This window comes from Brachybacterium sp. J153 (assembly GCF_036311905.1).
Taxonomy (GTDB): domain Bacteria; phylum Actinomycetota; class Actinomycetes; order Actinomycetales; family Dermabacteraceae; genus Brachybacterium.
The window spans coordinates 1-57,671 of the sequence record NZ_JAZDCH010000001.1 but is presented as its reverse complement, the minus strand read 5'-3'; the positions used below and the strand labels follow the sequence as shown (position 1 = coordinate 57,671).

At 70.3% G+C, this 57,671-nt stretch carries 40 protein-coding genes, 3 tRNA genes and 3 rRNA genes (1 of these 46 running past the window's edge); 7 read left to right on the top strand and 39 right to left on the bottom strand.

The annotated features are described in order from the left end of the window. Together V1258_RS00230 and V1258_RS00225 are read left to right on the top strand one after the other, a co-directional pair. Window positions 1–308 carry the 3' end of an L-idonate 5-dehydrogenase gene (locus V1258_RS00230; RefSeq protein WP_329747808.1) on the top strand. Its footprint begins 700 nt before the window's first position, so the window shows 308 of its 1,008 coding nt (coding positions 701–1,008); its start codon lies off the left edge, out of view; the stop codon is at window positions 306–308. A gap of 64 nt (window positions 309–372) precedes the next feature. Then, a complete protein-coding gene (locus V1258_RS00225; protein WP_329747807.1) occupies window positions 373–1,455 on the top strand; it encodes an NUDIX domain-containing protein in 1,083 nt (360 codons plus the stop codon). A gap of 57 nt (window positions 1,456–1,512) precedes the next feature. Here the strand turns inward: V1258_RS00225 and V1258_RS00220 are convergent, their stop codons facing one another. From V1258_RS00220 to V1258_RS00185, 8 genes are all read right to left on the bottom strand, one after another. Then, window positions 1,513–2,826, bottom strand: coding sequence for a thymidine phosphorylase (locus V1258_RS00220; protein WP_329747806.1), 1,314 nt, complete (start codon window positions 2,824–2,826; stop codon window positions 1,513–1,515). A gap of 19 nt (window positions 2,827–2,845) precedes the next feature. Next, the gene (locus V1258_RS00215) at window positions 2,846–3,277 is read right to left on the bottom strand and encodes a cytidine deaminase (RefSeq protein ID WP_329747805.1); all 432 of its coding nucleotides are present in this window, start codon (window positions 3,275–3,277) and stop codon (window positions 2,846–2,848) included. A 35-nt stretch (window positions 3,278–3,312) separates the two neighbouring features. After that, window positions 3,313–4,650, bottom strand: a complete 1,338-nt coding sequence (locus V1258_RS00210; protein ID WP_329747804.1) for an ABC transporter permease — start codon at window positions 4,648–4,650, stop codon at window positions 3,313–3,315. Next, on the bottom strand, window positions 4,650–6,221 hold the full coding sequence (locus tag V1258_RS00205) for an ABC transporter permease (protein ID WP_329747803.1): 1,572 nt from the start codon (window positions 6,219–6,221) through the stop codon (window positions 4,650–4,652). Before V1258_RS00205 ends, V1258_RS00210 begins: the two co-directional genes overlap by 1 nt. Next, the gene (locus V1258_RS00200; protein ID WP_329747802.1) at window positions 6,218–7,801 is read right to left on the bottom strand and encodes an ABC transporter ATP-binding protein; all 1,584 of its coding nucleotides are present in this window, start codon (window positions 7,799–7,801) and stop codon (window positions 6,218–6,220) included. The genes V1258_RS00205 and V1258_RS00200 overlap by 4 nt, the downstream gene beginning before the upstream one ends. A gap of 108 nt (window positions 7,802–7,909) precedes the next feature. Further along, window positions 7,910–9,022: a BMP family lipoprotein gene (locus V1258_RS00195; RefSeq protein ID WP_329747801.1), complete on the bottom strand. Its 1,113-nt coding sequence runs from the start codon at window positions 9,020–9,022 to the stop codon at window positions 7,910–7,912. A 286-nt stretch (window positions 9,023–9,308) separates the two neighbouring features. Then, complete coding sequence (locus tag V1258_RS00190; RefSeq protein ID WP_329747800.1) at window positions 9,309–10,550, bottom strand: M20 family metallopeptidase; 1,242 nt, start codon at window positions 10,548–10,550, stop codon at window positions 9,309–9,311. A 146-nt stretch (window positions 10,551–10,696) separates the two neighbouring features. Next, window positions 10,697–11,866, bottom strand: a complete 1,170-nt coding sequence (locus V1258_RS00185) for a mannose-1-phosphate guanylyltransferase (protein WP_329747799.1) — start codon at window positions 11,864–11,866, stop codon at window positions 10,697–10,699. Window positions 11,867–12,084: 218 nt separating this feature from the next. Here V1258_RS00185 and sdhC point away from each other — a divergent pair, with 218 nt between their 5' ends. From sdhC to V1258_RS00165, 4 genes are all read left to right on the top strand, one after another. Further along, window positions 12,085–12,462 carry a succinate dehydrogenase, cytochrome b556 subunit gene (sdhC, locus tag V1258_RS00180; protein ID WP_329745100.1) on the top strand — a complete coding sequence of 126 codons (378 nt, stop codon included), beginning with the start codon at window positions 12,085–12,087 and terminating at the stop codon, window positions 12,460–12,462. 3 nt (window positions 12,463–12,465) lie between these two features. Next, on the top strand, window positions 12,466–12,930 hold the full coding sequence (locus tag V1258_RS00175) for a succinate dehydrogenase hydrophobic membrane anchor subunit (protein WP_329745099.1): 465 nt from the start codon (window positions 12,466–12,468) through the stop codon (window positions 12,928–12,930). Window positions 12,931–12,998: 68 nt separating this feature from the next. Beyond that, complete coding sequence (gene sdhA, locus V1258_RS00170; protein ID WP_329747798.1) at window positions 12,999–14,774, top strand: succinate dehydrogenase flavoprotein subunit; 1,776 nt, start codon at window positions 12,999–13,001, stop codon at window positions 14,772–14,774. Beyond that, entirely contained in the window at window positions 14,774–15,529 is a 756-nt protein-coding gene (locus tag V1258_RS00165; protein WP_329745097.1) for a succinate dehydrogenase iron-sulfur subunit, read from the top strand. Before sdhA ends, V1258_RS00165 begins: the two co-directional genes overlap by 1 nt. Window positions 15,530–15,609: 80 nt before the next feature. On the opposite strand, the gene V1258_RS00160 is transcribed toward V1258_RS00165, so the two are convergent. The 11 genes from V1258_RS00160 to V1258_RS00110 form a co-directional block, all read right to left on the bottom strand. Beyond that, complete coding sequence (locus tag V1258_RS00160; RefSeq protein WP_329747797.1) at window positions 15,610–16,479, bottom strand: alpha/beta fold hydrolase; 870 nt, start codon at window positions 16,477–16,479, stop codon at window positions 15,610–15,612. Window positions 16,480–16,579: 100 nt separating this feature from the next. Further along, window positions 16,580–17,401, bottom strand: coding sequence for an exodeoxyribonuclease III (locus V1258_RS00155; protein WP_329747796.1), 822 nt, complete (start codon window positions 17,399–17,401; stop codon window positions 16,580–16,582). Between the two features lie 45 nt (window positions 17,402–17,446). Next, window positions 17,447–18,346 (bottom strand): bifunctional methylenetetrahydrofolate dehydrogenase/methenyltetrahydrofolate cyclohydrolase, encoded by a 900-nt coding sequence (locus V1258_RS00150; protein WP_329747795.1) that lies wholly within the window; start codon window positions 18,344–18,346, stop codon window positions 17,447–17,449. Window positions 18,347–18,520: 174 nt separating this feature from the next. Next, a complete protein-coding gene (gene glyA, locus V1258_RS00145; protein WP_329745093.1) occupies window positions 18,521–19,789 on the bottom strand; it encodes a serine hydroxymethyltransferase in 1,269 nt (422 codons plus the stop codon). A 107-nt stretch (window positions 19,790–19,896) separates the two neighbouring features. Beyond that, the gene (locus V1258_RS00140; RefSeq protein ID WP_329747794.1) at window positions 19,897–21,024 is read right to left on the bottom strand and encodes a UDP-N-acetylmuramate dehydrogenase; all 1,128 of its coding nucleotides are present in this window, start codon (window positions 21,022–21,024) and stop codon (window positions 19,897–19,899) included. Beyond that, window positions 21,021–21,473 (bottom strand): MaoC/PaaZ C-terminal domain-containing protein, encoded by a 453-nt coding sequence (locus tag V1258_RS00135; protein WP_329747793.1) that lies wholly within the window; start codon window positions 21,471–21,473, stop codon window positions 21,021–21,023. The genes V1258_RS00140 and V1258_RS00135 overlap by 4 nt, the downstream gene beginning before the upstream one ends. Window positions 21,474–21,533: 60 nt before the next feature. Further along, a complete protein-coding gene (locus V1258_RS00130) occupies window positions 21,534–21,983 on the bottom strand; it encodes an FAS1-like dehydratase domain-containing protein (protein ID WP_329745090.1) in 450 nt (149 codons plus the stop codon). A gap of 175 nt (window positions 21,984–22,158) precedes the next feature. Continuing rightward, a complete protein-coding gene (gene rpmG, locus V1258_RS00125) occupies window positions 22,159–22,329 on the bottom strand; it encodes a 50S ribosomal protein L33 (protein WP_029360274.1) in 171 nt (56 codons plus the stop codon). Window positions 22,330–22,426: 97 nt separating this feature from the next. Then, window positions 22,427–22,503 (bottom strand) — tRNA-Met (locus V1258_RS00120). 54 nt (window positions 22,504–22,557) lie between these two features. Continuing rightward, window positions 22,558–22,630: transfer RNA gene (locus V1258_RS00115), tRNA-Thr, on the bottom strand. An 86-nt stretch (window positions 22,631–22,716) separates the two neighbouring features. After that, window positions 22,717–22,798: transfer RNA gene (locus V1258_RS00110), tRNA-Tyr, on the bottom strand. Between the two features lie 276 nt (window positions 22,799–23,074). On the opposite strand from V1258_RS00110, the gene V1258_RS00105 reads away from it, so the two are divergent. Beyond that, window positions 23,075–23,563: a YajQ family cyclic di-GMP-binding protein gene (locus V1258_RS00105; RefSeq protein ID WP_329747792.1), complete on the top strand. Its 489-nt coding sequence runs from the start codon at window positions 23,075–23,077 to the stop codon at window positions 23,561–23,563. Between the two features lie 79 nt (window positions 23,564–23,642). Here the strand turns inward: V1258_RS00105 and V1258_RS00100 are convergent, their stop codons facing one another. The 20 genes from V1258_RS00100 to V1258_RS00005 all read right to left on the bottom strand — a co-directional run bounded on the left by V1258_RS00100 (window position 23,643) and on the right by V1258_RS00005 (window position 57,537). Next, complete coding sequence (locus tag V1258_RS00100; RefSeq protein ID WP_329747791.1) at window positions 23,643–23,912, bottom strand: hypothetical protein; 270 nt, start codon at window positions 23,910–23,912, stop codon at window positions 23,643–23,645. An 80-nt stretch (window positions 23,913–23,992) separates the two neighbouring features. Next, on the bottom strand, window positions 23,993–24,253 hold the full coding sequence (locus tag V1258_RS00095; RefSeq protein ID WP_329747790.1) for a hypothetical protein: 261 nt from the start codon (window positions 24,251–24,253) through the stop codon (window positions 23,993–23,995). Between the two features lie 369 nt (window positions 24,254–24,622). Further along, window positions 24,623–24,892 (bottom strand): hypothetical protein, encoded by a 270-nt coding sequence (locus V1258_RS00090; protein WP_329747789.1) that lies wholly within the window; start codon window positions 24,890–24,892, stop codon window positions 24,623–24,625. Between the two features lie 46 nt (window positions 24,893–24,938). Then, window positions 24,939–25,202: a WXG100 family type VII secretion target gene (locus V1258_RS00085; RefSeq protein WP_329747788.1), complete on the bottom strand. Its 264-nt coding sequence runs from the start codon at window positions 25,200–25,202 to the stop codon at window positions 24,939–24,941. 472 nt (window positions 25,203–25,674) lie between these two features. Continuing rightward, a complete protein-coding gene (locus V1258_RS00080) occupies window positions 25,675–26,157 on the bottom strand; it encodes a hypothetical protein (protein ID WP_329747787.1) in 483 nt (160 codons plus the stop codon). A 114-nt stretch (window positions 26,158–26,271) separates the two neighbouring features. After that, window positions 26,272–26,541 carry a WXG100 family type VII secretion target gene (locus V1258_RS00075; protein WP_329747786.1) on the bottom strand — a complete coding sequence of 90 codons (270 nt, stop codon included), beginning with the start codon at window positions 26,539–26,541 and terminating at the stop codon, window positions 26,272–26,274. Window positions 26,542–26,744: 203 nt separating this feature from the next. Then, on the bottom strand, window positions 26,745–31,208 hold the full coding sequence (locus tag V1258_RS00070) for an FtsK/SpoIIIE domain-containing protein (protein WP_329747785.1): 4,464 nt from the start codon (window positions 31,206–31,208) through the stop codon (window positions 26,745–26,747). Window positions 31,209–31,277: 69 nt separating this feature from the next. After that, window positions 31,278–31,988: a hypothetical protein gene (locus V1258_RS00065; protein WP_329747784.1), complete on the bottom strand. Its 711-nt coding sequence runs from the start codon at window positions 31,986–31,988 to the stop codon at window positions 31,278–31,280. A gap of 51 nt (window positions 31,989–32,039) precedes the next feature. Further along, the gene (locus V1258_RS00060) at window positions 32,040–33,671 is read right to left on the bottom strand and encodes a serine/threonine-protein kinase (RefSeq protein WP_329747783.1); all 1,632 of its coding nucleotides are present in this window, start codon (window positions 33,669–33,671) and stop codon (window positions 32,040–32,042) included. Continuing rightward, window positions 33,668–36,619, bottom strand: a complete 2,952-nt coding sequence (locus V1258_RS00055; protein ID WP_329747782.1) for an FHA domain-containing protein — start codon at window positions 36,617–36,619, stop codon at window positions 33,668–33,670. Before V1258_RS00055 ends, V1258_RS00060 begins: the two co-directional genes overlap by 4 nt. Next, complete coding sequence (locus V1258_RS00050; RefSeq protein ID WP_329747781.1) at window positions 36,616–37,497, bottom strand: PP2C family protein-serine/threonine phosphatase; 882 nt, start codon at window positions 37,495–37,497, stop codon at window positions 36,616–36,618. Before V1258_RS00050 ends, V1258_RS00055 begins: the two co-directional genes overlap by 4 nt. Next, the gene (locus tag V1258_RS00045; RefSeq protein ID WP_329747780.1) at window positions 37,494–39,611 is read right to left on the bottom strand and encodes an RDD family protein; all 2,118 of its coding nucleotides are present in this window, start codon (window positions 39,609–39,611) and stop codon (window positions 37,494–37,496) included. Before V1258_RS00045 ends, V1258_RS00050 begins: the two co-directional genes overlap by 4 nt. Continuing rightward, window positions 39,611–42,118, bottom strand: a complete 2,508-nt coding sequence (locus tag V1258_RS00040) for a transglutaminase-like domain-containing protein (protein ID WP_329747779.1) — start codon at window positions 42,116–42,118, stop codon at window positions 39,611–39,613. The genes V1258_RS00045 and V1258_RS00040 overlap by 1 nt, the downstream gene beginning before the upstream one ends. Then, window positions 42,115–43,515, bottom strand: a complete 1,401-nt coding sequence (locus V1258_RS00035; RefSeq protein ID WP_329747778.1) for a DUF58 domain-containing protein — start codon at window positions 43,513–43,515, stop codon at window positions 42,115–42,117. Before V1258_RS00035 ends, V1258_RS00040 begins: the two co-directional genes overlap by 4 nt. Further along, window positions 43,512–44,486: an AAA family ATPase gene (locus tag V1258_RS00030; protein WP_329745069.1), complete on the bottom strand. Its 975-nt coding sequence runs from the start codon at window positions 44,484–44,486 to the stop codon at window positions 43,512–43,514. The genes V1258_RS00035 and V1258_RS00030 overlap by 4 nt, the downstream gene beginning before the upstream one ends. Before the next feature lie 67 nt (window positions 44,487–44,553). After that, complete coding sequence (locus tag V1258_RS00025; RefSeq protein ID WP_329747777.1) at window positions 44,554–50,775, bottom strand: Ig-like domain-containing protein; 6,222 nt, start codon at window positions 50,773–50,775, stop codon at window positions 44,554–44,556. 254 nt (window positions 50,776–51,029) lie between these two features. Further along, entirely contained in the window at window positions 51,030–52,037 is a 1,008-nt protein-coding gene (locus V1258_RS00020) for a polyprenyl synthetase family protein (RefSeq protein ID WP_329747776.1), read from the bottom strand. A 325-nt stretch (window positions 52,038–52,362) separates the two neighbouring features. After that, a 5S ribosomal RNA gene (rrf, locus tag V1258_RS00015) occupies window positions 52,363–52,479 on the bottom strand. Window positions 52,480–52,591: 112 nt separating this feature from the next. After that, window positions 52,592–55,651 (bottom strand): 23S ribosomal RNA (locus tag V1258_RS00010). A gap of 367 nt (window positions 55,652–56,018) precedes the next feature. Next, a 16S ribosomal RNA gene (locus tag V1258_RS00005) occupies window positions 56,019–57,537 on the bottom strand. Together the 16S, 23S and 5S rRNA genes form the textbook arrangement of a ribosomal RNA operon. Between the last annotated feature and the right edge of the window lie 134 nt (window positions 57,538–57,671).

Here is a 57,671-nt window from a genome sequence, read left to right as displayed (position 1 = left end):
CCTCCGGCGCGCCCGCCTCCCTCGACGGGATCCTGCGACACATCGCCCGTGCCGCGACCGTGGTGCAGGTCGGGAACCTGCCGCCCACCCCGGTCAGCGTGGCCCTCGGCCCGATCGTCTCCAAGGAGCTCGACTACCGCGGCACCTACCGCTTCGTGACCGAGATCGAGGACGCCGTCGAGCTGCTCGCCCGCAGCGAGGTCGCCGAGCAGGTGATCAGCGACGAGTTCGCCCTCGAGGACGCCGAGGCCGCTTTCACGGCCGCTGCCGGACGCGGTTCGAGCAAGGTCGTGCTGACCTTCGCCTGAGCCAAGGCGTCCCCCAGCCCGCGGGCCCGCCGACACCGTCGGCGGGCCCGTAGACTTCTGGCCCATGACCGGCCCCTCCGCCCCGCCCCGTCCGCCGCGCCGCATCGTCCTCGTCGCCGGCCCCTCGGGCAGCGGCAAGGGGGTCATGGCGCGCCGGGCGGGACTGCCCACGGTGCCGCTCGACGACTTCTACCGCGACCACGACGATCCCGGACTCCCCCGCCGCTTCGGCATCGTGGACTGGGACGATCCCGCCTCCTGGAACGCGGGAGCGGCGCTCGAGGCGCTCACGGCCCTCGCCCATGACGGCGTGGCGGACGTTCCCGAGTACTCGATCCCCCTTTCGCGCCGCACCGGCACGACATCCCTCGCGGCGGGCGACGCCGAGCTGATCATCGCCGAGGGCATCTTCGCGGCCGAGCTGGTCCGCCCCCTGCGCGAGATGGGGCTGCTGGCCGATGCGATCGTCCTGCATCGCCCCACCCCGGTGGTCTTCGCGCTGCGCCTCGCCCGGGACCTCCGTGAGGGGCGCAAGCCGCCGCTGACGCTGCTGCGGCGCGGCGTCGCCCTGGCCCGCGAGCAGCACGCGGACATCGCCGGCTGGCGCGCCGCGGGCATGCGCCCGGTGGGGCTGCGCCGGGGAACGCAGTTGCTGCGCCTTCTCGCCGCCCTCACCGCCGCAGAACGCTGCCAGCACCAAGCCGCCGATGCCGGGACGCTGCTGCGCATCACCGCCGTCGCCTTCCTCCGCGAGGGCGCCCGGGGCGAGGAGATCCTCGCGGTGCGCAAACGCGGCACCGGCTCCTACATGCAGGTGGGCGGCAAGCTCGAGCCGGCCGAGAGTGCGCTCGAGGCGGCCGTGCGCGAGGTCGGCGAGGAGCTCGGGGTCGTCCTGGACCCTGCCGGGCTGGAGCTGCTCGGCGACTTCGAGGCGGTCGCGGCGAACGAGCCGGGAACGCGCGTGCGTTCGACGGTCTTCCTGTGCCGGCAGGCGCTGCCGGAGCCGCTCACCGTGCGGGCCGAGCTCGCCGACCACCGCTGGTTCCCACTGGCGGAGTCGGAGGCGGGCGTCCGCCTCGCACCGCTCATGACCGAGCACATCGTCCCGGCTCTTCTCGACAGCGCCGCCCGCACCACCCGCGGGTGAGGAACACCGCCCGCTCCCGAGGCCCACCCCCTCTCCCGGGAGCGGCGGCGCCCGAGGTCAGGGGATGCGGTCCAGCACGATCCGCCGCGCCGGGAGCGCGGTGCCGGGAGCGGCGAGCGTCCAGGAGCCCTCGATCGCCTCGAGCGCACGGGCCACCCGTTCCGGGGTGTCGGTGTGCAGACGGGCCAGCACATCACCGGCCCGCACCTCCTCCCCGAGATGCTTCTCGATCTCGACGCCGGCAGCGGCCTGCACCGCCTCGCCGGGTCGGGAGCGGCCGGCGCCGAGACGCCACGCGGCGACGCCCACACCCATCGCGTCCAGACCCGTGACCACGCCGTCCTCGGTGGCACGCAGCTCCTCGACGTGCCGCGCCTCGGGCAGCGGGGCGTCCACGTCCCCGCCCTGGGCGGCGATCATCGCGCGCCAGGAGTCCATGGCCCGGCCGTCCTGGAGCGCTCGCTCCACGTCGGCGTCCCGGACCCCGGCGGCCTCGAGCATCTCGCGGGCCAGCGCCACGGTCAGCTCGACGACGTCGGCCGGGCCGCCGCCGGCGAGCACCTCGAGGGACTCGCGCACCTCGAGGCCGTTGCCGGCGGTGCGGCCGAGCGGCGCGGACATGTCGGTGAGCAGGGCGACGGTGCGCACGCCCGCGTCGGTGCCGAGGTCGACCATGGTGCGGGCGAGCTCGCGGGCGTCGGCCTCGTCCCGCATGAAGGCGCCGGCACCGGTCTTCACGTCGAGGGTCAGGGCGGCGGTGCCCTCGGCGATCTTCTTGGACATGATCGAGCTGGCGATCAGCGGGATCGCCTCGACGGTCCCGGTGACGTCCCGCAGCGCGTAGAGCTTCTTGTCCGCGGGGGCGAGGCCCGAGCCCGCCGCGCAGATCACGGCGCCGACCTCCGCGAGCTGGCGCATCATCTCGTCGTTGCTGAGGGAGGCGCGCCAGCCGGGGATCGCCTCGAGCTTGTCGAGGGTGCCGCCGGTGTGTCCGAGCCCGCGCCCGGACAGCTGCGGCACCGCGACCCCGAACGAGGCGACCAGCGGGGCGAGCGGCAGGGTGATCTTGTCCCCCACCCCGCCGGTGGAGTGCTTGTCGGTGGTGGGCTTGGCGAGGGCGGAGAAGTCCATCCGCTCGCCGCTCGCGATCATCGCGGCGGTCCAGCGGGCGATCTCCTCCCGCTCCATCCCGTTCAGGAACACGGCCATCGCGAGGGCGGCCATCTGCTCCTCGGCGACCACGCCGCGGGTGTACGCGTCGATCACCCAGTCGATCTGCTCGGGGCTGAGCCGCTGCCGGTCGCGCTTGGTGCGGATCACGTCGACGGCGTCGAAGGGCTCGACGGCGGGGGCGGGCGTGGTGGGGGTCATGGGCTCCTCCTCGGGAGGGTCAGGGGGCGAGGTCGGCGGGGCCGAAGGGCTGCGGGAGCACCTCGTCCATGCTCCGTCGGCCCTCGGGGGTGAGGATCACGAGACCCGTGCCCGCATGCTCGGAGAGCAGCTGGCGGCAGCGACCGCAGGGCATCACGACCTGACGCTCCTCCCGGGCGAGGTGCTCGTCGCCGCCGACGCAGACGAAGCGCTCGAGCTTCCCCCCGCCGCCGGCGATCAGCTCGCTGATCAGTCCGCACTCGGCGCAGAGGGTCACGCCGTACCCGGCGTTCTCGACGTTGCAGCCGCGCACGAGCCGGCCGTCCTCGGTGACCGCGGCCGCGCCCACCCGGTAGCGGGAGTACGGGGTGTAGGCGCGCTCGGCGATCTCCCGGGCGGCCTCGAGCAGGGTCGCGAACTCGTCGTCCGCCGGGGGTTGCGTGCTGGTCATGTCCCCGATGCTCTCACCTGCGGCGCTCATCGGGCTCACTGCTTGATGTACGGCTCGCCGTCGGCGGCGGGCACCCGCACGCGGCCCACCACGCCCGCGACCGCGAACAGCGCGACCACGTACGGGAGCATGAGCAGGAAGTCGCCGGGGATCGAGACCCCGCCCTCGGCGGCGGTCATCGTGCCCAGGCGCAGCTGCAGCGAGTCGGCGAACGCGAAGGTGAGGGCCGCGAGGAGCGCACCGACGGGGTGGTACCGGCCGAGGATCATGGCGGCGAGGGCGATGTAGCCCTTGCCCGCGCTCATGTCCTCGCCGAAGGCGACGCCCGTGCCGATGGTGAGGGTCGCCCCGCCGAGGCCGGCGACCGCGGCGCCCAGCAGGACGTTCTTCCAGCGGGTGAGGTTCACGGGAATGCCCACGGTGTCCGCGGCCTTGGGGTGCTCGCCGACGGCTCGGACCCGCAGGCCCCAGCGGGTGCGGAAGAGGGCCACGGTGAGCAGCGCGACGATGACCCACATCAGGTAGACCAGGATGTTCTGCTCGAAGAGCACGCGACCGATCACGGGGATGTCCGCGAGCAGCGGGATGCGCAGCACGGGCAGGCGCAGCGCGGCGTTGAAGGTCCCCGGGTTGTCGCGCATCACGGTGCCGAAGAAGAACGAGGTCACGCCGAGGGCGAGGACGTTGAGGACCACGCCCACGATGATCTGCTGGACGTGATAGCCGACGGCGAAGAGTGCGAGCAGCGCGCCCATCAGCAGGGCCACGAGCGGCGCGGCGACCAGGCCGGCCCACACGTTGCCGGTGAGGGAGCCGACGAGGGTCGCCCCGAAGGCCCCGAAGAGCAGCTGCCCCTCGATGGCGATGTTGATGACGCCGGCCCGCTCGGAGAGCACGCCGGAGAGGGCACCGAAGGCGAGCGGGACCGCCAGGACGATGGTGCTCTGCAGCAACGTCGTCACGTCGAGGGACCGCTCCGAGATCACCCAGGTCATGAACGCCAACACCCAGGCCACGGCGAACACGGCGATGAGGGTGAGGCGCAGTGCCCGCGGCGGGCGGGCACGCAGCGCCTGGAGCACCCACAGGCCCGCGGAGGCAGCGAGCGCCAGGACGGCGAGGAGGATCGCGGCGAGCTGGGAGGGGACGGTGATGCGCTCGGGCACGAGACCCAGCGGGTTCAGGTCCGTCTCGCGGGCCAGGGCGAAGGTCGACTCGGTGCCGGGGAGACCGCGCAGCCCGAAGAGGATCAGCGCGATCAGCCCCAGCACGGTCAGGCTCGCGGGCAGGTGCCACCAGCTGGAGGAGCGGGTCTCGTCCTGCGGCTTCTCGACGACGGAGTCGTCGGCGACGATCACGGGTGCGGTGCTCATCACGCGTCCTCCTGCGCATCGGTGGGGTCCGCACCGCGCTCGGGCGCGGGGGCGGGTCCGGCCGACGGCGCGTCGCCGCCTCCACCGGAAGGGGCGGGGGCGCCGGGCGGACCGTCGCCATCGGAGGCGGAGTCGCCGTCGGAGGCGGCGCCGGGGTCGACAGGGTGCTCGGCACGGTGCCCGCCGACGGGGGCGGCGCCGCTCGCGACCACGGCGGCGGGGGCGCCCGTCGCGCGGCCACGACGGGCACGGCGCACGCGGGCCGACGCACCGGGGTGGTCCACGTGCCGCAGACCGATCAGGGTGCGCACGAGCGGCGGAGCCGCGATGAAGAGCACCACGAGCACCTGGATCACGGAGACCAGGTCCAGGGGGACGCCCTGGTTCGTCTCCATGAAGCGGCCGCCGGTGGACAGGCCCGCGAAGAGCAGGCCCGCCAGGGCGATCCCGACGGGGCCGGAGCGACCCAGCAGGGCGACCGTGATCGCGTCGAAGCCGATGTTGCCGGCGACGCCCTCGGTGAGGCGCCGCTCGGTGCCGAGCACGTGCACGGCGCCCGCGAGGCCGACGAGCCCGCCGGCGACGGCGAGGGTGAGGAAGGCGGTGCGGGAAGGCGAGATGCCCGCGAACCGCGCGGCACGCGGGTTCGAGCCGACCGCTCGGAAGTGGAAGCCGATCGTCGAACGGCTCATCAGCCACCACAGCAGCACCACGGCGCCGGCGGCGAGGAACAGCCCCGCGTGCAGACGGAAACCGGTGCCGAGCAGCAGCGGGAGCTGGGCGTTCTCCCCCACCGACGGGGAGGTCGGCTGGGACTGGTTCGCGCCCGTGAAGGCCGCGGTCTTCAGGGCGAAGGCCAGCAGGTAGGTCGCGATCCAGTTCAGCATGATGGTGCTGATGACCTCGTTGGCGCCGAAGCGCGCCTTGAGGAAGCCGGCGATCCCGCCCCACAGCCCGCCGGCGAGCACCCCGACGAGCAGGGCGAGCAGCAGGTGCACGACCACGGGCAGGTCGAGGGCGAAGCCGATGTACCCCGCGGCCATCGCGCCGACGATCAGCTGGCCGGTGCCGCCGATGTTGAACAGACCGGCGCGGAAGCTGACCGCCATCCCGGCCGCGGCGATGATCAGCGGCGTCGCGATGGTGAGGGTCTCGGTGAGGGGACGCAGCCCGGCGGTGAGGGCGGGCAGCAGCACGTAGGTGCCGGAGCCGCCGGCCTCGCGCACGGACTCCGCCGCGCGTGCCGCGCCGGGCGCATCGAAGACGGCGCCGCGGAACATGGCGCCGTACGCCTGGGTGACGGACTGCCAGACCGCGACCACGGCGTCCCCGGGGCGGGCGAAGAAGTATCCGAAGGTCGCGCGGACGTCCTCGTCGGCGATGACGATCAGCACCGAGCCGATCAGGAAGGCGAAGACGAAGGCCATCACCACCACCAGCAGATCGCTGCGGGCGAGGCTCTGCAGCGTCCGGGCGAGGGCGCTCTCGGCGTCCTCGGCGGGCGGCGGTGGGGCGTCGGCGACGCTGCCGCCCACGCCGGGTGCGGTGCCGCTCACGGAGGGCGTGGTCATGCGAGGTCTCCTTCGTCGGCGAGTTCGTCGGCCAGGCGGCTGTCGGCGGTGCGGGCCCCCGCGGCCACGGCCTCCCGGGCCGCCTCCGCGGTGTATCCGGCCATCATCAGGCCCAGCACGTCGCGGTCCTCGTCGCCGGGCACGATCCCGAGGATCCTCCCGCGGTACATCACGGCGATGCGATCGGCGAGCTGGGTGACCTCGTCGAGCTCGGTCGAGACGATGACGACGGGCGTGCCCTTGTCCCGCTCGTCGAGGATGCGGCGGTGCAGGAACTCGATCGAGCCGACGTCCACGCCGCGGGTGGGCTGGGAGGCGATCAGGAGGGAGAGCTCGCGGTTGAGCGCCCGGGCCATGACGATCTTCTGCTGGTTGCCGCCGGACAGGGTGGAGGCCGCGGAGGCCGCCGACCCGGTGCGGATGTCGAACTCGGGGATGAGCCGCTTCGCGTTCTCCGCGATGGCCTTGAGGGACATCGCCACGGACGTGCCGAAGGGGGCGCGGTCGTGCTGGTCCAGCACCAGGTTCTCGGCGACCGAGAAGTCGGCGACGAGGGCGTCGTGGGTGCGGTCCTCGGGGACGAAGCCGACGCCGGAGTCGAGGATCTGCTTGGTGGAGCGGCCCACCAGCTCGACGCCCCCGAGGCGTGCCGAGCCGTGCACCGTGTCCTGCAGTCCCAGCAGCGCCTCGGTGAGCTCCGTCTGGCCGTTGCCCTGCACGCCCGCGATGCCGAGCACCTCGCCGTGGCGCACCGCGAAGCTCACCCCGTCGAGGGTGCGGGTGCCGGTCTCGTCGGTGACGCGGAGGTCCTGCACCTCGAGCGCGATCTCTCCGGGAGCCGCCGGGATCTTGTCCTGCGCGAGGGAGACCTGCCGGCCGACCATGAGGGAGGCGAGATCGGCCTGGTCGGCGGAGGGATCCGCCTCGCCGACGACCTTGCCGCGGCGGATCACGGTGATCCGGTCGGAGACGGCTTTGACCTCGCGGAGCTTGTGGGTGATGAAGACGATCGAGGTGCCCTCGTCGCGCAGTTGGCGCATGATCGTCATCAGCTCGTCCGTCTCGTGCGGGGTGAGCACGGCGGTGGGCTCGTCGAGCACGAGGATCTCGGCGTGGCGGCTGAGCGCCTTGATGATCTCGACCCGCTGCTGCGCGCCGACGGGGAGGTCCTCGACGAGCGCATCGGGGTCCAGGTCGAAGCCGAAGCGGGCGGAGATCTCGCGGACCATGCGCCGGGCCGCGGGGAGGTCGAGCAGCCCGCCGCGGGTGGGCTCGTGGCCGAGCACCAGGTTCTCGGCGACGGTGAACACGGGCACGAGCATGAAGTGCTGGTGCACCATGCCGATGCCGGCGGCCATCGCCTCGCCCGGATCGGCGAAGGCGACGGGGGCGTCGTCCAGGAGGATCTGGCCGCCGTCGGGGCGGTAGAGCCCGTAGAGCACGTTCATGAGCGTCGACTTGCCGGCGCCGTTCTCGCCCAGCAGGGAGTGGATCTCCCCCGGTTCGACGACGAGGTCGATGGAGTCGTTGGCCACGAAGGACCCGAAGGTCTTCGTGATCCCGCGCAGTTCGAGCTTCACGGCTCTCGCTTCCGTCGGCTGCGCCCCGGATCTCGGAGCGGAGGGTCTCTGACAGGGAACGCGGTCCCCGTCCCGATCCGGGACGGGGACCGCGGGCGGCTGCGAGGGTCAGGCCCCCGCGGGGGACGCCTCGGACTCGACCACGACGGTACCGTCGATGATCTCCTGCTTGAGCGTCTCGAGCTCGGTCACCAGCTCGGCCGGGACATCATCCTCGAAATCGTGGAAGGGCGCCAGGCCGACGCCGCCGTTCTCGAGGGTGCCGACGTACGGGGTGGGGTCGAACTCGCCGCCGGCCGCACCGGTGATGACGTCCTCGACCGCGACGGTCATCTCCTTCATGACGGAGGTGAGGATCGTGGCCTGTGCGTCGGGGTCGGCGGCGTTGGTCTCGAAGCCGTCGGCGTCGACCCAGATCACCATGCGGTCATCGCCCTCCTTGGCGGAGGCGAGGGTGCCCGCGCCGACCGGGCCGGCGACGGGCATCACGATGTCGGCGCCGGCGCTGTAGAACTCGTCGGAGACGGCCTTGCCCTTGGACTGGTCCTCGAAGGTGCCCACGATGGAGCCGGTCTGGGTCTCCTTGTTCCACCCGAGCACCTCGACCTCGGTGCCGTGGGTCTCGTTGTAGTGCGCGACGCCGTCGACGTAGCCGTCCATGAAGATGGTGACGGTGGGGATGTCCATGCCGCCGTAGGTCGCGACCTTGCCGGTCTCGGTCATGCCAGCGGCGAGGTAGCCGGCGAGGAAGGCGGCCTGGGCGGTGTCGAACTCGAGCGGCTTGACGTTGTCGAGCTCGATCGGGTTGCCGTCGGCGTCCTGGGCGGTGGAGTCGACGATCGCGAAGTCGGTGCCCTCGTTGGCCTGCGCCGCGGCGCCGGTCGCCGGGGCGAGGAGGAAGCCGACGGTGATGATCAGGTCGCAGCCCTCGGTCACCATGTTGTTGATGTTGGGCGCGAAGTCGGAGTCGGTCGTGGACTCCGCCTCCTGCGTCTCGATGCCGAGCTTCTCCTCGGCGTTGAGCAGGCCGGTGTGGCTGGACTCGTTGAAGGACTTGTCATCCCAGCCGCCGGAGTCGGAGACCATGCAGGCCTTGTAGTCGGTCGAGGCGCCGCCGGCGTCGCTGCCGCCGCCGGCGGTCTCCTCGGGCGGGGTGCCGCAGGAGGCGAGCGCGAGGGCCGCGATGCCCGCGAGGGCGAATGCGCGAGAGGTGGTCTTCATGGGATTCCTCCGGAACGGTGGGCGAGGCCGGGTGGGCCGAGTGGGATCGCGTGCGGCGACGGCTCTGTCGCAGACGACTCGGACCCTAGCCGCCAGGAGCTCGCGGCGAGGCCGGGTCGAGGCCCCGCGCGAGAACCGTTATGAAATCGACGCGGAGGTGGCGCCCGGGTGAACCGGGCGGGGCCGGCGGGCCGGGTTCCCGGCGCTCAGTGGGGGGATCGGTCGGGAGATCAGTCGGGGACCAGTCGGGGATCGGTCGGGAGATCAATCGGGGACCAGCCGAGGATCAGGGGCCGACGGGGTCCCTTTGCACGCAAGCGCTCGCGAGCACCGCCGCGCCGTAGTCGATCGCCCGCTCGTCGATCATCAGATCGCCCATGTGCAGGTCGAAGGTGCGGCCGCCCGGGGTGCGGGTGCCGAGCCGGGCGAGGGCGCCGGGCACCTTCTCGAGGTACCAGGCGAAGTCCTCGCCGCCGAGGGACTGCGCGGTGGGGTCGAGGCGGTCCGCCCCGAGCACCCCGGTGACGGCCGCCGAGAGCACCGCGACCGAGGAGGCGGAGTTCGAGACGGGCGGCACGCCGCGGTCGTGGGTCACGCGGGCCTCGACGCCCCAGGGGCGCACGAGGTCGGCGAGCACCTCCTCGAGGAGCTCCTCGGCCTGGTCCCAGGCGTCGTGGTCGAGGCAGCGCAGCGTGCCCTCGAGGCTGCCGCTGGAGGGGATCGCGTTGAAGGCGGAGCCGGCGTGGATGCTGCCCCAGGTGAGGTTCACCCCGGAGCGGGGGTCCATGCGGCGGCTGAGCGCGGCGGGGAGCTGGGTGGCGATCGAGCCGAGGGCGTAGACCAGGTCCTGGGTGAGGTGCGGCCGGGAGGTGTGCCCGCCCGCGCCGCGCACCTGGATCGCCACGGGATCGGTGGCCGAGGTGATGGGACCGGTCTTCAGCCCGATGTGGCCCACGTCCACGCCCGGATCGCAGTGCAGGGCGAGGATCGAGTCGACGCCGTCGAGCACGCCCTGGCCGATGAGGTCCAGCGCCCCGCAGGGGTGGCGCTCCTCGGAGGGCTGGAAGACCAGGCGCACGCCGCGGCGCAGCGCCCCCTCCTCCGCGACGCGCACCAGGGCGCCGGCGGCGCCGAGCACCGCGCTCATGTGCACGTCGTGCCCGCAGGCGTGGGAGACGCCCTCGACGACGGAGCGGTACGAGACGGTGGTCAGCTCGGGGATGCCGAGCGCGTCCATGTCGGCGCGCAGCGCGATCAGCGGGAGCGTGGGATCGCTGCCGGGGATGTCGCAGATCGCGCCGGTGCCGGCCATGCGCACGGGTGAGAGACCGAGGCCCTCGAGGTGCTCGACGACGTAGTCGGTGGTCCGGTGCTCCGCATGGGACAGCTCGGGATGGCGGTGCAGGTGGCGGCGGACCGCCCGCATCAGGTCGGAGCGCTCGGCGACGGTGCGGGCGATCAGGCCGCCGGGACCGAGGATCCGGGGCGTTCCCGCCACGTCCGTCCGCTGCTGCTGCGTCTGCTCCACCGCTGCACCCTCCCGGCTGTGCGCCCTGATCCGACTGGTCACTCTGGTCGTCCTGCTCCGTCACCACGGCTCCGCGGCCGGCCGGTCCGCGCCGGCTCCGGCACGAGGGTCGGTGCAGGTCCCCGGCGCCGGCTCCCGGGGACGCCTCAGCGCAACCGCTCCGCGTCGGCCCCGTCGAGACCCGCGACGAGGCGGGCGAGATCCTGCGCGTGCTCGTCGGCGAGCACCAGCAGGACGTCGTCGGTGTCGACGATGCTGATCCCGTCGAGCCCGACCAGGGCGACGTGACGATCCGTGGCACCGTACACCGTCGCCCGGGAGGAGACGGCATCGACCCGTGCCCCGCCCAGAACCTGGACATCGGAGCCGTCCGCGCCCTCGCGAGTCACCGTCCCCGTCCCCGCCGCCGACCTGCCCGTCGCCCGCAGCTGCCGGGCAAGCACGGCGAAGTCGCCCACGTCGTCCCAGCCGAAGGCGGCCGGCACCACGGCGACCCGGCCCGCGGCGGCGAGCGGCTCGGCGAGCGCGTGGTCGATGGCGATCGCGGTGAGCGTCGGCCAGAGGCGGTCGAGAGCCGCCCTCTCCCCGGGGGTGCCGAGCATCGCGGCGAGCTCCCGCACCCCGGCGGCGAGCGGGGGCATCCGGACGGCGAGCTCGTCGAGCATCACCCGGGCGCGCACCACGAACATCCCCGCGTTCCAGGAGAAGCCGCCTTCGGCGAGGAAACCCTCGGCCGTCTCCCGGTCGGGCTTCTCGACGAAGCGGGCGACAGGGCGGGCGCCGAGATCCCGCAGCGCCCGGGCGGCGGTGCCCTCGGCGCCGGGGTCCGCCTCCTGGATGTAGCCGAATCCGGTCTCGGGCCCCGTCGGCGAGATCCCGAGGGTCACCAGGAACCCCAGCTCCGCGGCCTTGCGCGCGATCGCGACGGCCGCGGTGAAGGCCTCCTGATCCGCGATCAGGTGGTCGGCGGCGAAGGAGCCGAGCACCGCGTCGGGATGCTCCCGCTCGATCACCGCGGCGGCGAGCGCGATCGCGGGCATGGAGTTGCGGGGCGAGGGCTCGGCGAGGATCCGGGTGCTCGCGTGCCCCGCGGCGTCGAGCTGGGCGCGCACTTCGGCGGCATGGGCCGTCCCGGTCACGACGACCGGCGGGTGATCGGCGAGCGGGGCGAGGCGATCGAGGGTCTGCTGCAGCAGGGAGGAGCCCCTGCCGGTGAGGTCCAGCAGGAACTTGGGGCGGGCTCTCCGTGAGAGCGGCCACAGTCTGGTGCCGGAACCGCCCGCGGGGATCACCGGGACGAAAGGGGCCGAGGGCATGCGGACCAGCATATCCGCGGCCCCGGACCCCGCTCGGGCTCCTCTCCGGAGGCCATGCGGCGACGCGCCCCGGGGCACCCCGTTTGGCACAGAACCTGCACGTCATGGTGCTACGCTGACCGGGTCCCCGTCGGGGGCGATGATCTGTCGCAGCGTCGTGAAACAGTCGCCGCGATGTACCGCGCCCGGCCTCCCCCCGTCGCTTCTGGAGGAACTCCGTGGCATCAGCCCAAACCGGGACGCTCTATCGCGGTCGCGAGGGCATGTGGTCCTGGGTCGCTCACCGCATCTCCGGGATGCTCATCTTCCTGTTCCTGCTGGTGCACGTGCTGGACACCGCTCTGGTGCGCGTCTCACCCGAGGCCTACAACGAGGTGATCGGCCACTACAAGACGGTCGTCTTCGGCCTCGGCGAGATCGGCCTCGTCGGCGCGGTCGTCTTCCACGCGCTCAACGGCCTGCGCATCATCCTGGTCGACTTCTGGTCAAAGGGCACCAAGCACCAGCGCGGCCTCTTCTGGGGCGTCGTCGTGCTGTGGGTCGTGCTCATGGCCGGCTTCCTCCCCCGCCATCTCATGCACATGTTCGGAGCCTGAGCGATGACGACCACCGACACCTCCCTCCCCCCGCTGCCCGACCCCACCACCCGGTATCGGCGCACCGGCCAGCGCGGCATCAACTTCGAGATGCTCTCGTGGCTGTTCATGCGCGCCTCCGGCGTGCTGCTGGTGATCCTCGTGTTCGGCCACCTCTTCGTGAACCTGTGGCTGGGCCTCGGCGTCAAGGGCATCGACTTCGCCTTCGTCGCCGGCAAGTGGGCGAACCCGTTCTGGCAGATCTGGGATCTGCTGATGCTCTGGCTGGGTCTGATCCATGGCGGCAACGGCGTGCGCACGATCATCAACGACTACGCCCGCGGCGACCGGGCGCGGCTGGTCCTCAAGGGCCTGCTGCTCCTCGCCGTCGTGGTGACGATCGTGCTCGGCACGCTCGTGATCTTCACCTTCGACCCGTGCCCGGCGGGCGCGGAGCCGAGCCTGCTGCCGGCGGTGTGCGGGGCCTGATCCCCGCCCGCTGAACCCGGCCCTCGTCCTCCCCCTCCACCCGACTCGGAACGGAGCTGTCCCTCGACATGCAGACCCACACCTATGACGTGGTGATCGTCGGCGCTGGCGGCGCCGGCATGCGCGCCGCACTGGAGTCCTCCAAGCGCGCCCGCACCGCGGTCGTCACCAAGCTGTACCCCACCCGGTCCCACACCGGCGCGGCCCAGGGCGGCATGTGCGCCGCCCTCGCCAACGTCGAGGAGGACAACTGGGAGTGGCACACCTACGACACCGTCAAGGGCGGCGACTACCTCGTGGACCAGGACGCCGCCGAGGTCATGGCCAAGGAGGCCATCGACGCGGTGCTCGACCTGGAGAAGATGGGCCTGCCCTTCAACCGCACCCCCGAGGGCCGCATCGACCAGCGGCGCTTCGGCGGTCACACCCGTGAGCACGGCGAGGCGCCCGTGCGCCGCGCCTGCTACGCCGCGGACCGCACCGGCCACATGATCCTGCAGACCCTCTACCAGAACTGCGTGAAGCAGCAGGTGGAGTTCTTCAACGAGTACTACGTGCTCGACGTGCTGATGACCGGCGACCCCCGGTCCGACGAGGGCGTCCGTGCCGCGGGCGTGGTCACCTACGAGCTGGCCACCGGCGAGATCCACGTGTTCCGCGCGAAGTCCGTGGTGTTCGCCTCCGGCGGCTTCGGCAAGATCTTCAAGACCACCTCGAACGCCCACACCCTCACCGGTGATGGCCCCGCGATGGCCTTCCGCCGCGGCATCCCGCTCGAGGACATGGAGTTCTTCCAGTTCCACCCGACCGGCCTCGCGGGCCTCGGCATCCTCCTCTCGGAGGCGGCGCGCGGCGAAGGCGCGATCCTGCGCAACAGCGACATGGAGCGCTTCATGGAGCGCTACGCGCCGACGCTCAAGGACCTCGCCCCGCGCGACGTCGTGGCGCGCGCGATGGCCAACGAGGTGCGCGAGGGACGCGGCTGCGGCCCCAAGAAGGACTACGTCCTCCTGGACCTCACCCACCTCGAGCCCGCGCACATCGACGCGAAGCTCCCCGACATCACCGAGTTCGCGCGCACCTACCTGGGCGTCGAGCCGTACACCGAGCCGGTCCCGGTCTACCCGACCGCGCACTACGGCATGGGCGGCATCCCCACCAACATCCAGGGCGAGGTGCTCGCCAACGCGACCGACGTGATCCCCGGCCTGTACGCGGCCGGCGAGACCGCCTGCGTCTCCGTGCACGGCGGCAACCGCCTGGGCACCAACTCGCTGCTGGACATCAACGTGTTCGGCCGCCGCGCGGGCATCGCCGCCGCGGAGCACGCTGCGACCGTCGAGCTGGCGGAGCTGCCCGAGCAGGCCGAGATCCCCACCGTCGAGCTGCTGCAGCGTCTCCGGGACCGCCCGGCGACCGAGGACCGCATCGCGAACATCCGCGCGGAGCTGCAGGAGTCCATGGACCTCAACGTCCAGGTGTTCCGCACCGACGAGACCTGCCGCCAGGCCCTCGCCGACATCAGGACGCTCAAGGAGCGGTACGCCTCCGTCGCGATCCAGGACAAGGGCCGCCGGTACAACCTCGACCTGATGGAGGCCGTCGAGCTCGGCTTCCTGCTGGACCTCGCGGAGATCGTCGCCCTCGGCGCGCTGAACCGTCGCGAGTCCCGCGGCGGGCACTTCCGCGAGGACTACGCGACCCGCGACGACGTCAACTTCCTCGAGCACACCATGGCCTACCGCACCCTGCCGGGTGAGGAGGGCGAGGAGGGCACCTCGATCCGTCTGGGCACCAAGCCCGTCGTGATCACCCGCTACGAGCCGAAGGAGCGCACGTTCTGATGACTGCCGTCGCTGAGAAGCCCCAGGCCGAGGCCGGGGCGATCCCCTCGTTCCAGGTGACCCTGCGCATCGCGCGCTTCGATCCGGACACCGACGCCGAGGCGCGCTGGGAGGAGTTCACGGTCACCGCCCACGGCACCGACCGCGTGCTCGACGCCCTCCACGACATCAAGTGGCACCAGGACGGCTCGGTGTCCTTCCGCCGCTCCTGCGCCCACGGCGTGTGCGGCTCGGACGCGATGCGGATCAACGGCCGCAACCGCCTCGCCTGCAAGACCCTGCTCAAGGACCTCGACGTCACCAAGCCGATCACGGTCGAGCCGATCAAGGGCCTGCCCGTCGAGAAGGACCTGATCGTCGACATGGAGCCGTTCTTCGACTCCTACAAGGAGATCATGCCGTTCCTCGTGGCGAAGGGGCAGGAGCCCAGCCGCGAGCGGCTGCAGTCCGCCGAGGAGCGCGAGCGCTTCGACGACACCACCAAGTGCATCCTGTGCGCGGCGTGCACCTCTTCGTGCCCCGTGTTCTGGACCAACGGGCAATACTTCGGCCCCGCCGCGATCGTCAACGCGCACCGCTTCATCTTCGACTCGCGCGACGACGCCGGCGAGCAGCGCCTGGAGATCCTCAACTCGAAGGACGGCGTGTGGCGCTGCCGCACCACCTTCAACTGCTCCGAGGCGTGCCCCCGCGGCATCCAGGTCACCCAGGCCATCGCCGAGGTGAAGCAGGCCGTGATCCGCGGTCGCATCTGACCGCCTGAACGATCAGGCTCCCCCGGGAGCCGACGAGGCCCCTCCGCCCTGGCGGAGGGGCCTCGTCGTGTCGGTCGCGCTCAGTCCCGGCCGGTGGCGAGCACCTCGCGGAGGCGGGCCGCGAAGGCGGCGGGATCACCGGGCTCGGCGGGGTTTCCGATGGCGAAGCCGCCGTGGTCCCCGGGGAAAGTAACCGGCTCGAGGCCGAGCCGGGCGGCGAGCGCGCGGGTGGATCGGGCGGTCAGCGCCTCACCCGTCTGCTCCCCGACGGCGAGGACGAGCCGCTCCCCGACGCCCCGCAGCGCCTCGAGATCGGGCTCGAAGTCGGTCACGGGGGCACTCGCACCGGACAGCAGCGGATCCTCGCGCGTGCCGTCGTCGGCGCCCGGCAGCCCGAACTGCTCCGGCTCGGGCAGGGCCCGGTCGAAGTAGTCCTCCGTGAACTCGCCCTGCCAGCTGCTGAGCGCGATGAAGGCGGCGAGACCCGCGCCCCAGCCACGTTCCTGGTAGGCGCGGCCGACGACCTCGTTCGCGCGCTCGGCGAACCCCGCATCGGGCAGGACACCCAGCACGGGCGGTTCGTGCGCCACGACGCGGGTGAGGTCCTCCGGGTGCGCGGCGAGCAGCGCGAGGGCGGTGACCGCGCCGCCGCTGCTGGCGAACATCTCGACGGGACCGCCCAGTTCCGCGATCAGGGCGTGCAGGTCCTCGGCCTGCCGCCGCGGATCGTTCAGCGCGCTGCCGTCACTGCGGGTGCTGCGGCCGAGGCCCCGCGGGTCGTAGGCGACGACGGTGCGGTCGCCCAGCTCCGCGATGAGGTCGGCGAAGCCGTCGGCGGTCATGGGCTGGCCGATGACCAGCAGCACCTCCCCTCCGTCGGCCGGAGGGAGCGGGCCGTGCACATCGTGGACGATCTCGGCGTCGGGCAGCGACAGGGTGCGGGTCTCCATGGGCACAGGCTAGGTCCCGCCTCTCCGGTCCGAGAAGAGCGGGGGCACAAGAAGGGCGCGGCCTACGGTCTCCGACCGCGACCCCGCCCGGTGCCCCCGCTCAGGCGTAGACGGCCACGAGCGGTGCGTGATCGGACCAGCGGGTGTCGTAGCTGGGGGCGCGGTCGACCTGGACCGTGGTGACCCGCTCGCCGAGCGCCGGGGTGGTGAGCTGGTAGTCGATGCGCCAGCCGGAGTCGTTGTCGAAGGCCTTGCCGCGCTGGGACCACCAGGTGTACGGGCCGGGGACGTCCCCCGCGAGGCGGCGCTGCACGTCGACCCAGTCCCCCTCGACGAGGAGCCGGTCGAGGTAGGCGCGCTCCTCGGGCAGGAAGCCGGCGGACTTCAGGTTGCCCTTCCAGTTCTTGATGTCGTTGTTGGCGTGGGCGATGTTGAGGTCGCCGGTGAGCACCACGTGGCGGCCGTCGGCGCGCAGCTCCTCGAGCCGCTGCATCGTGACGTCGAGGAAGGCGTACTTGTCGGTCATGGTCTGCGGCTTGTCGACGCTGCCGGAGTGCATGTAGCAGGAGATGACCGTCAGGTCCGTCCCGTCGCCGAACGGGTCCTCGAGGTCCGCCTCGAGCCAGCGGCCGGTGTGGGTGGGCTCGGTGAGGCCCGGCAGACCGCGGCGCACCCCCTCGAGGTCGATGCGCTCGAGGCCGGTGCGGGCGGCGATCGCGACACCGGCGCGGCCCTTGAGCTCGGAGGCCTCGCCGACGATGGACCACCCCTCCCCCATCAGATCGGCGAGCAGCTCGTCGGGCGCCCGCACCTCCTGCAGGGTGATCACGTCCGCGGCGGTGGCGGCGAGCCAGTCGGCCATCCCCTTGCGGGCGGCGGCGCGCAGGCCGTTGACGTTGACGGTGGCGAGGGTGAGAGTCATGGTCGCCAGTATGTCAGCGCCGCCCGACGCCCCGGGAGGCCCCGCTCAGGCGGTGCGGTCGAGTCCGGCGGCGAGCTCCGCCATCTCCACCACGTTCTGCACCAGCAGCGCGCGGGTCATGGGTCCGACGCCGCCCGGGTTCGGGGAGATCCACGAGGCGACCTCGGCGACGGCCGGGTCGACATCGCCCACCAGGGTGGCCTTCCCGCCGTCCGGGTCCTCCTGGCGGGAGACGCCGACGTCGAGCACGATCGCGCCGGGCTTGACGTCCTCGGGCCGCACCAGGTGGGCGACACCCGCCGCGGCGACGATGACGTCCGCCCACTTGAGGTGGTCGGAGAGGTCGGCGGTGCCGGTGTGGGTGAGCGTCACGGTCGCGTTGATCTCGCGGCGGGTCAGCAGCGCGCCGATGGAGCGACCCACGGTCACGCCTCGACCGATCACCACGACGTCCTTGCCCTTGAGGTCCAGGTCGTGGCGGAGCAGCAGCTCGACGACGGCGCGCGGCGTGCAGGGCAGCGGCGTCGTGATCGGGCCGTAGGCGTTCAGCACGAGGCGACCGAGGTTCATCGGGTGCAGGCCGTCGGCGTCCTTGGCCGGGTCGATCCGCTCGAGGATCGCATCGGTGTCGAGGTGCTTGGGCAGCGGCAGCTGGACGATGTAGCCGGTGCAGGCGGGGTCCGCGTTGAGCTCGTCGATGACGGCCTCGAGCTCCTCCTGCGTGGTCTCCGCGGGCAGGTGGCGCTGGATCGAGTTCAGGCCGATCTGGGCGCTGTCACGGTGCTTGCCGCGCACATAGGCCGCGCTGCCCGGGTCCTCGCCGACGAGGACGGTGGCGAGGCCGGGCTGCGGGTGGCCGGCGGCGACGAGGGCGGCGACGCGCTCGGCGAGCTCTGCCTTGATGGCCTTCGCGGTGGCCTTGCCGTCGAGGATCTGGGCGGTCATGGGGCTCCTTCCGGGGAGCGCTGGGAACGGTCGGGAACGAGCGCGGGGCCCGGCATCGGCCAGGTCCCGCGAAGGTCAACCAATACGTCTTTCACTCGCAGTCCAGAGGGGAGAGGGGGGAGGGGGAGAGAGAGAGAGGGGTCCCTGGACGGGACCGTCCCCCGCGACGGTCGATCAGTACTGCTGCAGCTCGGGGTACAGCGGCTTCTTGTCCGCGAGCGCCGCGGTGCGGGCGCGGAGGCTCTCGAGGTCCGCGCCGCCGGTGAGGGCGAGGGCGATGACATCGGCGACCTCGGCGAACTCCTCGGCGCCGAAGCCGCGGGTGGCGAGCGCCGGGGTGCCGATGCGCAGGCCCGAGGTGACCCGCGGGGGGCGCGGGTCGTTGGGGACGGCGTTGCGGTTCACGGTGATGCCGACCTCGTGGAGGCGGTCCTCGGCCTGCTGGCCGTCGAGCTCGGAGTCGACGAGGTCGACGAGGACCAGGTGCACGTCGGTGCCGCCCGAGATGACCTTCACGCCCGCGGCCTTCGCGTCCTCGGCCTGGAGGCGCTCGGCGATGAGGCGGGCGCCCTCGAGGGTGCGGACCTGGCGGTCCTTGAAGCCCTCCGAGGCGGCGACCTTCAGCGCGACGGCCTTCGCGGCGATCACGTGCATGAGCGGGCCGCCCTGCTGGCCCGGGAACACGGCGGAGTCGATCTTCTTGGCCCACTGCTCCGTGCACAGGATCATGCCGGAGCGGGGACCGCCGATGGTCTTGTGGATCGTGGTGGAGACGACATCCGCGTAGGGGACGGGGCTCGGGTGGAGGCCCGCGGCGACCAGACCGGCGAAGTGCGCCATGTCGACCCACAGCGCGGCGCCGACCTCGTCGGCGATCTCGCGGAAGCGGGGGAAGTCGAGCTGGCGGGTGTAGGCGGACCAGCCGGCGACGATGACCTTGGGCTGCTCGGCGACGGCGAGCTCGCGGACCTTGTCCATGTCGATCAGGCCGGTGCCGGGCTCGGTCTCGTAGGCGACGATGTCGTAGAGACGGCCGGAGAAGTTGATCTTCATGCCGTGGGTGAGGTGGCCGCCGTGGGCGAGGGAGAGGCCCATGAGCTTGTCGCCGGGGCGGGCGAGGGCGTGCATCACGGCCGCGTTGGCGGTCGCGCCGGAGTGCGGCTGGACGTTCGCGTGCTCCGCGCCGAACAGTGCCTTGGCGCGGTCGATCGCGATCTGCTCGGCGACGTCGACCTCCTCGCAGCCGCCGTAGTAGCGGCGACCCGGGTAGCCCTCGGCGTACTTGTTCGTCAGCACCGATCCCTGCGCCTGCAGCACCGCGCGCGGGACGAAGTTCTCGCTGGCGATCATCTCCAGGGTGCGCTGCTGACGGGCGAGCTCACGGTCGAGGACTCCGGCGATCTCCGGGTCGAGCTCGGAGAGGGACTGATCGAGGACGTTCACGGGGCCTCCTGCGGGGACGGTGGGATGGCGGCGGGCGCCGGTCCCATCCTAGGCCGAGCCGCCCGGGGCGCCCCGGCGTGTTCCGGGAGATGACACCCGGGCCTCCCTCAGAGGTCGACGCCGAGGCGGACCGGCTCGGGCTCGAGCGCGATACCGAACGCCTCCTGCACGCGGGACTGCACGTCGTGGGCGAGGGCGACGATCTCCTCGCTCGAGGCGCCGCCGCGGTTGGTCAGCGCCAGGGAGTGCTTGGTGGAGACAGAGGCGCGGGGCGAGAGCGCGTGGCCGCGCTCCACGCCCGCATGGCTGATCAGCCAGGCCGCGGAGGTCTTCACCAGCCCCTCCCCCGCGGGATACCGCGGAGCACCGTCGGGAAGGCGCTCGGCGACGGCCGCGGGGAGGACCGGGTTGGTGAAGAAGGAGCCCGCGCTCCAGGTGTCGTGATCGGTGGGGTCCAGCACCATGCCCTTGCCGGCGCGGAGCGCGAGCACCGCCTCGCGCACCTCGGTCATCGGCGCCCGCTGCCCGACGGCGACGCCGAGGGCCTCGGCGAGCTGCGCGTAGCGGATGGGCGCGGAGAGACGGCCGAGGGTGTGCTGGAAGGTCACCGAGAGCACCACGTAGCGGCCGGTCGCCGAGGCAACGGGCCCCTCGTAGCGGGTGCGCTTGAAGACGCTGTCGCGGTAGCTGAAGTCGCAGTCGGCGGCGAAGAAGGTGCGGACCCGACTCTCGTGACGGTCCCAGGTGCGCACGCGGGAGATGGTCTCGGCGACCTCCTGCCCGTAGGCGCCGACGTTCTGGATCGGGGTCGCCCCGACGGTGCCGGGGATGCCGGAGAGCGCCTCGAGGCCCACCATCTCGCGGGCGACGGCGTAGCGGACCGCGCGGTCCCAGCTCACCCCCGCGAAGTGCTCGGCGATGGCCCCGCCGCAGGTGGGATCGAGCGGGGTGAGATCCGCGGGATCCACGGGGATGCCGTCGGGTTCCCCGGAGGCGCCGACCTCGCAGGTCGCGTCGAGCAGCGGCGGTTCCTCGGGGTCGCGCAGGAGCACGACGGTGCCCGCGAAGGGCTCGTCGGAGGCGACGAGGTTGGACCCTCCGCCGAGCACCAGCAGCGGTTCGCGCGCCTCGTCGGCGGCGGAGACCGCGGCGATGACCTCGTCGGCGGTGCGGGCCTCGAAGAGATGCCGGATCTCGCCGCCGATCCGCAGGGTGGTCAGCGCGGAGAGCCTCATGCCGCGGCCGGTCCGCCGGCGGGCAGGGTCACGATCGCCCGGGCGCGGCCGAGCACCTTGGTGCCGTCGACCTGCGCGGTCAGGTCGATCCGGGCGGTCCCGGCCGCCTCGTCGATCGCGCCGACGACGGCGACGACCTCGAGGAGGGCGGAGCCGGTCGCGGGGACGGGGATCGGGTTGGTGAAGCGGGTCGAGTAGGAGCGCACCAGCGTCGGATCGCCGAGGACGTCGAGCAGGCCGGTGATCGCGGTGCCCATCGTGAGCATGCCGTGGGCGATCACGCCGGGGAGCCCGGCCTCGGCGGCGACGGCGTCGTTGTAGTGGATCGGGTTGAAGTCGCCGGAGGCCCCGGCGTAGCGGACGAGGGTGTCGCGCGTGATCTCGTGGGAGGTGCGGGAGAGCTCCTGACCGACGGCGAGGTCGGCGAGGCGGAGGGCGGGGGCGGTCATGGCTGCTCCTGGTCGGGACAGACGGGCGGAGTGGGCGGTGGCGGAGAGGCCGGCGGACTGTCAGTCGCCGCGGACGACGAGCATGCTGCGCACACTGGCGACCTCGGCGCCCGCCTCGTCGGCGAGGTCGACGCGGGTGGTGACCATCGCGTGACCGCCGGCGGCGCGCACGGACTCGACGGTGAGCGTGGGGACCAGCCGGTCCCCGGCGACGACGGGGCGCTGCAGAGTGAAGGACTCCTCGCCGTGCACGACGCGGGTGAAGTCGATGCCCGCCGCCGGGTCCTCGATGTACTGGGCCTCGGTCTCCTGGGCGAGGGAGACGAGGAAGGTCGGCGGGGCGACGAGGTCGGCGTGGCCGGCGGCGCGGGCGGCCTCGACATCGGTGTGCAGCGGCGAGCTCGCGCCGGTCGCGCGGGCGAACTCGGCGATCTTCGCGGCCGAGACGGTATGCGCGGGGCCGGCCGGGTACGTGCGGCCCGCGAAGGACGGGTCGGGAGCGGTGGTCATGTCATCTCCGGGAAGGGGGCGCGGCGCGGGGCCGACGGTGCGGACCCCGCGATGATCTCAGGTCCGTCCGCGTCACGGGAGCTGCGGCGCGCTCGACGCGCTGCGCACGCGGACCGGGATGCACGAAAGGCCACCCGGGACGAGCCCGTGTGGCCTTTGGTGTGCTCGCGAGGACTCAGCGGGTCTCGCGGTGCGCCGTCTGCTTGCCGCAGGTCGGGCAGAACTTCGAGAGCTCGAGCCGATCCGGGGTGTTGCGACGGTTCTTCTTGGTGATGTAGTTGCGCGCCTTGCAATCAACACAGGCCATGGTGATCTTGGGACGCACGTCAGAGCTCTTGCTCGCCACGGTTCGCCTCTTTCGTCCGGGTGGCGCACCCGGCGGCGCGCCTCGTGGGTCCCCGTACTCGGGGGATGTGGATCCTGCACTCCGGTCGAGACCGGCGTGGTACCGAGGGCGGGGATCGAACCCGCGACCTCACGATTATGAGTCGTGCGCTCTAACCGTCTGAGCTACCCCGGCGTGACGGTCGAGCGGCCCGCATCTCTCTCGAGATCGGGCCGCCGCAACCATCAGAGCCCTGAAAGGGAATCGAACCCTTGACCTTCTCCTTACCATGGAGATGCTCTGCCGACTGAGCTATCAGGGCAACCCGGTGAACACTACCCAATCTCCTTGCCGCGAGGCAATTCGTGGGGCGCTCCCCGTGCGTCGGATCACAAGGATCCTCCGCGGTGGCAGGTGAGGGATTCGAACCCCCGTAGGCATAGCCAGCTGATTTACAGTCAGCCCCCTTTGGCCACTCGGGTAACCTGCCGGGATGACCTCTCCCGTCGCCCCTCGCGCCTGGAGGACCAGGTTCGCGGGCCGCCGGAAGCGGACTCGGAACAGCATAGCGGGGTCCGAGCGGGGGTGCGAACCAAGAGGGCCCCTGGACCGCATGACCATGGTCACAGCCGTTCCGACCTGCAGGAACACGGCGCGCCGGGACGAGCTCCGGACCATGCCGGCTCGCGTCGGCGCTGCGCACCCGCGGCCGGTGTGCAAGAGTGCCAGCAGCATCCACCCGCCGCCGCACTGAAGGAGCCCCGTCATGGCTGATTCGTCGTTCGACATCGTGAGCAAGCTCGACCGCCAGGAGGTCGACAACGCGGTCAACCAGGCCGTGAAGGAGGTCGGGCAGCGTTACGACTTCCGGAACACGGGGGCGTCGGTGTCCCTCAGCGGCGACCAGATCGTCATGACCGCGAACGCCGAGGAGCGGGTGCTGGCCGTGCTCGACGTGCTCCAGTCCAAGCTGATCCGGCGAGGCATCTCCCTCAAGGCCCTCGAGGTCGGCGAGCCGAAGCAGTCCGGCAAGGAGATGCGCCTCGTGGCGGAGCTCAAGGAGGGCATCAGCACCGAGGACGCCAAGAAGATCTCCAAGATCATCCGCGACGAGGGCCCCAAGGGCGTGAAGGCCCAGATCCAGGGCGATGAGCTGCGGGTCTCCTCCAAGAGCCGCGATGACCTGCAGGGGATCATCGCGCTGCTCAAGGGCAAGGACCTCGACGTGGCGCTCCAGTTCATCAACTACCGCTGAGCGCCGCTCCCGACCGATGCACGACGAGAGGGTCCCACCCCCGTACGGGGGTGGGACCCTCTCGGGTCGTGCCGGCTGATCAGCCGGCGTCCGAGATGCGGTCCTGGTCGTCGGCGTGCTTAGTGAGCTCGTCACCCTTGGCCTTGAGTCCCTCGAGCAGGTTGTTCACCGGGCCACCCACGAAGGAGTTCCACTCCACCTGGTACGCGTCGTAGTCCGGGCCGATCCACTCGACCGAGTTCACGATGCTGGTGACGGTCTCGATCGCCTCGAGCATGGTCTCGCCCGTCTCCACGAGGGACTGCGCGACGTCGCGCCCCTCGTCCGGGTTCATTCCCTTGAAAGCCATGACCTACCCCTTCTGCCCCTGTGGGGCCGGATGTCGAAAAGTTCGTGCTGGGAGCGGGCCCGTGGTCCGGGCCGCTGGAATCAGGAGGACGCGTTGATCTGCTGCCTCGCGTTCTCGGCGGCGCGGCTCGCGAACTCGCTCGTCTGCTGGACGACGGTCTGCACCAGCTGACCGATCGTGCTCTCGAACTCCTGGACGAAAGCGTCGCGGTCCTCGCCGGTCCAGTCGAGCTCGCTCACCCGCGAGCTCGCCCGGGAGAAGAGCTCCTGGACGTTCTGCCCGGCCTCCTCGGTCTGCTGCCCCATCTTCTGAACCGCGGTGGGGTCCATGCCCTTCTTCATCGTGCCCTCCGATACTCGTGGTCGTTCCGGTCGCACCTGCCCGAGGGGATCTCCGCGGCCCTCGGCCGCCTCCCCGATCCCTCCTCGAGGTGATGCACTCAGCCTAGGAGCGCCGGCGGACTTCCGCGATGGGGACTACTCCCCAGCCCCTGCCGATGCCCGATGTGGCAGCATCGATGCTGGCCACAGCGATTTCTGCGCCGCGAACGACTGTGGATGAACCGTTCCTCCCCAAAGCGCCGGCACTCGTGCCGACTCTCGCGACTGCACCGTCCCTCCCCCGCCCCATCCCAACCCACGACGCACAGCGCCCCGCCCCCGACGGATCGGGGACGGGGCGCTGGATCGGCGACGGGCGCCGGAGCGGACTCAGTCGCCTTCCGAGACCGTGTCCTGGTCGTCGGCGTGCTTGGTGAGCTCGTCACCCTTGGTGCGGTACGCCTCCGAGAGCTGCGACAGCGGGCCGGAGAGGAAGGAGTTCCAGTCCGAGGTGAAGCTGTCGTAGTCCGGGCCGACCCACTCCACGCTCATGATCTTGGAGGTGCGGGTATCGGTGTTGTCGTTGACGGTGCTCGCCGCCTCGGTGACGAGGCCAGCGGTCTCGCGACCCTCGTCCGGGTTCATTCCCTTGAAAGCCATGATGTCTCCCCTTGTGTTCTGTGGTGGTGGTGGTCGCGGTCGGGCGTCAGCTGGACGAGATCTCGCGCTGACCCTTGGCGTTGGTGCGGAGGCGCTCGGCGAAGTCCGTCAGCTGCTGCACGACAGCCTGGTTCGCGGTGCCGATGGTGCTCTCGAACTCGGAGAGGTACTTGTCGCGGTCCTCACCGGTCCAGTCGAGATCGGTCACGTAGCCGAGACGGCCCTCGTAGATCGAGTTCATGCTCTCGATGAGCTCGTCGATGTCGCCGGCGATGGCCTCGACGGCCTCCGGGTTCATACCCTTCTTCATGATCTTCCCCAAACGTAGATTCTGGATTCTGTCGCCACCCTCGGCAGGTTCCTCCGCGACCCCCGGTCGCTTCCTCGGCCGCTGTCCTCCAGGTGATGGCTCTACCCTAGAGCGGACCTCCACCGAGAGGGAATGGGGACAACTCCCCATCCCCCTCCCCAGCCTGACTGAGCGCTATCACTGCAGGTCACAGGCCCTCACCCGGGATCTGCTGACGGTGCGGGGAGAGCAGGCCCCCTGCCGGGTCCCGTCGTCGGCCCGCGGGAGCGGCCTGTCGGCAGCAGCTCCGGCAAACCGTCGGGAGGTCCGCCGGCACCACCTCCGGCACCACGATCGCCCTGCCCGCCGGCACACCGGCCGGCGCGCCCGCCGGCCCCGTCGGACCGCCCCGACGCCCGTCGCCCCGCGCACAGCAGAGAGCCCCGGACCGCCGTGCGGTCCAGGGCTCCCCGGTGCTCTGTCCTCGATCCCCTCAGCTGAGGTCCACGCCCACCGAGTCCTGGATGGCGCGGATGGTCTCGATCTCGTCCTCGGCGCTCTCCGCCCCGCAGCTGCCGACGATCTCGAGCACGTCGGTCGCCACTCCCCCGCGGTCCAGGACGGCGTAGCGCGCGGCCTGCACGACCGTCGGCCGGCCGGGCTGCGTGTAGCCGTACTCGCTCGCGATCCAGGTGTCCCCCGACACCTCGAGCTCGCCCGTGCCGAGCTCCTCGAGCTCCGGCAGCGCAGCCTTGCGCTGCTCGAGACCGGAGCGGGCGGCCTCGAGGGTGAAGTCCGGGCCGAAGCGCTGGACGGTGACGACGACGTTCGCGCGGAAACGGCCCTCCACCCGGGGCTGCGCGACGGCGAGCTGGACGCCGGGGACGGTCAGCGTCGCCCAGTCGTCCGGGACCTCGAGGGTGATCCGCGGAGGGCCCGGGAAGTCCGCGCTCGGATAGATGATGCTCTTGGCCATGGATGTGCTCCGTTCCTCCCACCGGTGACGGCACTCAACCTACCAGCAGGGAACGGGGCCCGGACGGCGTAACCGTCCGGGCCCCGTTCCCTGCTTCGAGAGGTGCCGAGAGCGTCAGTTCGACGAGATCGACTCCTGATCCGAGGCGTTGCGATCCGCGGTGTCCCCGAGCTCGTCGACGGCGGTCATGATCTGCTGCAGCGCGGGCACCATCTCCCCCGACCACTGACCGCGGAAGCGATCGGCGTCCGGCCCCGTCCAGTCCACGCCCTCGAGTCCGGAGGTGAGCTCCTGCTCGATGCGGGTGATCTCCTCGGCCGCCTCGCGCAGCTGGGTCGCCATCCGGCGGACCTCTTCGACGTTCATTCCCTTGGTGGCGTTCACTGCGGGGTTCCCCTTCCCAGTTCGTGGCATCCGCGCCCCTGCGCAGGTGCACCGGCTCGTGCCATGGTGTTCGACGGCCTCACTCTAGGTCGCGGGGGCCTGCGTCACCATGGGGAGGAGTCCCCATGGGGACGGACGCCGTCCCGCGGGAGCGCCGGGACGCCGCCGGCGAGGCGAGCACCCGTCCCGGCGAGCGCCCCGGATCAGCTGGTGATCTGCGCGACCTGCAGCTTCATCGCTCGACCGCTGTAGACGAGGAAGCCGCGGCCGGTCGGGAAGTCCGCGCGACGGATCCTCCCCAATGACGTTCCGAGCAGGGTGTCGCCGTCCATCTCGCCGGGCTGCAGGAGCAGGCCGCGGCGTCCGGCCTTGAACGGCTGGGCGAGGACGTAGGCCTGCGACCAGGAGGCCGACTCGTTCTCGCCCACCACGAACTGGCCCTCCCGGGTGGACGCCCGGATCAGCTTGTCGAGGTCGTTCTCGATGCCGGAGCCGGTGAAGTCGGCGACGCCGTCGATGAACAGCGCCAGTCGACCCTCCTCGACCGCTCCCGACTCGATGGTCTGCCGCAGCTGGGCGGCCAGCTCCCGCACCGTCTCCGGATCCGAGCCCTCCACGTCCCAGATCGGCAGACCGGTGAGCGGCGTGCGCCGCGAGGAGAAGCGGACCAGGCGCATCGGGTTCTCGAGGGCCTTCAGACCGGTCGCGATGGTCAGCATCGCGGTCGTGCGGCCCGAGCCCATCGGGCCGGTGACCATGAACGCGCCCCGCGGCTCGAAGGTGATCTCGGAGAGCGTCTCGTCGGCCAGGCCGAGCACCGGCTGGCCCCCGACGACCGGGCGCAGCTCCGAGAACTCCACCCGCTCGGGAAGTCGCCGGATCCCCGGCGCCTCCGTCACCCCGGCGCGGCGCATCGCCTTGGCGAGCTTGGCCACTTCCCGCGACTGGATCGCCACGTTCGAGTCGCCGCCGTGCACGGCGATCTGCACCTCGTGCCCCTCGAGGATCGCTCGCCCGGGGGGCGAGGCCCCGTCGAGGACGTCCTTGGGCTCGCCGAAGCCGGAGTAGTCGTCCACGCTCGCCATGCGGTGGATCAGCCGCCGCTGGATCGAGGAGCCGAGCGAGGTGGGGATGGCGTTGGGGCGGTCGCCGGTCACGATCACGTGCACGCCCACCTGACGTCCGTCAGTGGCGATCTGCACGAAGGCGGTGAACCACTTCGAGAGGTTGGAGAAGTCGTAGGCCTCGCGGAACGCGGCCATGCCGTCCACCAGCAGCAACACACGCGGGGTGTCCGGAGCGTTCGCGAGCTCGCGGTACTCCGCGACCGAGCCGGCCCGCACCCGGGCGAAGTCGCGGGCGCGCTCGTCGATCATCTCGCGCAGGGTGCGCAGCAGGCGGATGACCCGCTCCTCGTCGTCGCCCGGCACGATCGAGCCGACGTGCGGCAGCTCCTCGAGCATGGTCAGGCCCGAGGCGCCGAAGTCGAGGCCGTACACGTGCACGGGACCGCCGCGCACCGTGGAGGCCGCGGAGATGGCGAGGGTCCGCAGGGTGGTGGACTTGCCGGATCCGCCGGTGCCGTAGATGGCCATGTTGCCGTCGCGGTCCGGGTAGTAGGAGATCGTCGGCTGTGCCTGGTCCTCGGGCATGTCCATGACGCCGAGGAGCAGCTCCTCGTCGGTGCGCCGGGTGGGCAGCCGGGAGAGGTCGTAGGCGTCGGCGAGCTCGGAGAGCCACGGCTTGCGCGGCGCGGGCACGCCGGCCTTCTCCGCCGCGGCCCGGATCGTGGTCACCATGCGGGTGATGTCGTTCGGTCCGAGGTCCTTGACCTCCTTGGCGGGCGGGCTGGGGATGTCCCACTGCTCGCCGGTGCCGAAGTCCTTCTCGACGATGTCGATCCGCGCCCGCTCGGGCTCATCGGTGGTCCAGCCGCCGGCGTAGCCGGTCTGGAAGGTGGCGATGCGACCCGGACCGGTCTTCGCGGCGCCGCGCCCCGGGATGCCCGGGTCGAAGTGGGCAGCCATCTTGTCGCCGAGGATGTCCTTGGAGTCGGCCTCGTCCGCCATGCGCAGGGCGATGCGGAGGTTGGTGTTGGCCCGCAGGTTGTCCTTGATGACGCCCGCGGGACGCTGCGTGGCGAGGATGAGGTGCAGGCCGAGGGAGCGGCCGCGCGCGGCGACGTCCACGACGCCGTCCACGAACTCGGGGATCTCCTTCGCGAGGGCCGCGAACTCGTCGACGATGATGATCAGGCTCGGTGGCGCCTCGGGATCCCCGGTGCGCTCGAGCGAGACGAGGTCCTTCGCCTTTTTCCGGTTCAGCAGGTGCTCGCGGTAGTGCAGCTCCGCCCGCAGCGAGGTGAGGGCGCGACGCACCAGGTGCTGGGACAGGTCGGTGACCAGACCCACGGCATGGGGCAGCTCGATCGCGTCGGCGAAGGCGGCGCCGCCCTTGTAGTCCACGAACAGGAAGGTGACCCGGTCGGGGCTGTGGGCGGTGGCCATGCCCATCACCCAGGCCTGGAGGAACTCGGACTTGCCGGCGCCGGTGGTGCCGCCCACGAGGGCGTGCGGGCCGTTCGTGCGAAGGTCGAGGTGGAAGGCGTCCTGGCCGTTGTGGCCGATGAGGCCGCGCAGGTTCGCATCGTGCTTGCGGCGTTGCGGCTCGGAGCCGTCGCGCGGGGTGAGGGAGTTGTTCTCCTTCCACCGCTCGATGATGTGGTCCGGCTCCTCGGCGAGCGCCGTGCCACCGAGCTTGAGGTACGAGATGGCGCGGGGCAGGTCGGAGTCGTCGTCGATCGGCACGCCCGCATCGACCACCGGCGAGAGGTGACGGGCGACGCCCGCGGCCACCTCGACGGAGACGGTCTCCACGGTGACGGGGTAGAAACGCTCGCCCAGGCGCACGTGGCCGGCGCTAGCCCCCTCGATAGCCTCCTCCACCGAAACATAGGTGCGGCAGGCCGCGGGGAGCGCCGCGACGTTCGGGGCGCACCAGATGACGTGCACCCCGGCATCGGGGCCGCGCTCGGCGATGCGCACCAGGCGGGCACGGTCGACGGGGGCGTCGTCCTCGATGATCACCACCAGGCTCGGCGTGACCGGCTCCGGCGGGATCGGCGGCTCCGAGGTGACGTCGCTGGTCATCGGGGTGCGCAGAGTGGCCGGGGCGTCCCCGGTGCGCTGCTCGATGAGCTCCTCGATGCGGGAGAGCAGGGAGGTGCCGCGGCCGGGGGTGTCCGCGAGGTGGTCGCCGGGGAGCGGCGAATGGGGGCTCGAGCTATGCGGGAGCCACTTCAGCCACTGCCACATCTCCCGGCTGGAGCGGGAGGTGATCGCCGCGATCGCCATCTCGGCCGGCGAGTGCAGGGCGAAGAGCTGGGTGACGATCCCGCGGGCCACCCCGTCGGCCTCCGCACCGCCGCCGGCGACGCCGAGGTTCCCGGCGTAGCGGAGCTCCGAGACGATCGGGACCCCCGCGATCATCTTGTACTCCTCGTGCATGTCGTCGAGCATGTCCCAGTACTTCGGGATGGCGTCGTTCTCCGACGGCATGTCGATGCCCACCCGGGACTCGGCGATGCCGAGCCCGAGGCGGAGCGTGCCGAAGGCGTTGTGCTCGGGACGGTGGGTCCACAGCAGGCGGCCCAGGCGGAAGGCGGCGTCGACGGTGTCCGCGGCCGACGGCGCCTCGACGAGGCGGACCGCGCGTTCGAGGTCCTGGGCGGCGGTCACGCGGCGCTTGAGCGAGGCGAGCCCCTCCTCGAAGTTCTCGATCTGCCGCTCGAGCTGCTTCTTCGCCTGCCACTTGCGGTTGAGGTACCCGGCCGTGGCCATGAGCGGCATCATGAACACGAACATGAGGGAGAAGGGGCTGCGCGTCAGCGAGAACATGAAGCCGCCCATGAGCACCGGGGCGAACAACATGAAGATCGGGAAGAACTGCGGGCCCGGCTCCTTGGGCGGGGTGGGCGCCTTGAGCGGCCGGTAGGGGAAGCGGGGCACGACGCGCGGGGAGCGGTTGAACTCGACGACGGGCGAGCTGGGCGCGGTCCCGCCCAGGCGGTGCAGGGCGATCACCGAGAAGGTGGTCTGGCCGATGAGGACGGTGTCCGCGGGGCCGATGACGGCGCGCTGGACCTGCTCGCCGCCGATCACCACGCCGTTGCTGGAGTGCAGGTCGACGATCTCGATGGTGTCGCCGACGTTGATGCGGGCGTGCCGCTTGGAGAGCATCGGGTCGGCGATGCGGATGTCGAGGTCGCCCTCGCGGCCGATGACGCTGGACCCACTGGGTAGCGGGAACTCGCGGCCCGCCTCCGGGCCGGAGAGCACCCGCATCAGGGCGACCGCCGCGCCGCGGGACTCCGAGCGCGTGGCGTACTCGGTGGAGGAGCGGGCGATGGAGACCACGCTGCCCGAGCGCAGCCCCGCCTGGATCAGGTCGATCTCGCGATCCAGGGAGCGCACCCCGTTCGCCCCGGGTCCGGCGCCCGCGTCCTGCACCTGCAGGGTCAGACCCTCGGGGGGCTCGACCTCGCTGCGCAGCGGGTCCGCGAGGTACAGCGCGTTCGCCACATCGGCCACGGTCGCCGTCGCGTCGGCCGTGACCTCGAGGTCCGTCAGCCGGTCCTCGGGCCTGCGCAGCGTGAGCTTGATGCGCATCTGCTCTCCTCCCCCTGGCGGGCCCCTCGCCCACCCGTCCGGATCCCCGCGGCGGGGATCGGCTCGGTCCTACTCGTCGTCCTCGTCCTGGGACTGGTCCAGCAGCGGCAGGTCCTCGCTCGAGACCAGCCGCGAGAAGACCGCGTGCTCGACGAGGCGGGCCCGTCGGTTGCTCGCGAGCTTCCCGGGGCCGCCGCGCAGTCCGCGCACCCCGAGACGGTCCAGCTTGTCGCAGACGTTGTCCAGCTTGCGGTTGAACTTGGTCAGCGGCCACCCGAGACGCTGAGCGGCCTGCGCCGAGGTCGGGACTGAGCTCATGCCGGAGCCCTCACGGACCAGCATCGGCTCGGCGAGGGCGAGGATGAGCAGCTTCTGGCTCGCGGTGAGCTGCACGGACCCGACGGTGGTCTCCCCCACCGGGTCGTCGGGATGGGTGACCCGCTCGAAGTCGGGCGACTCGGCGTGGACGGAGAGGTCGTAGGTCGTCGGCCCGGCGGTGAACACCACCTTGGTCTCGTCGAAGACGAGCGGGATCCGCGCTCCCGGCGCGAGCCAGGCCTGCATGCTGCCGGTGCCGTCGGTGATCGTGGCGGACAGCCGCGACCCGATGTTCACCAGCCACCACATCGACTCGACCTGCACGATCGTCAGGAAGCGGCGGTGCAGGAAGGGGTTGTCGTCATCGACGTTGAGGTCGGCCTCGCGGCCGATGGTCAGCTCCTCCCCCTCGGCGACCCGGTACCACTCGCCGCAGAACTCGACGGAGATCGTCGACGCCATCGTCATCCCTTCCCTTCTGTGCTGCGTTCGCTCATCACGTTCCTCATTCCCTCAGCCCTCGTCCAGGCAGACTTCGACCCAGCCGCTCGCGCCGCCGGCGTCGTTGACCGTCTGCACCTCGAGGCACGGTGCGGTCAGACCCGGAGGCACCTCCACGACGGTCGAGGTGCGGCCGTAGACCGGGTTCGGTGTGGCGAAGCGCTCGTAGTTGGACTCCAAGTCCTTCCACCTCACTTGGAAGTAGTCCTCCTCGGTCAGGTTCGCCGGGGCCGACCATTGCACGCGCGCTCGGGCGGTGACCCCGCCCGGTTCCTCCGGGGCGACGAGGGCGATCGAGACGTCGCCCGGCATCCCCGGGGGCTCCCTGGTGGTCTGGGCGACGTTGATGTCCGTGGTGGCGATCTCGTCCTCGGGCTCGTGGGTGAGGTAGCGGACGCCGAGGGTGGTGCCCACGCCGAGGACGATCACGAGGACCGCGGCGAGGGTCACGAAGGGCCAGACCGGGGTCGAGGGCTTCTCCTCCTCGGTCTCGGCGGGAGCGGCGTAGGGGGTCGCCTCGCGCGGCGGGTTCAGCCGGGATCCGGCCGGCCGCAGCGTGGTGGACTCGTCCGCCTCGGCGGCGGAGTGGGTCGAGGCCGACGACGACGAAGACGTCGGGCTGCCGAGCGCGGGGGCGACGCCCGCGAAGCGGTCCATCGGCCGACGTGAGGCGCTCACCGAGTCGGGGTCAACGGTCGCGACCTTCCGGATGCGGGTGTGCGCGTCGAGCTCGTCATCCTCCCCGGAGGTCGCAGGGCCGGTGCCGCGGTCGTCGAGCACGTCCATCTGCGTGACCGGCAGCGAGAGCGCGAGCTCGACCTGCTGCAGCGCGCGCCCGAGCGCCAGGGCCGTGTCGTAGCGCCCCGCGGGGTCCTTCGCCATCGCGACGGACAGCACCCGGTTGAGCTCGGGCGGGATGTCGGGGCGGGTCAGGGGCGGGAGCGGCTCCGCGGAGATGCGGTGGATCAGGTCCGAGGCGCCGTTGCGCTGGCCGCGACGCTCGAAGGGCGTCTGGGAGGCCAGCAGCGAGTAGACCGTTGCGGCGAGGGAGAACACGTCGCTGCGCACGTCGGCCCGCGGCGGATCGGCGAAGAACTCGGGGGGCGACCACGGGATCGACATGCCCTGGGAGTCCTCGACGTCCTGTCCCTGACCGGTCGCGATGGAGATGCCGAAGTCGGTGAGCGCAGGTCGGTTGTAGTCCGTGACCAGGATGTTCGCGGGCTTGATGTCGCGATGCAGGATCCCGGCGCGATGGGCGGTCTCGACCGCGCCCGCGATCTGCACGCCCACGCGCAGCGCCTCGGCGACGGAGATCCGCTCCTTGCGGAAGCGCTGGCCGTAGTTGGGGCGCGGGCAGTACTCCATGACGATGTAGGGCCGGTGGTCGTCGGAGACCTCCGCCTGGTGGATCGTCACGATCGACGGGTGGGTCGACATCTGGGCCATGACGTTGGCCTCGGCGTCGAACTGGCGGCGCACGCTCTCGTCGAGGACGTTCGAGAGGAGCACCTTGATCGCCACGCGGCGCTGGGGCCGGAACTGTCGGTACAGGAAGACGTCGGCGAAGCCGCCGGAGCCGAGCGGCTTCTCGTACTCGTAGCCCGGCAGGCGGGGCGGGGCCGAGGGCGGTCTGGTGCTCATGGCCTCTCCCTCATGTACAGGTGGACGTCGTCGCCGAGGTCCAGGTGGTCGCCGTCGCGGAGGACCACGCCCTCCCGAGGGCGCAGCCGCAGCGGGTCGGTGCCCTCCCGATGCAGCGTGGTGCCGTTGGTGGTGCCGAGGTCGAGGGCCACCACATGCCACCCCTCGAGCCGCAGCTCGAGGTGGGAGCGGGAGATGTCCTGCTGCGGGCTCGGCACCGTGATCAGCTGCGGCATCTCCTGGGCGCTGACGCGCGAGGCGCGGGGCCGACGCCCGATGATCGCCATGCGGTCGAGGACGAAACGTTCCCCGGTGGAGATGTCGACGACGCCGAGCGGCGGGCGGGCGACCGTCTGCGTGGGGCCCTGGAGCGGTCCCCGGCACAGCCGACAGACGGACAGATCCGGCGGATTCGGGTGCCCGTTCGGGCAGAGCAGCGCGGGCAGCAGCACGCCCTGCTGCGGGGCTCCTCCCGGACCGCCGGGCCCGGGGGCCGCGGCGGCGAGGGAGGGTCCGGCGGGCTGGGTCGGACGCGCGGGGCCGGCGCCGGGGGCTGCGGGGTGCGGTGCCCCGGCCTGGCGCAGACCCCCCGGGCCGCCGGGCAGGCCGCCCGCGGGAGGAGCGCCGTACGGGGCCGGGGCGCTGTGCTGTGCAGGCGTGCCGTGCTGTGCGGGAGCGCCGTACGGTGCGGGGCTGCCGTGCTGTGGAGGGAGACCGTGCTGTGCCGGGGGGCCGGTGGGGCTGCCGTAGGGCGCCGGGCTGCCGTACGGGTCCGGATAGCCGACCTGCTGCCCGGCCGCGACGGGGTTCACCGGGGCAGCCGGATAGCCCTGCTGCGCCTCGGGGCGGCCGGGGTACCCGAGCTGCTGGCCGTGGTAGCCCTGGGGGGCGGGCTGGCCGTACCCGGGATGCTGCGGGGTCGGCTGCTGCTGCGGACCCGGCTGCTGGGGAGCGGGGCCGGGCGCTCCCGGGTGCATCCCCTGCGCCTGGGGGGCGCGGGGCGTGTAGTACGGCGAAGGTCCCGGGGCGTAGGACGGCGACGGAGCCGGCGCGGGGCCGCTGCGCGGAGCGGGAGGCCGCTCGGCGAGGTGGACCTGCGGATAGGCGGGGTCGACCCGCGGCGGCGCGGCCGCCCGACGAGCGGCGGCCTGGGCGATCTCGGGGGCGGTGCGGCCGACGCCGGGGACCCAGTCGATGAACTCCCCGACGCTCTCGGGCTCGGGGGCCGCCGGCGCGACGGGGCTCGGCGCCGCCTCGACCGGCGGGGCCTCGGCCTGGGTGACCTCCGCGACCTGCGATTCCTCCGTAAAGGCGGGCGCGTCCTCGTCGTGCTCGTCCTCCTCGGCGCGGCGCACGGCGGCGTCCTCGACGCGGCGGAAGACGGTCTTGCCGAACAGGTCGTCGTACGCCCCGGTGTTCTCGACGTCGGTCGCGGCCGGCGGGGCGAGGGACGCTGGCGCGGCGGGGGCGGCCATCGCCGGTGCGGGAGCGGCCGGGCGGGGCCGGGGCGTCGGCGCGGCCGCCTGCTCGTCCTCGTCGTCGATCGGTGCGACCAGCGTGACCGGCGAGCTGCTCTCGTCCTCGTCGGGAGGCTCCGGGGTGGGGACCGACTCGGGGCGCGGCGCCGCGGGAGGCACGGCGGGCGCGGCGGGGGTGGCGGGGGTGGCAGCAACCGGCGCGGCGGCGGGCTCCGGCGCGGGGGCGGGCTGCGGCGCGGGCTCGGGTTCCGGAACGGGAGCGGGAACTGGCTCGGCCTCGGCGGCCGGCGCGGGTGCTGACTCCGGGGCAGCCGCGGGCTGAGCGGTGGGCGTCGTCGACGCCTCGGCCCGGGGGGTCTCCGCGGCAGGCCGGGCACGGTCGAACAGGGAGGTGCGCACGAGACGTCGCCGCGGGGCGCCGGTCGACGACCCTGCAGACGGAGCGGCGGCAGGGGGGACGGCGTCGGCCGATGCCTCCGAGGCGGCGGGTGTCGCCGTGTCGACCACCGGCTCGGGGGCCGGGGACGGGGCGGGGGCCGCAGCCGCCGGCGTCGGCGTGTCAGCAGCCGGAGCCGCGGTCGCCGGAGCGGGAGCCGGTGCAGGAGCCGCCGCGGCGGGAGCCGGAGCAGGGGCCGCCGGAGCGGCGGCGGACGCCACGGGGTCATCGGCGGCCGGGGCCGGCGCCCCCGGAGCGGCAGGCTTCGCGCCGCCGAAGAGGTCGTCGAACATGTTCGGGCCCGAGGGTTCCGGAGCGGGCTCGGAGCGGCGCGCGGACGAGGACGAGCGCGCCCCGCGCTGCAGGCTCGGCGGCATCTCCCCCGGCTTGCGCGTGGCGAGCATCGGCTTCTTGATCTCGCTCGCCGGCCTCGGAGCGGGCTTCTCCGCCCGGCGCTTCTTCGCCGCGTCGTCCTCGATGTGGCGGGTGTCCGCCTCCACCTGCTCGGCGAGCGCAGCGCGATCCGCCTCCTCGAGGGTCGCGGGGTCGACTGTCACGTGCACGAAGCCGCGCACGCGCACGATGCCGGCGACGACGCGGGGCGAGCCGATCGGCTCCTCCGCCGGCAGGTCACCGAAGGAGGTGCGGAGGACCTCCTCGATGGTGCGCAGCAGGAACGGCTCGTCCTCCGTCCCGGCGATCTGCTCGGAGCCGCTCGGGGTGTACACCTGCAGCGGCGTCTTCCCCTTGATCCCGTAGGTCACGGTCGTGCCGTCGACCAGCGCGAAGAGGATGGCGGGGATCTTGTCGGCGCTCTCGAGGCCCGCCTCGGCGACCAGACGGTCCAGGAACTCCTCCCCCGTCGGCCCCTCACCGAGGATCGTCCAGGCCGCCTCGGCGACCTCCTTGCGCAGTCCCGGGACGAGCACGACCCAGCCGGCTTCCCGGACGACCAGGGTCGCCGGCCCCTGCTGGGTGAAGGTGCCGATCCCGAGGAGAGGGGCGGGGCCGGACGCAGCCGCCTCCTCGCTCATGACCGTCCGCTCCCGACCGGGGGCAGCCCGCGCGGCAGCGTGTCCTCGTCCACCTCATCGTTCGCGGAGTCGCCGCTCGCGACGCCGCCAGCGGTGTCCTCGCTGGCCAGGTCGAGGCCGAGCACCTCGACCGCCTCGACGATCACCACGGTGACGTTGTCGTGTCCGCCGCCGTCGAGGGCGAGCTGGACGAGGTCCTGGCAGATCGTGCGCACATCGTTCGGGCCACGCAGCAGGCGCTCGATCGCCTGATCGGACACCTCGCCGGTCAGACCGTCCGAGCAGATCAGCATGCGATCGCCGACCTCGGCGGGGATCAGCCAGTAGTCGGGATCGGAGTCGGGACCGGCGCCGAGGGCGCGGGTGACCATGTGCCGGTACGGGTGGACGCGGGCCTCCTCGGCCGTCAGATCTCCGCGGTCCATCAGCTCCTGGACGACCGAATGGTCGACGCTGACCTGCTCGAAGATCTCCCCCGACAGCCGGTACACGCGCGAGTCGCCCAGATTCATCACGACCCAGTAGCCGATGCCGTCCAGCACCATCGTGGCGACCACGGCGACGGTGGTGCCCGCGCCGACCGTCGCCTCGCCCGTCAGCTCGCCGATCCTGTCGGCCGCGCTGCGGAGCGCCTCGCCGAGCTGCTCCACGGACACGTTCTGCTGGATCGTGAGCTTCTCGAACTCCTCGACGGCGATCGCGCTCGCGACCTCGCCCGCGTTGTGGCCGCCCATCCCGTCGGCGACAAGATAGATCGGCGTCGTCTCGAGGTAGCTGTCCTCGTTTGTCGCGCGGACGTGGCCGACATGGGTCGCCGAGGCGGAGACGACGCGGACGGTGCCGGTGGAATCGGGGTCCGACAGGGAGCGGTCGGTCACTGCTCCCGCTCCACGGACAGGGTCCGGTCCCCGAGGGCGACCTGCGCTCCGGCAGGAAGCACGGTCGGGCTGTGCGGGACGAGACCCTCACGGGAACCGTCCTCACGGACGATGGCCGATCCGTTGGTGGACCCGAGATCGGTCACCATGGTCTCGTCGCCGGTCCCGTCGAGGAGCAGGTGGGTCTTGGAGACCGACCGGGTGTCGTCCTGGAGCACGAAGAGCAGCTCCCCGGCCGGAGCCGTAGGGTTGCGGCCGATGACCACGGCACGCTCCACGACGCGCTCGGTCCCGGCATCGGTGACCAGTCGGAGAGTGCGCTTCGGCGGCAGCTTCACCGGCGAGATGCGCGTCGCCTCGAGGTCGCCCAGCGAGTCGTCCTCGGGCACGGACATGCGCGTCGCCTCGTCGACCTCGTCGGTGCCGCCGTCCCAGGCGCTCCCGGTCAGTTCCTGCGGCGCATCCTGTGCGGGGGCGGCGGGCTGCTGCGCGGGGGCCGACGGCGCGGGCGCTCCCCAGGCACCACCCGAAGCAGGGACGGCGGGCGCTGCGGGCTCTGCCGGTGCGGCCGGACGATCCCACGGCTGGGCGCCCGGGGCGGACTGCGGCTCCCCTGCGGGAGCCGGAGCGGCCTGCTCGCGAGCCGGTTCAGTCGGAGGCTGCGGGGCCGAAGGCTGCGAGGGCGCATCCCAGCTCTGCGCGGCGGGCTCGGCCGGAGCGGGCGGACCCCACTGCTGCTCGGGAGCGGGTTGCGACGCCGGCGCGGGCTCGGGCGCAGCACCCCAGCCCGACTGCTGCGGTGCCTGAGACTGCGCCTGGGACGCCGAAGACTGGCCCCAGCCGGTCTGCTGCTGCGGTGCCGACGCCTGCGACGCCGGGCCCTGGTCCCAGCCCGACTGCTGCGGTGCCGGTGCCTGCTCCCAGCCCGACTGCGCGGCGGGCTCGACGGGAGGCGGAGCCCAGGAGCTGGAGTCCTGCACCGGGGCCGCCGGCGCCGGGGAGCCCCAGCCGTCCTGTGCGGGAACATCCGTCGTCGACGAGGCCGACGGAGGCGCATACGGGGACGGAGCGGGCTGGGGGTCCCAGCCACCGGACTGCGGGGCAGCCCCTGCGGAGGCTGCCTGCTGGGACTGGTCACCGCCCTGCCAGGCGGAGCCCGGCTCGGAGAGCAGGTTCTGGTGAGCGGAGACGGCGACCGACGGTGCCCCGAGGTACTGCTCCGCCGGAGCGCGCTCGAAGTCGTCCGCCCGCGCGGTCAGCGGGTTGCGGCCGGACTTGACGTCCACCACCACCGAGCCCACCACCCGATCATGGAAACCGCGCAGCCGCTTCTGCGGGTCGAGGAAGATCGACAGGGCCATGACCGGCGAGATTACGCCGTACACGACCCAGCGCCCGAGGGCGCGCACGAAGCCGAGCGGACCACCCGTGCTCTCCCGCACGATCCGCAGCCCCATCACGAGCTTGCCGACGGTGAAGCCCTTGGATCCCGTCAGCCACACCATCACCAGCGCATAGGCGACCGGCAGCGCGGCGCCCACGCCCGTGAGGATCTGGGCGAGCAGCGAGGCCGACTCCTGGGTCAGCAGGAGGATGACGCCGACCGTCATCGGCACGGTCACGAGACCGGCGACGACACCGTCGATCACCGCTGCGAGCAGACGCTTCACCGGGGTGCTCGGCGCGCAGCCGTCCAACGGCGGTTCGAAGGCCGGCCCCTGGGAGGCGGGAGCGCCCTGGGAGGGGGCGGGAGCGGCCGATCCGGGCCCGCTGGGCGAGCCGAAAGAGGCGGATCCGGTGGTCGGGTTCTGCGGTGGCTGAGTGACCATTGCTCGATCGTACTGGCCCGGGGGGCGGAGCGTCGTCGCGCCCGGCTCCTTGGGGGCGAGTTCCTCCCGCGAGATCAGCTCGATGCCGTCACCCCCGTCGCTCTCGGTCTCCTGCGGGCCGAGGTCACGGGCACGGGCGCGAGGCGCCGCCGACCAGGCGCCCGGGGCGTCGGTCGCCCGGCGCTCGTAGGGCGAGGCCTGGTAGCGGGCTCCGCATTCCCCGCAGACGGCCGCGTTCTCGGGCAGGAGCGTCCCGCAGGTGCTGCAGTAGCGCGTGGTGGTCATCAGGGGTTTCCCTTCCTGGATCGCGTCGCGGTACGCGGGGAGGTGCCCCGCAGCGAGGAGCGGCGCTGCCGCAGGGATGCGGCGCGTCGATCGGCCTTGGCGCGTGCCCGACGGTTGGCCTTGTCGAGACGGTGCTCGGCGCGCCGCTCCGCCGCTCGGCGGCGGAAGGAGCGCAGCGAGAGCGCCCCGCGCAGCCGGCGGTGCCAGGGCACCGACGCGGCGAGGCCCCGCCGCGCCTCCTGCACCTGCGTCCAGTACTCGTCGGCGGCCTGTGCGGGCAGGTCGTCGGGTCCGAACACGGCCCGATCGGCCCGGCTGGCCAGGAGCGTCGCCCCCATCGCGGGCACCTCGCCGTCGAGACGAGCGGCGATCTCTGCGCGCGTGCTCAGCCGATCGGGAGCCCGCCCCAGATCGGTGAGCTGGTCGAGGATCTCCTGCCACCCGCCGTCGACGCGGGTCGCGAGATCGCCGCGCGAGCGCCGTCGGCCGCGGCGCACGGATTTCGCGACCACGATCGCGAGCGCGGCCAGCAGGGCGAGGACGATCGGGATCGCCCCGATCCCGAGGTACACGACCCACGAGCGGGTCGGGTCCTCCGGAGGCTCGTGCGGATCGGACTCCTCGCTCATCGCACCCGGCGGCGGGCTCGGCGGCTCGGCCGGCGGAGGCGGCGGCTGCGCGACCTGCGGGAGCGGCTTCTCGACCTCCTTGGGGTCGGGCCGCGTCGGATCCTGGTCCTCGTCAGGTGCCGGATCGAAGCGCACCCAACCGACGCCGTCGAAGGCCACCTCGACCCAGGCGGTGACGTTGTCCCCGGTGATCGAGACCGTGCCCTCCTGGCCCTCGGGCACCTCGAAGCCCATCACCACGCGCGCGGGCATGTCGAGCGAGCGGGCCATGACGGCCAGGAGCGCGGCGTACTGCTCCTCGTCGCCGATCTTGCCGGTCGGCTGAGCGTCGGGCTGCTCCTTGTCGAAGCCGATCGGATCGAGCATCGCCAGCAGGCGACTCACCCCGTGGCCCGAGAGCGAGGCGGTGTCCTCCGCGAGTCCGTTGGAGTAGAACGCCTCGTACTTCAGGGCGCGGGAGAGATTGGCGAAGCGCTTGTAGTCGGAGTCCGAGTCGCCCGCCCATTCCTCCGCGACGACGGCGATCTGGTCGACCCGCGAGTTCTCGGGCATGGCGATGTCGGCGAAGCTCGCGCTCTCGAGCTGCTCGGCGGCGGGCTCGGTGTACGGCTCGTAGAGGAACTCGTAGATGTCCCCCTCGTCGACTCCCGCAGCATTCACGGCAGTCTGCGACTTCTCGTTGAGGAACAGGTTCTCGGCGGTGACGCCCGCCCGCTCCTGCGGGAGCGAGGAGAGGTCGATGCGATCGGTCCGCTCCCCCAGCGTCGGCAGCCACACGCCGCGGTAGTCGCCGATGGTGACGCTCGCGGTGCGCTGCTGCTCGCCGGGCTCGTGGAGGTTCACCCCGGAGGCCGTCCTCATGAACGCCCCGGAGGTGCTCGTGCGGTCGCGGTTCCCGGCGACGTTGTACACGTGGAGGTCGTACTGGTCCATGGTGGCAAGGCGCACGTAATCGCCCGCCTCGACCCCCGTCACCGTGAACAGCACCGCATCGCGCTGGTCCTTGCGGTACCCGCGGAACTCGGACAGCGGCGAGACGAACAGATCCGGGTCGAAGGGCGGGGAGATCCGATCGCGCAGGGCGAACCGTCCGGCGCCCTCCGGCGGGTCCAGCAGCGAGCTCGCCCCGAAGGCCGCCCCGACGGCGATCGCCATGATCACGCCGCCGCCGATGATGCGCCGGCGCAGCACCGGGTTCTTCCAGGAGCCGGGCCGCACCGAGTCGGAGATGATCGTGGACTGCGCGTTGTCCAGGCGCGCGCTTTCGAAGCGCCAGGTCAGCCAGGCCACCGACACCACCGCGAAGAGGACGCCGCGGATGACGGGCTGGACGGCGTCGGTCGTGCCGAAGACGACCGTCACCATCAGCAGCACGAGCGGGAACAGCCACGCGAGCACGTAGCGCCGAGTGCGCAGGACGATGGTCGCCGAGGCCAGGGACAGCAGCAGAACGCTGAGCCACACCACCACCAGCACGCCCTGGGCGCTGCCGACCGGCGGCGCGACCGTCAGGGCGGACTTCCAGGTCGTCACCGGCGCCTTGAGCAGCTCCCAGAGGGAGCCCGGCGTCGGCAGGATCCCCCACAGCGCCCGCGTCGGCGCGGCGAGCATCGGGCCGAACAGGAAGTAGACGCCCAGCACGATCGGCAGGGTGCGCAGAGGCCCCCAGCGCAGATGCGCGCTGAGCAGGGCGATGAGCATGCCGAGCACGAGGGCCATGACGCCCGTGATCGCGAACTGCACGCCGCCGTAGGCGGTCTGGAAGCCGACCAGGGCGAGGACGAACAGCAGACCGAGCACGCCGAGGTCCGTCGCCCGGCGGCCGACGGAGGGCGGCGGCGCGGCGGCGGCGCGGCGGCGGGAGGTCGCGGCGGTCATCGACCCACCGACCTCAGGGCGCGGGCGAGGGTCTCGAGGTCGCCCAGGGTGACCACGTCGAGGGAGCCGATCGCGGAGCGTCGCACCTCCGCGTCGTCCACGCAGCGGATCGCCACGGCCATCACTCCGATCGGAAGCTGGTTGGCGGCGGCGTTCAGCTCGCGCGCCGTGGTGTGGGAGCCGACGATCATCATCACCGCCGAGGCGTTCGGGGCGAGATCCGCCGCCTTCTGCCCGAGCTCGTGGAAACCAATCTGCTCGGAGAGCTGCTCGATCACCGTGTAGTCGTCCATCAGCTGGCGCGGGGTGCCGGTGCGCTGGCGCTCGTCGAAGGTGAAGGGCGTCAGCTCCTTCTCCTCCCGCATGGTCTGCGCCGAGATCGAAGCGGCGGCGGAGACCGCCAGCTCGAACTCGTCCTCGCTCGCGTAGTGCTCCGCGAGGTTGTCCAGGGCGACCACGACGTGGGAGCGGCGAGTCTCCTCGAACTGGCGGACCATGAGCTTGCCGGTGCGAGCGGTGGTCCGCCAGTGCACATGCCGGCGATCATCGCCCGGCGAGTAGTCGCGCAGGGCGTGGAAGGCGATGTCGGAGCTGGAGAGGTCCGAGGAGGGAGTTCCCTCGAGATCGCGCAGGAACCCGCTCGCGGCCTCGTCGAGGCGCACGGTCCGGGGGTGGACGTACAGTTCCTGCTCCTTCGCCCAGGTGACCTGGCGGCGCATGAGCGAGAGCGGGTCGTCGCGCACGGAGCGCACCGGACCCACGACGAGCACGGCACGGCGCTTGGTGGGGACGGCGAAGAGCTCCTCGTGGGTCGCCTCCGGCGCCAGGCGCGGCACCATGAACTGGGCGGTCGCGGATCCGACGGCCAGCTCGATGCGGGAGGGCAGGATGTCGCGCGTCGACGGGTTCGCGACCTCCACCCGGCCCACGGCCCGGGTCCCGACGACCACGCGGTGGGTCTGCAGGTCCAGCACCACCCGGTAGTTCGCCCGGCCGAGCACGAACAGCGCCGCGATCACCAGCGGCACCGTGAGGACGAAGGCGATCACGTTGAGCTCGGTGACGTGCAGCCACAGTCCCGCGATCCAGCAGAAGGCCGCCGCCCCCAGGACCGCCCAGCCGACGGGCGAGATGACGTCGAGCACCGGATGCACCCGGTTGCTCCACAGCTCGCCGATCCGGTCACGGAGCGCCCGCAGGCCCGTCGGCGCGGGCTGCTCCCCCCCGGGAGCGGTGGCCTCAACCGGGGCGCCGGTGCGGGCGGCCGACTTCTCCCGACGGCGCTGCCGACGGGCGGCGGCCCGCTCCTCGGCCTCCGCCGTGCGGCGGCGTCGCTTCGCCTCCGCCTTGGCGCTCTTCGCGTCGGCGGTGTCGCTGGGGACGGTGCTCTGGCTCATGCGGACTGCTGGCGCGCCTGGGGAGGCGCCACCTCGCTGAGGATCTTGGTCATGACGGTCTGAGCGGTGGTGCCGGCGAACTCCGCCTCGGGGTCGAGCACGAAGCGGTGCAGCCACACGGGGCCGACGAGGTGCTTGACGTCGTCGGGGATGACGTAGTGGCGACCGTTGACCGCGGCCCACACCTTCACGGCACGCATCAGCGCGAGCGCACCGCGGATCGAGACGCCGACGCGCACCTCGGGCGCGAGACGGGTCTCCTCCATGAGGCGCGAGACGTACTCGAGCACCGCCGGATCGACGTGGACGGTCGAGGCGAGCTGGGTCATGTCGTTGACGGCCTGCAGGGAGATGCGCGGGGTCAGCTGCTGGGAGCGGTCGCGCAGCGCGGAGCCCTGCAGGATCTGCACGCTCGAGGCGTGGTCCGGGTAGCCGAGCGAGGTCTTCATGAGGAAGCGGTCCAGCTGCGCCTCGGGGAGCCGGTAGGTGCCGGCCTGCTCGATCGGGTTCTGGGTCGCGATGACCATGAACGGGTTGCCGACCTCGTGGGTGACGCCGTCGACGGTCACCCGGCCCTCCTCCATCACCTCGAGCATCGCCGACTGGGTCTTCGGCGAGGCGCGGTTGATCTCGTCGGCCAGGACGATGTTCGCGAAGACCGGGCCCTTGTGGAACTCGAAGGACTTCGTGTTCTGGTCGTAGATGGTCACGCCGGTGACGTCCGAGGGGAGCAGGTCCGGGGTGAACTGGATGCGGGTGCTGGTGCCCTGAACGGTCGCCGCGATGGAGCGGGCCAGGGAGGTCTTGCCGGTGCCGGGGGCGTCCTCGAGGAGCACGTGGCCGGGCGCCATCATCGCGGTCAGCACGAGACGGACCACCTCGTTCTTGCCGAGCACCGCCTGGCCGACGCTCTGGACGAGCTTGTCGAAGGTCTCGGCGAACCAGCGTGCCTGTTCGGGGGTCATGCTCATCAGGTGGTGCTCAGCTTTCGTGGGGAGAGAGGTCGGAGGAGGTCGAGGACGCGTCGACGGAAGATCATCAACCCTGGTAGGGATGTGTGCCGACGGCCTTCCCGTCGAGGTACACGGTGAAGCTCTTGTCGGGGTAGCCGTACAGGAAGTCGTACCCGCCGTCGTCGTAGGTGCTCCAGGTGCCATCGGCGTTGGGCTTGACCGTGATGTTGTAGCCCCAGTCCGCGCCGGAGCCGCCACCGCTGGGGTTCGTGTAGAGGGTCATGTTGTACGTCTTGTTCGGATCCAGATCCGAGACCTTGATGTTCACCTGACGGCAGTACTGCGAGGTGCACGCCGGGGACTTCGTCTTGAACGCGCCCCAGACGACCGAGCTCTTCGGATCCGGCGGCACCCAGGTCTGCGCCTTCTGCGTGTGCTTCTTCGTGCCGCTCGTGAGGCCCTTGCCGTTGACGACGCGCGCCTCGATCGTCTTCGAGGAGCCGGAGGCGACCGTGAAGGTCTTCGAGTAGCTGGTCCCGGAGTCCTGCCAGGATCCGCCGTCGATTCGGACCTGAAGAGTCTTGCCACCTCCGCCGCCATCCCCTCCGTCGGCCGAGGCCGTCAGCTTGATCGTGCAGTCGTTCGCGCCGGTGCACTTTCCTGCGCTGCCGCCGACGGTGGGACCCGCGGGAGTCGTGTAGGGGGTCACCGAGTTGGATCCGCTGGAGAGCTCGCTCTCGCCGCCTTGGAAGCGGTTCTTCGCCTGGACCTTGAAGGAGTAGGCGGTCCCGTTCTTCAGGCCCGAGATGCGCGTGGACGTCGTCGAGGCGTCGACGGTCTTCGAGCCACCGTTCCAGGAGATGACGTACTCCTTGATGTCCGTGCCGTTGCCGGTCGCCCCCTCCCAGGAGACGTCGACCCGGCCGTCCGGGCCGCTGCCTGAGTTCGGGTCCGGCAGCGAAGCGCTCACGCTGGTGGGAGCCGTCGGCACCGCCCACGGGGTGACGGCATTGGAGGACTTCGAGGAGCCGACGCCGTTGCCCACCGAATTCACACCGAGGTACGTGAAGGAGTGGTCGGAGTTCGCGTCCAGCCCGTAGAAGGTCGCCTTCGTGGAGCTCGCGTCGACGGTCTGCGAGGAGCCGGACGACGCGGTGACGACGTACTGGGTGATCGGCTCGCCGTTCGCCTCGGCCGTGGTCATCTCGGGCCAGGTGACGGTGATGCCGCCGCCCTTGGGGTCGTTGATCCGCTCGGCGGTCGGTGTGCCGGAGGGCGCGGCGGGACGACCTGCCGGGTGCTCCGCACGCGACCAGTCGGACCAGTCCGAGGGCTCGTCGGCCAGGTTGTGCGCACGGACCCGGAACCGGTAGTCGGTGCCGTTGGTGAGCTCGCCCCATGTGATCTGGGTCGACCCCGCCTCGACCTCACGGGTCTGCAGGTCGCCGGTCGCGGTGTTCTGCATCTGCAGCTCGTAGCGCTGGATGGCGGAGCCGCGGTTCTCGGGAGCGGTCCAGGCCACGCCGAGCTCCATGTCCCCGCGGGTCGCGCGGGGCGGGGCGGGCTTCTCGGGCCGGACGTCCGGGCGGGCGACCGCGGACGCCGCGGAGGTGTCGGACTCCCCCACCTCGTTGATCGCGATGACCTGGAAGGAGTACTCGACGTCGTTCTGCAGTCCGGTGATGGTGCAGGAGGTCGAGGCGCAGTCCTGGGAGACGGACGGTCCGCTCGCCGAGGTGACCCGGTAGCCGGTGATCGGGGCGCTGTTGTCGGCGCCTGCGGTGAAGTTCAGCTCGACCTGCTGGTCGCTGACGTCGCCGATGCGCGGCGCCGAGGGGGGCTCGGGCCGGCCGCGCACGTTCACCGTGATCGTGCCGGTCGCCATCCGATCGGGGTCCTCGGTGTCGTCGAGCACCTTGTACTGGGCGGTGAGCACCCCGTGGAAATCCGCGTCGGGCGTGATCGTCACCTGGTTCCCGTCGAGCACCACCTCGCCGGTGCCGTTGACCCGGGTCGCCTCGGTGACGGTGCGCTCCCCGCCGGGGAACGGGTTGGAGTCGTTGCGGAGCACGTCGATCGTGTCCGTGCGACCCGCGTCGATGTCCACCGTGTCATCGACCGCGGCGAGCAACGGCTGCTTCGATCCGCCGACGACGACCTGCACCGTCGCGGACACCGGATCGTTGGTGCCGTCGGTGACAGTGACGGGGACGTCGACGGTGGTGCCCTTGGGCGCCTTCGACGTGGCCTTCGCGGTGACGACGGACCCCTCCATCGACACGGTCACCTCCGCCGTCGAGCCCTCCGGCTCCCCGAGGGCGTAGGTGAGCTCATCCCCCTCCGGATCGGAGGCTCCCGGGGCGACGTCGACCGTGGAGGCCGGACCGCCGATCTCGACCTCGAGGAGCGTCCCCTGGAAGGTCGGCGGGAGGTTGGTCTCCTCGGCGATCACGCGGACCGGGATGGCCAGGGTCGCCGTCGCGGCCGTCGGATCGCCCAGCTCGCCGTCGGTCACCTCGACGGTGATCGTGTCGTTGCCCGAGTAGCCCTCGGCCGAACGGTACTCGAGGGTGCGGTCTCCCGTGACCAGCTGCGAGCCGTCACCGTGCTCCGCGACCACGAGGGAGGGGTCGGTGATAGTCGCGGGCTGCCCGCCGGGACGGACGCGGACGTTCGCGGGATCGCCCAGGTCGATCGGGGCCGTCGCACCGGCCTGCACCTCGACGGGCTTCCCCACCCACACGGGCGCCTGCTTCGCCGTGCCGGGAACCCAGATGTAGCCGGCCGACTCGAGACCGTCGACGTCGGTGATGACGTAGCGCAGCCGCTGCTGCTCCTCGGTCGGGGTGATCCGGACGATCCCGTCCTCGCGGAGGGTCGCGGACTCCCCCGCCCCCTCCAGACGGACCTCGAGGTCGCCCGCGGCCCCGTCGGGGTCGGAGTCGTTCGCGAGCACGTCGACATCGACGAACTCCGTCTCGGGGTCGAGCACATCGGCCGCCTCGACGAAGTCATCGCGAGCGACGGGGGCGCGCAGCGGGGCGTTGGGATCGACCTTCACGGTGATCGTCGCCGAGCTGCTCAGCTGCCCGTCGCTCGCGCTGTACAGCACGGTGTGGGTGCCGGGCTCGGCCGGGGTGACGACGCTGACGGCGCCCTCGTTGCGCTCCTCCTTGGCGGGGATCAGCTCGATGCCCGACATCGCCTCGACATCCTCGCGGACCACCGACAGCGGTGCCCCCTCGGGGTCGGTGTCGTTGTCGAGCACGGGGATCTGCACCTCGCGCTCGGGACGCACCTCCACGGTGTCGTCCACGGCGTACGGCGGCTGGTTCAGCTCATTCGGCTGGGCGACGCCGACGAGCACCTCCGCGGTGCCGATCGCGCCGAAGCGATCCATCACCTGGTACTGGAAGCGGTCCGTGCCGGAGGCGTCGGCATCCGGGGTGTACTCGATCCACTCGCCGTTGGCCTCGGTGATCTCGCCCAGCTGCGGCATCGGGCTGGTGATGCCGGTGAGCAGGACCGAGTCACCGTCGGGGTCAATACCGGTGGTGGCGATCGGGATCCGCACGGGGGTGCCGGCGACCGTGCGCGCGGTGAGGTTCTCCGGCCGCGGCGGCGTGTTCGGGGCATCCGCGGGGATGATGTCGATCGTGGTGCGGGCGGATCCGTTGCGGCCGGTCTCGTCGACCACCTGGTAGGTCAGCACGACCTCGCCGGAGGCGTCGGCGTCGGCGCTGTAGCGGACGCGGTCCTGGTGCGGTTCGACATTGCCCTTCGCATTGGCGGACTCGACGTTCAGCAGCCGGCCCAGATGCAGCTCCGAGGACGTCGGGGAGACGTCATTGGCGAGCACGTCGATGTTCACCATGTCCCCGGCGCGGACCACGGACCGGTCCGCGACGGCGATCGGGTTCGCGAACTGGGTGTCGGTCTTGGCGACCATGACACGGAGCGTGCCGGTCGTGCTGCCCGCGGAGTTCGCGACCTCGTAGGTGATCGGCTGCGGCTCCTCGGCGACGACGGCACCGGGCTCGGCCTCGACCTTCACCAGGTGGTGGCCGATGATCGTGGCCTTGAGCCCGCTGTCCTCCGGCACCGAGATCGAGTTGATCACGAGCACTCCGCCCGTGGGGTCGACGTCATTCTCGAGCGGGTCGACGAGCGTGTCCGCGCCCGTGGTCACGGTTCCCGTGTCGTCCACGGCGACGGGAGCGAGGTCCTCGCTGGACGGTTCGACCACGTCCACGCGGATGATGCCGAGCGAGGCGGTGCTCGATCCGGCGCCGGCGACCGTGTACTCGAGGTAGTAGGTGCCCGGGGCCGAGCTGGTGACGTTCACCGTGCCCGCCTCGAGGGCGGCGTCGACCTCGAGCCCGTCGGTCTCCGAGACGTTGGTCAGCTCGAGCTCGCCGCCGTTGGGGTTGAGGTCGTTGACGAGCGGCTTGATGGTCGTGGTGCGACCGGCGACGACGCTCATGTGGTCGCCCGTGGTGATCGGGGCGAGATCGGTGTCGGTGACCGCCTCGACGTCGATGTGCGCCTCGCCGACCATCCCCTTCTCGTCGCGGAAGGTGAGCTGGACCTGCTTGGTACCGGTCGCCAGGCCCGCATCGTTGAAGGTGATGAGCCCATCGGGCTGGAAGGTGACGACGTCCTCGGGTTTGGTCGTCGCGTTGGTGAGGTAGAAGGCGTCCCCGTCGGGATCCTCCCAGTAAGGGAGGATGTTGACGCTGACGTCCTGGCCGGATCGCACCTGGACCTTGGTGATGCCTTCCGTGACGGGCTGCGGTGCACTGTTCTCGGTGTCCTCGCGGACGTCGAGGGTGACCGTCGCAGTGTCGGTCCCGCCGCGGCCGTCGTCCACCAGATAGGTGAAGCTCGCTGAGCCCGTCGCGTCCTCGTTGACCGCGATCTGCAGCTGCGTCCCCCCGCGGATCGGGGTCACGGTCCCGATGCCCGGCTGTGCGCCCTCCACCCGGGCGGTGAGGATGTCGCCGTCCGGGTCGGTGTCGTTGCGGGCCACCGGGAGGACCACGTTCTTGCCGGGCCGCACCCCGAACTCGTCATTGTTCGCCGTGGGGGCGCGGTTCTCCTCGTCCCGCTCGGCGGCGATGTTCGTGATGGTGGTGCTGAGGGTCTCCTTCTCCTTCTGCTCGGAGGAGGAGGTCTGGATCTCCTGGGTGATCTCCCAGTTGTCCACGATCGCCATCGCATCCATGATCTCCCAGGACAGGCCGAAGCGCTGGTCGTTGAGGATCACCAGCTCGTTGTTGACCCGGAGGGAGAGGTCCGCCTCGCTGTCGACGTCGGGGATGGTGTCCGCCGCCGCCTCGTGACCCTCGCAGGCCCGGACGTAACGGTTCGACCCGTTCCACGCCGCGTAGGCACAGCCCCGCGCCTGGGCGGGCTGGACGGGGGTGCCGGTGCCGCCGGCGGGCTCGACCTGGGCCTCGCCGCCGTCGAAGGGGATCGTGAAGAGGGAGTCCTCGGTCGCGAGCACGAAGTGGTCCGAGGCCGCACTCGGCTGCTGCAGCCTGATCGCCTCGGGCTCGTAGTTGGTGACGCCGTAGTCGGCGAGGCTGTAGCGCGCGACCTTCGTGCCGACGCGGAGGAGTCGGTTCTCCCGGTCGAGGATCACCGGCTGCTCCCCGACGGCGGTCAGCTCGAGCATCTCCTGCGAGCCGGAGAGGTTGCCCACCTCGATCGGCTTCGCCGCCTTGGCGTCGCGGGTGTCGGTGGTGCGCTCGAAGCGCAGCAGCGTGGTCCCGTCGAGCACGAAGACGGTGCCCTCCGTGCTCACGGTGACGAGCGGGACGGAGCCCTCAGCGGTGTACGCGGGCTCGGCGCCGGAGGGAGAGAAAGCAGCAGCCTCCTCGGGCGAGAGGATCCAGACACGCCCGTCGGCCGCGGTGATCGCCACGCGGTCGTCCCCGAGCGCCACGGTGCTGCCGAGCGGGAGCTCGACGAGACCGCCGCGCTGCACGGAGGCGGTGTTGATGGGCGTGAGACCGCGAGCGCCGGTCTCGAAGACGATGTTCCCCGACTGCAGCAGATCCAGATCGTCGCCGCTCTGGTTGAGGCGGGCATCCAGCTCGCCGGCGTCCACGTTGAGCCGGCCCATGCGGGCGTCCTGCTCGCTCATCACCCAGACGCCGCCGTTGGAGACTTCGACCTCGGAGGAGGTCAGTCCCTGGTAGTTGATCGCGAAGCCCGTCAGGACGAGCGCGGCGACCGCCAGCACTGCAGTGGTGACGACAGTGGTGCGGCGACGTCTGCGCTGCGGTCCCGCGGCGACGGACATAGTGGTACCCCCAGAGACATGAACGACATGCTGTCGTGGACCAGCAGTGACCCCCACTGCTCCCCTGCGAGACGTCCCGGAGGCCGACTCTGCGTGCCACACGACGTCCACAGGGTACTCGTGAACACCTGTCGACGCCACGCGGGGCAAGTCACGTCGACGGGCCGGGGCAGGTCACCGTCGATTCACAAGCTCGCGCCCAGAGCTTCGGGGGAGGAGTCCGCGAGAGCCGTCATGCGCTCCCCTGCGGCGGGTCAGCGACTGCGGTCGACGAGGCTGCGGGTGAACTCGACGAGAGCGTCGCGAGCGGGACCGGCGGGGAGCTCGAGCAGGATCCCCACCGCCTCGTCCGCCGTCCGCGCCGCGAGGCGACGAGTCTCCTCCAGGGCAGGGTCCTGCCGCAGCAGCTCGACGAGCTCCGCGAGTTCCTCGTCGCTCGAGAGATCAGCGCCCAGCCGGTCGACGATAACCTGGGCGGCCGGATCACCGGTCTCCGCAGCGCGGCGACGCACCAGGAGGGTCGGCATGGTGGGCACGCCCTCGCGCAGGTCGATCCCGGGCGTCTTGCCGCTTGTGGCGCTGTCGCTGGTGAGGTCCAGAACATCATCCGCGAGCTGGAAGGCGACCCCGACCTTCTCCCCGTACCGGGCCATGACCTCGTCCGTGCCGGCAGGCGCACCGGACAGGAGACAGCCCAGTCGACCCGCGAGGGCGAGCAGGGAAGCAGTCTTGTCGGCGAGCACCGAGATGTAGTGCGCGAACGGATCGTCCTCCGCCCGGGGGCCGACGGTCTCGTGCAGCTGGCCGAGGCACAGCCGCTCGAAGGTCTCGGAGTGCAGGCGCACTGCCTCGGGGCCGATGCGCGCGCTCAAGCCGCTCGCACGGGCGAAGAGGAAGTCACCGGTCAGGATCGCGACGTTGTTGCCCCACAGCGCATGGGCGCTCTCGGCCCCGCGACGGGTGGCAGCGGAGTCCATGACATCGTCGTGATAAAGACTCGCCAGGTGGGTCAGCTCGACGAGGACCGCCGAGTCGAGGACCTCTTCCCGGCTGATGTCGCCGAACGAGGCGGCGAGAAGGACCAGCATCGGGCGCACCCGCTTGCCGCCGGCATCCATCAGGTGGCGTGCAGTCCACCGCACCATGTCGTCGGAGGTGGCCACGGAGTCGCGCAGGCGCTCCTCGATCGCCTCGAGCTGCTCGAGGATGGCCGAGGCGAGCTGGTCATCGATGTCGGGGATGACCGGCAGCGTGGACGGCATGACGCTCCTGGGTGGATGTGTGCGGACGGGCCCGCTCCCTGCTCGGGAGCGCTGCCGTGACCGCGGGACGGAACGGCTCGGACGCATGTTGGATGCGACCCGGCTACGACGTATCAGTCTACCGTCGCGTCGGCTCCCGCCGAGTGCGGAGGTGCCGAGGTCACCGAGGACACATCGCGCGGTGGAGCAATTCGAATCAGCCGGCTCCGCCCCAAGACGCCGAAACCCGACCACGCGAAGAGATCCGCGTTCGGGCATAAAAAAAGGGAGTGGGAGGAGCGAAACCCCGAAAGGGTCTCCAGCTCACTCCCACTCCCACAAAGATGTCCGGCGGCGACCTACTCTCCCACACCCTCCCGAGTGCAGTACCATCGGCGCAATCGAGCTTAGCTTCCGGGTTCGGAATGGAACCGGGCGTTTCCTCGACGCTATGACCGCCGTAACACTATGAGACACAACCAGCCCACACACCACCACCCACACAGGGCGACAGTGGCAGGGATTGCTTCCCCAGAACCACACAGTGGACGCGAACACTCACAGCAAAAGAAGTGTTGAATAAGTCATCGGCCATTAGTACCAGTCAGCTCCACGCATTGCTGCGCTTCCACATCTGGCCTATCAACCCAGTGGTCTACTGGGGGCCTCTCACACAAAGTGCATGGATATCTCATCTTGAAGCAGGCTTCCCGCTTAGATGCTTTCAGCGGTTATCCCTTCCCAACGTAGCCAACCAGCCATGCCCTTGGCAGAACAACTGGCACACCAGAGGTCAGTCCATCCCGGTCCTCTCGTACTAGGGACAGGTCTTCTCAAATATCCAACGCGCGCAGCGGATAGGGACCGAACTGTCTCACGACGTTCTAAACCCAGCTCGCGTACCGCTTTAATAGGCGAACAGCCTAACCCTTGGGACCAACTCCAGCCCCAGGATGCGACGAGCCGACATCGAGGTGCCAAACCATGCCGTCGATATGAGCTCTTGGGCAAGATCAGCCTGTTATCCCCGGGGTACCTTTTATCCGTTGAGCGACACCCATTCCACAATGAGGTGCCGGATCACTAGTTCCTGCTTTCGCACCTGCCCGACATGTCTGTCTCGCAGTCAAGCTCCCTTGTGCACTTACACTCAACACCTGATTACCAACCAGGCTGAGGGAACCTTTGAGCGCCTCCGTTACTTTTTGGGAGGCAACCGCCCCAGTTAAACTACCCATCAGACACTGTCCCTGATCCGGATCACGGACCGAGGTTAGGAATCCAGAACGACCAGAGTGGTATTTCAACAATGACTCCACACTCACTGGCGTGAATGCTTCCCAGTCTCCCACCTATCCTACACAAGCCGTCCCGAACACCAATATCAAACTATAGTAAAGGTCCCGGGGTCTTTCCGTCCTGCTGCGCGTAACGAGCATCTTTACTCGTAATGCAATTTCGCCGAGTTCGCGGTTGAGACAGTGGAGAAGTCGTTACGCCATTCGTGCAGGTCGGAACTTACCCGACAAGGAATTTCGCTACCTTAGGATGGTTATAGTTACCACCGCCGTTTACTGGGGCTTAAATTCTCAGCTTCGATCCGAAGATCTAACCGGTCCTCTTAACCTTCCAGCACCGGGCAGGCGTCAGTCCGTATACAGCGTCTTACGACTTCGCACGGACCTGTGTTTTTAGTAAACAGTCGCTTCTCCCTGGTCTCTGCGGCCCTCACCGCTCTCACGGTTCGGGCCCCCCTTCTCCCGAAGTTACGGGGGCATTTTGCCGAGTTCCTTAACCACGATTCTCTCGAACGCCTTGGTATTCTCTACCTGATCACCTGAGTCGGTTTAGGGTACGGGCGACCGTATTCGTCACGCCGGAACTTTTCTTGGCAGTACAGGATCACTCACCTACGCCCATACGGGATCCCCATCACGTCTCACCCAATACGGCACCGCATTACCGGTGCTCGGGCTGCTCGCTTAGACGGACTATTCCATTAAGTCCGCGGAAGCTACCTCTCTGCGTCATCCCTCGCGCTGACCTACTACAACCTTGGTTCCCAGCCTCATCAACCTCCACGCCCCGAAGGGCATGGGGAAGACTCGGGTGGTTAGCATCGACTGCCTCGGTATGGGTCCTCCTACGATCGGTTCGGGAATATCAACCCGATGTCCATCGACTACGCCTGTCGGCCTCGCCTTAGGTCCCGACTAACCCAGGGCGGATAAACCTGGCCCTGGAACCCTTGATCAATCGGCGGACGGGTTTCTCACCCGTCTTTCGCTACTCATGCCTGCATTCTCACTCGTGCAGCCTCCACCACTGGGTTCCCCCGCGGCTTCGCTGGCTGCACGACGCTCCCCTACCCATCCAGACAAAAATCTGAATGACACAGCTTCGGCGGTGTGCTTGAGCCCCGCTACATTGTCGGCGCAGAATCACTTGACCAGTGAGCTATTACGCACTCTTTCAAGGGTGGCTGCTTCTAAGCCAACCTCCTGGTTGTCTAAGCAACTCCACATCCTTTTCCACTTAGCACACGCTTAGGGGCCTTAGCTGATGTTCTGGGCTGTTTCCCTCTCGACTATGAAGCTTATCCCCCACAGTCTCACTGCTGCGCTCTCACGTATCGGCATTCGGAGTTTGGCTAAGGTCAGTAACCCGGTGGGGCCCATCGCCTATCCAGTGCTCTACCTCCGACACGAAACACGCAACGCTGCACCTAAATGCATTTCGGGGAGAACCAGCTATCACGAAGTTTGATTGGCCTTTCACCCCTATCCACAGGTCATCCCCTCCATTTTCAACTGAAGTGGGTTCGCGCCTCCACGCGGTCTTACCCGCGCTTCACACTGCCCATGGATAGATCACTTCGCTTCGGGTCTAGAGCCGGCGACTGAACGCCCCGTTCAGACTCGCTTTCGCTACGGCTACCCCACACGGGTTAACCTCGCCACCGACCACTAACTCGCAGGCTCATTCTTCAAAAGGCACGCCGTCACCCCTCAAGGCTCCGACGGATTGTAAGCGCACGGTTTCAGGTACTATTTCACTCCCCTCCCGGGGTGCTTTTCACCTTTCCCTCACGGTACTTGTCCGCTATCGGTCACAAGGTAGTATTCAGGCTTACCAGGTGGTCCTGGCAGATTCACACCGGATTTCACGGGCCCGGTGCTACTCGGGAACAGCGTCACGCCGCACATCGGTTTCGTCTACGGGGGTCACACCCTCTACGCCGTCGCACTCATCACGACTTCGACTACCGCTGCACGTCCACGTCGATGAGCCGGCAGACCCATCAGACACGTCCCACAACCCCTGACCTGCAACCCCTGCCGGGTATCACACAAACCAGGTTTAGCCTCTTCCGCTTTCGCTCGCCACTACTCACGGAATCACTATTTGTTTTCTCTTCCTGCGGGTACTGAGATGTTTCACTTCCCCGCGTTCCCTCCACACCACCTATACATTCAGTGGCGGGTACCAGGGCATGACCCCTGGTGGGTTTCCCCATTCGGACATCCTCGGATCACAGTTCGGTTGTCAACTCCCCGAGGCTTTTCGCAGACTCCCACGTCCTTCTTCGGCTCCTTGTGCCAAGGCATCCACCGTGCGCCCTTTACAACTTAGGCAACACAACAAAGACCAAAATCTTAAAAATTGCTTACAAGATGCTCGCGTCCACTATGTAGTTCTCAAGAAACAACCCCACACCAACCCCCACCACCCACACAGGCAGCAAGAATCAGGGAGGACCAGCCACACACCCACCCAGCATCCCGAAGGACCCTCAGCAGGCCGCGTGCAGCCTCACAACCCAATAGCGTGTCTCCACCTCAAACCACCCGAACAACCACACGTTCCAGACCCCGAAGAGTCGTACTAGCGCAGCCCTGCCGGCCGGCGAAGCGCCCATCCGTTGATGTTCCACCCTTGAGCAACCACCCCCACCACACTCGGGCAGGAAGATGGCCACCAATCATTGGTGATGCTCCTTAGAAAGGAGGTGATCCAGCCGCACCTTCCGGTACGGCTACCTTGTTACGACTTAGTCCCAATCACCGATCCCACCTTCGACAGCTCCCTCACGAGGATGGGCCACTGGCTTCGGGTGTTACCGACTTTCGTGACTTGACGGGCGGTGTGTACAAGGCCCGGGAACGTATTCACCGCAGCGTTGCTGATCTGCGATTACTAGCGACTCCGACTTCATGGGGTCGAGTTGCAGACCCCAATCCGAACTGAGGCCGGCTTTTTGGGATTCGCTCCACCTCACAGTATCGCAACCCATTGTACCGACCATTGTAGCATGCTTGAAGCCCAAGACATAAGGGGCATGATGATTTGACGTCGTCCCCACCTTCCTCCGAGTTGACCCCGGCAGTCTCCCATGAGTCCCCGCCATTACGCGCTGGCAACATGGAACGAGGGTTGCGCTCGTTGCGGGACTTAACCCAACATCTCACGACACGAGCTGACGACAACCATGCACCACCTGTGCACCAGTCCGAAGAAAACCCCATCTCTGGAGTCGTCCGGTGCATGTCAAGCCTTGGTAAGGTTCTTCGCGTTGCATCGAATTAATCAGCATGCTCCGCCGCTTGTGCGGGCCCCCGTCAATTCCTTTGAGTTTTAGCCTTGCGGCCGTACTCCCCAGGCGGGGCACTTAATGCGTTAGCTACGGCGCGGAAAACGTGGAATGTCCCCCACACCTAGTGCCCAACGTTTACGGCATGGACTACCAGGGTATCTAATCCTGTTCGCTACCCATGCTTTCGCTTCTCAGTGTCAGTAATGGCCCAGAGACCTGCCTTCGCCATCGGTGTTCTTCCTGATATCTGCGCATTTCACCGCTACACCAGGAGTTCCAGTCTCCCCTACCACACTCTAGCCTGCCCGTACCCACCGCACGCCCGAGGTTGAGCCTCGGGTTTTCACGGCAGACGCGACAAGCCACCTACAAGCTCTTTACGCCCAATAATTCCGGACAACGCTTGCGCCCTACGTATTACCGCGGCTGCTGGCACGTAGTTAGCCGGCGCTTCTTCTGCAGGTACCGTCACTTTCGCTTCTTCCCTACTGAAAGAGGTTTACAACCCGAAGGCCGTCATCCCTCACGCGGCGTCGCTGCATCAGGCTTTCGCCCATTGTGCAATATTCCCCACTGCTGCCTCCCGTAGGAGTCTGGGCCGTGTCTCAGTCCCAGTGTGGCCGGTCGCCCTCTCAGGCCGGCTACCCGTCATCGCCTTGGTGAGCCGTTACCTCACCAACAAACTGATAGGCCGCGAGTCCATCCCCCACCGAAAAACTTTCCAGTCACCACCATGCGGTGAAGACTCGTATCCGGTATTAGCCACGATTTCCCGAGGTTATCCCGAAGTGAGGGGCAGGTTACTCACGTGTTACTCACCCGTTCGCCACTAATCAGACCGTGCAAGCACGGTCGTCATCGTTCGACTTGCATGTGTTAAGCACGCCGCCAGCGTTCGTCCTGAGCCAGGATCAAACTCTCCATGAAAACATAGAAAAAATCCTGACAAACAACAAACAACCAGCATATAACTGCTAATCATCCGTATAAAATGTTTGCCAACTTAAAATATTGGCATCAACAAACAGACACGCTATTGAGATATCAAGCAACACGCGCAC

Bases quoted from the DNA above. Each gene is read 5' to 3' on its own strand.
- V1258_RS00045 (WP_329747780.1), bottom strand. From the start codon at position 39,611: ATGACCACCACGCGCTACTGCAGCACCTGCGGGACGCTCCTGCCCGAG.
- V1258_RS00080 (WP_329747787.1), bottom strand. From the start codon at position 26,157: ATGGCCAAGAGCATCATCTATCCGAGCGCGGACTTCCCGGGCCCTCCG.
- V1258_RS00165 (WP_329745097.1), top strand. From the start codon at position 14,774: ATGACTGCCGTCGCTGAGAAGCCCCAGGCCGAGGCCGGGGCGATCCCC.
- sdhA (WP_329747798.1), top strand. From the start codon at position 12,999: ATGCAGACCCACACCTATGACGTGGTGATCGTCGGCGCTGGCGGCGCC.
- V1258_RS00090 (WP_329747789.1), bottom strand. From the start codon at position 24,892: ATGGCTTTCAAGGGAATGAACCCGGACGAGGGTCGCGAGACCGCTGGC.
- V1258_RS00070 (WP_329747785.1), bottom strand. From the start codon at position 31,208: ATGCGCATCAAGCTCACGCTGCGCAGGCCCGAGGACCGGCTGACGGAC.
- V1258_RS00085 (WP_329747788.1), bottom strand. From the start codon at position 25,202: ATGAAGAAGGGTATGAACCCGGAGGCCGTCGAGGCCATCGCCGGCGAC.
- V1258_RS00065 (WP_329747784.1), bottom strand. From the start codon at position 31,988: ATGGCGTCGACGATCTCCGTCGAGTTCTGCGGCGAGTGGTACCGGGTC.
- V1258_RS00035 (WP_329747778.1), bottom strand. From the start codon at position 43,515: ATGAGCCAGAGCACCGTCCCCAGCGACACCGCCGACGCGAAGAGCGCC.
- V1258_RS00020 (WP_329747776.1), bottom strand. From the start codon at position 52,037: ATGCCGTCCACGCTGCCGGTCATCCCCGACATCGATGACCAGCTCGCC.
- V1258_RS00160 (WP_329747797.1), bottom strand. From the start codon at position 16,479: ATGGAGACCCGCACCCTGTCGCTGCCCGACGCCGAGATCGTCCACGAT.
- V1258_RS00105 (WP_329747792.1), top strand. From the start codon at position 23,075: ATGGCTGATTCGTCGTTCGACATCGTGAGCAAGCTCGACCGCCAGGAG.
- V1258_RS00155 (WP_329747796.1), bottom strand. From the start codon at position 17,401: ATGACTCTCACCCTCGCCACCGTCAACGTCAACGGCCTGCGCGCCGCC.
- V1258_RS00095 (WP_329747790.1), bottom strand. From the start codon at position 24,253: ATGAAGAAGGGCATGGACCCCACCGCGGTTCAGAAGATGGGGCAGCAG.
- V1258_RS00185 (WP_329747799.1), bottom strand. From the start codon at position 11,866: ATGCCCTCGGCCCCTTTCGTCCCGGTGATCCCCGCGGGCGGTTCCGGC.
- V1258_RS00030 (WP_329745069.1), bottom strand. From the start codon at position 44,486: ATGAGCATGACCCCCGAACAGGCACGCTGGTTCGCCGAGACCTTCGAC.
- V1258_RS00025 (WP_329747777.1), bottom strand. From the start codon at position 50,775: ATGTCCGTCGCCGCGGGACCGCAGCGCAGACGTCGCCGCACCACTGTC.
- V1258_RS00140 (WP_329747794.1), bottom strand. From the start codon at position 21,024: ATGAGGCTCTCCGCGCTGACCACCCTGCGGATCGGCGGCGAGATCCGG.
- V1258_RS00135 (WP_329747793.1), bottom strand. From the start codon at position 21,473: ATGACCGCCCCCGCCCTCCGCCTCGCCGACCTCGCCGTCGGTCAGGAG.
- V1258_RS00130 (WP_329745090.1), bottom strand. From the start codon at position 21,983: ATGACCACCGCTCCCGACCCGTCCTTCGCGGGCCGCACGTACCCGGCC.
- V1258_RS00215 (WP_329747805.1), bottom strand. From the start codon at position 3,277: ATGACCAGCACGCAACCCCCGGCGGACGACGAGTTCGCGACCCTGCTC.
- V1258_RS00100 (WP_329747791.1), bottom strand. From the start codon at position 23,912: ATGGCTTTCAAGGGAATGAACCCGGACGAGGGGCGCGACGTCGCGCAG.
- V1258_RS00195 (WP_329747801.1), bottom strand. From the start codon at position 9,022: ATGAAGACCACCTCTCGCGCATTCGCCCTCGCGGGCATCGCGGCCCTC.
- V1258_RS00060 (WP_329747783.1), bottom strand. From the start codon at position 33,671: ATGAGCACCAGACCGCCCTCGGCCCCGCCCCGCCTGCCGGGCTACGAG.
- V1258_RS00220 (WP_329747806.1), bottom strand. From the start codon at position 2,826: ATGACCCCCACCACGCCCGCCCCCGCCGTCGAGCCCTTCGACGCCGTC.
- V1258_RS00175 (WP_329745099.1), top strand. From the start codon at position 12,466: ATGACGACCACCGACACCTCCCTCCCCCCGCTGCCCGACCCCACCACC.
- V1258_RS00225 (WP_329747807.1), top strand. From the start codon at position 373: ATGACCGGCCCCTCCGCCCCGCCCCGTCCGCCGCGCCGCATCGTCCTC.
- V1258_RS00210 (WP_329747804.1), bottom strand. From the start codon at position 4,650: ATGAGCACCGCACCCGTGATCGTCGCCGACGACTCCGTCGTCGAGAAG.
- V1258_RS00055 (WP_329747782.1), bottom strand. From the start codon at position 36,619: ATGAGCGAGGAGGCGGCTGCGTCCGGCCCCGCCCCTCTCCTCGGGATC.
- V1258_RS00150 (WP_329747795.1), bottom strand. From the start codon at position 18,346: ATGACCGCCCAGATCCTCGACGGCAAGGCCACCGCGAAGGCCATCAAG.
- V1258_RS00205 (WP_329747803.1), bottom strand. From the start codon at position 6,221: ATGACCACGCCCTCCGTGAGCGGCACCGCACCCGGCGTGGGCGGCAGC.
- V1258_RS00040 (WP_329747779.1), bottom strand. From the start codon at position 42,118: ATGACCGCCGCGACCTCCCGCCGCCGCGCCGCCGCCGCGCCGCCGCCC.